Source organism: Acinetobacter sp. 226-1 (assembly GCF_030329325.1).
Classification (GTDB): Bacteria; Pseudomonadota; Gammaproteobacteria; order Pseudomonadales; family Moraxellaceae; genus Acinetobacter; species Acinetobacter sichuanensis.
In genome coordinates this window covers 1-57,671 of sequence record NZ_JACANU010000012.1, presented here as the reverse complement: position 1 = coordinate 57,671, position 57,671 = coordinate 1, and the positions used below count along the sequence as shown (strand labels likewise).

The 57,671-nt window shown below is 37.8% G+C and carries 61 protein-coding genes (1 of these 61 running past the window's edge); 33 read left to right on the top strand and 28 right to left on the bottom strand.

Translation table 11 applies throughout. From position 1 onward, the window contains the following. A protein-coding gene (gene pgi / locus HX124_RS14905; protein ID WP_286383769.1) for a glucose-6-phosphate isomerase crosses the window boundary here: on the top strand, positions 1-1,158 show its 3' portion. 498 nt of this gene lie to the left of the window's left edge; only the last 1,158 of its 1,656 coding nucleotides appear in the window; its start codon lies beyond the left edge, outside the window; the stop codon is at positions 1,156-1,158. Positions 1,159-1,170: 12 nt separating this feature from the next. Further along, the gene (gene galE, locus HX124_RS14900) at positions 1,171-2,190 is read left to right on the top strand and encodes a UDP-glucose 4-epimerase GalE (protein WP_286377948.1); all 1,020 of its coding nucleotides are present in this window, start codon (positions 1,171-1,173) and stop codon (positions 2,188-2,190) included. Positions 2,191-2,258: 68 nt separating this feature from the next. On the opposite strand, the gene HX124_RS14895 is transcribed toward galE, so the two are convergent. From HX124_RS14895 to HX124_RS14855, 9 genes are all read right to left on the bottom strand, one after another. After that, on the bottom strand, positions 2,259-3,629 hold the full coding sequence (locus HX124_RS14895) for a phosphohexomutase domain-containing protein (RefSeq protein WP_286383766.1): 1,371 nt from the start codon (positions 3,627-3,629) through the stop codon (positions 2,259-2,261). A gap of 75 nt (positions 3,630-3,704) precedes the next feature. After that, entirely contained in the window at positions 3,705-5,543 is a 1,839-nt protein-coding gene (glmS, locus tag HX124_RS14890) for a glutamine--fructose-6-phosphate transaminase (isomerizing) (protein WP_286383765.1), read from the bottom strand. A gap of 12 nt (positions 5,544-5,555) precedes the next feature. Continuing rightward, positions 5,556-6,920 (bottom strand): bifunctional UDP-N-acetylglucosamine diphosphorylase/glucosamine-1-phosphate N-acetyltransferase GlmU, encoded by a 1,365-nt coding sequence (gene glmU / locus HX124_RS14885; RefSeq protein ID WP_286383764.1) that lies wholly within the window; start codon positions 6,918-6,920, stop codon positions 5,556-5,558. 24 nt (positions 6,921-6,944) lie between these two features. Then, entirely contained in the window at positions 6,945-7,415 is a 471-nt protein-coding gene (locus tag HX124_RS14880; protein ID WP_286378000.1) for a phosphatidylglycerophosphatase A family protein, read from the bottom strand. A gap of 22 nt (positions 7,416-7,437) precedes the next feature. Further along, positions 7,438-8,352 carry a thiamine-phosphate kinase gene (gene thiL, locus HX124_RS14875; RefSeq protein WP_286383763.1) on the bottom strand — a complete coding sequence of 305 codons (915 nt, stop codon included), beginning with the start codon at positions 8,350-8,352 and terminating at the stop codon, positions 7,438-7,440. Positions 8,353-8,363: 11 nt separating this feature from the next. Beyond that, on the bottom strand, positions 8,364-8,813 hold the full coding sequence (nusB, locus tag HX124_RS14870) for a transcription antitermination factor NusB (RefSeq protein WP_107008945.1): 450 nt from the start codon (positions 8,811-8,813) through the stop codon (positions 8,364-8,366). Positions 8,814-8,816: 3 nt separating this feature from the next. Then, positions 8,817-9,287 carry a 6,7-dimethyl-8-ribityllumazine synthase gene (ribH, locus tag HX124_RS14865; RefSeq protein WP_107008944.1) on the bottom strand — a complete coding sequence of 157 codons (471 nt, stop codon included), beginning with the start codon at positions 9,285-9,287 and terminating at the stop codon, positions 8,817-8,819. A 50-nt stretch (positions 9,288-9,337) separates the two neighbouring features. Further along, complete coding sequence (gene ribBA / locus HX124_RS14860) at positions 9,338-10,450, bottom strand: bifunctional 3,4-dihydroxy-2-butanone-4-phosphate synthase/GTP cyclohydrolase II (RefSeq protein ID WP_107008943.1); 1,113 nt, start codon at positions 10,448-10,450, stop codon at positions 9,338-9,340. A 291-nt stretch (positions 10,451-10,741) separates the two neighbouring features. Beyond that, positions 10,742-12,007 carry a hypothetical protein gene (locus tag HX124_RS14855; RefSeq protein WP_286383762.1) on the bottom strand — a complete coding sequence of 422 codons (1,266 nt, stop codon included), beginning with the start codon at positions 12,005-12,007 and terminating at the stop codon, positions 10,742-10,744. Between the two features lie 77 nt (positions 12,008-12,084). On the opposite strand from HX124_RS14855, the gene serB reads away from it, so the two are divergent. The 4 genes from serB (at position 12,085) to HX124_RS14835 (ending at position 15,145) form a co-directional block, all read left to right on the top strand. Beyond that, on the top strand, positions 12,085-13,305 hold the full coding sequence (serB, locus tag HX124_RS14850) for a phosphoserine phosphatase SerB (protein ID WP_107008941.1): 1,221 nt from the start codon (positions 12,085-12,087) through the stop codon (positions 13,303-13,305). Between the two features lie 412 nt (positions 13,306-13,717). Then, the gene (aciT, locus tag HX124_RS14845; protein WP_286383760.1) at positions 13,718-14,032 is read left to right on the top strand and encodes a ciprofloxacin tolerance protein AciT; all 315 of its coding nucleotides are present in this window, start codon (positions 13,718-13,720) and stop codon (positions 14,030-14,032) included. 180 nt (positions 14,033-14,212) lie between these two features. Next, complete coding sequence (locus HX124_RS14840; RefSeq protein WP_107008968.1) at positions 14,213-14,692, top strand: SCP2 sterol-binding domain-containing protein; 480 nt, start codon at positions 14,213-14,215, stop codon at positions 14,690-14,692. Between the two features lie 60 nt (positions 14,693-14,752). Next, on the top strand, positions 14,753-15,145 hold the full coding sequence (locus HX124_RS14835; protein ID WP_286383759.1) for a hypothetical protein: 393 nt from the start codon (positions 14,753-14,755) through the stop codon (positions 15,143-15,145). 6 nt (positions 15,146-15,151) lie between these two features. Here HX124_RS14835 and dtd read toward each other — a convergent pair whose 3' ends face one another. After that, a complete protein-coding gene (gene dtd, locus HX124_RS14830) occupies positions 15,152-15,592 on the bottom strand; it encodes a D-aminoacyl-tRNA deacylase (RefSeq protein ID WP_286383758.1) in 441 nt (146 codons plus the stop codon). Between the two features lie 229 nt (positions 15,593-15,821). Between dtd and HX124_RS14825 the strand changes: the two genes are divergently transcribed. After that, positions 15,822-17,342, top strand: coding sequence for a catalase (locus tag HX124_RS14825; RefSeq protein ID WP_286383757.1), 1,521 nt, complete (start codon positions 15,822-15,824; stop codon positions 17,340-17,342). A 136-nt stretch (positions 17,343-17,478) separates the two neighbouring features. Then, positions 17,479-17,985 carry an ankyrin repeat domain-containing protein gene (locus HX124_RS14820; protein WP_502872834.1) on the top strand — a complete coding sequence of 169 codons (507 nt, stop codon included), beginning with the start codon at positions 17,479-17,481 and terminating at the stop codon, positions 17,983-17,985. A gap of 124 nt (positions 17,986-18,109) precedes the next feature. Here the strand turns inward: HX124_RS14820 and sfnG are convergent, their stop codons facing one another. Further along, positions 18,110-19,210 (bottom strand): dimethylsulfone monooxygenase SfnG, encoded by a 1,101-nt coding sequence (gene sfnG / locus HX124_RS14815; RefSeq protein ID WP_286383756.1) that lies wholly within the window; start codon positions 19,208-19,210, stop codon positions 18,110-18,112. 31 nt (positions 19,211-19,241) lie between these two features. Then, positions 19,242-19,970 (bottom strand): FMN reductase, encoded by a 729-nt coding sequence (msuE, locus tag HX124_RS14810; protein WP_107008935.1) that lies wholly within the window; start codon positions 19,968-19,970, stop codon positions 19,242-19,244. Between the two features lie 376 nt (positions 19,971-20,346). Between msuE and HX124_RS14805 the strand changes: the two genes are divergently transcribed. Continuing rightward, complete coding sequence (locus HX124_RS14805; RefSeq protein ID WP_107008934.1) at positions 20,347-20,997, top strand: response regulator; 651 nt, start codon at positions 20,347-20,349, stop codon at positions 20,995-20,997. 77 nt (positions 20,998-21,074) lie between these two features. Here the strand turns inward: HX124_RS14805 and HX124_RS14800 are convergent, their stop codons facing one another. Together HX124_RS14800 and argS are read right to left on the bottom strand one after the other, a co-directional pair. Next, positions 21,075-21,683, bottom strand: coding sequence for an SPOR domain-containing protein (locus HX124_RS14800; protein WP_107008933.1), 609 nt, complete (start codon positions 21,681-21,683; stop codon positions 21,075-21,077). Between the two features lie 101 nt (positions 21,684-21,784). After that, positions 21,785-23,575, bottom strand: coding sequence for an arginine--tRNA ligase (argS, locus tag HX124_RS14795; protein ID WP_286383754.1), 1,791 nt, complete (start codon positions 23,573-23,575; stop codon positions 21,785-21,787). A 253-nt stretch (positions 23,576-23,828) separates the two neighbouring features. Here argS and HX124_RS14790 point away from each other — a divergent pair, with 253 nt between their 5' ends. The 5 genes from HX124_RS14790 (at position 23,829) to HX124_RS14770 (ending at position 27,611) form a co-directional block, all read left to right on the top strand. Beyond that, on the top strand, positions 23,829-24,113 hold the full coding sequence (locus HX124_RS14790; protein WP_286383753.1) for a DUF2798 domain-containing protein: 285 nt from the start codon (positions 23,829-23,831) through the stop codon (positions 24,111-24,113). A 173-nt stretch (positions 24,114-24,286) separates the two neighbouring features. Then, positions 24,287-25,987 carry an NAD-dependent malic enzyme gene (locus tag HX124_RS14785; RefSeq protein ID WP_286383752.1) on the top strand — a complete coding sequence of 567 codons (1,701 nt, stop codon included), beginning with the start codon at positions 24,287-24,289 and terminating at the stop codon, positions 25,985-25,987. Positions 25,988-26,062: 75 nt separating this feature from the next. Continuing rightward, a complete protein-coding gene (locus HX124_RS14780; RefSeq protein ID WP_286383751.1) occupies positions 26,063-26,596 on the top strand; it encodes a hypothetical protein in 534 nt (177 codons plus the stop codon). Positions 26,597-26,616: 20 nt separating this feature from the next. Beyond that, complete coding sequence (locus HX124_RS14775; RefSeq protein WP_286383750.1) at positions 26,617-27,066, top strand: hypothetical protein; 450 nt, start codon at positions 26,617-26,619, stop codon at positions 27,064-27,066. A gap of 119 nt (positions 27,067-27,185) precedes the next feature. Further along, complete coding sequence (locus tag HX124_RS14770) at positions 27,186-27,611, top strand: hypothetical protein (protein ID WP_286383749.1); 426 nt, start codon at positions 27,186-27,188, stop codon at positions 27,609-27,611. Between the two features lie 54 nt (positions 27,612-27,665). Here HX124_RS14770 and HX124_RS14765 read toward each other — a convergent pair whose 3' ends face one another. Beyond that, complete coding sequence (locus tag HX124_RS14765) at positions 27,666-28,589, bottom strand: Dyp-type peroxidase (protein WP_286383748.1); 924 nt, start codon at positions 28,587-28,589, stop codon at positions 27,666-27,668. A 164-nt stretch (positions 28,590-28,753) separates the two neighbouring features. On the opposite strand from HX124_RS14765, the gene HX124_RS14760 reads away from it, so the two are divergent. Next, positions 28,754-29,374, top strand: coding sequence for a LysE family transporter (locus HX124_RS14760; RefSeq protein WP_107008926.1), 621 nt, complete (start codon positions 28,754-28,756; stop codon positions 29,372-29,374). 537 nt (positions 29,375-29,911) lie between these two features. Here the strand turns inward: HX124_RS14760 and znuB are convergent. From znuB to HX124_RS14745, 3 genes are read right to left on the bottom strand one after another with little or no spacing between them, the layout of a single operon-like run. Beyond that, positions 29,912-30,712 (bottom strand): zinc ABC transporter permease subunit ZnuB, encoded by an 801-nt coding sequence (gene znuB, locus HX124_RS14755; protein WP_286377932.1) that lies wholly within the window; start codon positions 30,710-30,712, stop codon positions 29,912-29,914. Between the two features lie 3 nt (positions 30,713-30,715). Next, the gene (gene znuC, locus HX124_RS14750; protein WP_107008923.1) at positions 30,716-31,504 is read right to left on the bottom strand and encodes a zinc ABC transporter ATP-binding protein ZnuC; all 789 of its coding nucleotides are present in this window, start codon (positions 31,502-31,504) and stop codon (positions 30,716-30,718) included. Next, positions 31,477-31,974, bottom strand: a complete 498-nt coding sequence (locus tag HX124_RS14745) for a transcriptional repressor (protein ID WP_107008922.1) — start codon at positions 31,972-31,974, stop codon at positions 31,477-31,479. The genes znuC and HX124_RS14745 overlap by 28 nt, the downstream gene beginning before the upstream one ends. Positions 31,975-32,113: 139 nt before the next feature. Here HX124_RS14745 and HX124_RS14740 point away from each other — a divergent pair, with 139 nt between their 5' ends. From HX124_RS14740 to HX124_RS14695, 10 genes are all read left to right on the top strand, one after another. Further along, on the top strand, positions 32,114-32,956 hold the full coding sequence (locus HX124_RS14740; RefSeq protein WP_286383747.1) for a metal ABC transporter substrate-binding protein: 843 nt from the start codon (positions 32,114-32,116) through the stop codon (positions 32,954-32,956). Between the two features lie 171 nt (positions 32,957-33,127). Next, the gene (locus HX124_RS14735) at positions 33,128-33,520 is read left to right on the top strand and encodes an ATP synthase subunit I (RefSeq protein ID WP_286377931.1); all 393 of its coding nucleotides are present in this window, start codon (positions 33,128-33,130) and stop codon (positions 33,518-33,520) included. A gap of 111 nt (positions 33,521-33,631) precedes the next feature. After that, positions 33,632-34,507, top strand: coding sequence for a F0F1 ATP synthase subunit A (gene atpB / locus HX124_RS14730; RefSeq protein ID WP_107008919.1), 876 nt, complete (start codon positions 33,632-33,634; stop codon positions 34,505-34,507). 78 nt (positions 34,508-34,585) lie between these two features. After that, positions 34,586-34,840 carry a F0F1 ATP synthase subunit C gene (gene atpE / locus HX124_RS14725; RefSeq protein WP_107008918.1) on the top strand — a complete coding sequence of 85 codons (255 nt, stop codon included), beginning with the start codon at positions 34,586-34,588 and terminating at the stop codon, positions 34,838-34,840. A 38-nt stretch (positions 34,841-34,878) separates the two neighbouring features. After that, on the top strand, positions 34,879-35,349 hold the full coding sequence (locus tag HX124_RS14720; protein ID WP_107008917.1) for a F0F1 ATP synthase subunit B: 471 nt from the start codon (positions 34,879-34,881) through the stop codon (positions 35,347-35,349). Positions 35,350-35,360: 11 nt separating this feature from the next. Next, the gene (locus HX124_RS14715) at positions 35,361-35,897 is read left to right on the top strand and encodes a F0F1 ATP synthase subunit delta (RefSeq protein WP_286377930.1); all 537 of its coding nucleotides are present in this window, start codon (positions 35,361-35,363) and stop codon (positions 35,895-35,897) included. A 60-nt stretch (positions 35,898-35,957) separates the two neighbouring features. Next, positions 35,958-37,502: a F0F1 ATP synthase subunit alpha gene (gene atpA / locus HX124_RS14710; RefSeq protein ID WP_107008915.1), complete on the top strand. Its 1,545-nt coding sequence runs from the start codon at positions 35,958-35,960 to the stop codon at positions 37,500-37,502. An 88-nt stretch (positions 37,503-37,590) separates the two neighbouring features. Further along, positions 37,591-38,460 (top strand): F0F1 ATP synthase subunit gamma, encoded by an 870-nt coding sequence (gene atpG, locus HX124_RS14705; protein ID WP_107008914.1) that lies wholly within the window; start codon positions 37,591-37,593, stop codon positions 38,458-38,460. A gap of 26 nt (positions 38,461-38,486) precedes the next feature. Further along, positions 38,487-39,881, top strand: a complete 1,395-nt coding sequence (atpD, locus tag HX124_RS14700) for a F0F1 ATP synthase subunit beta (RefSeq protein ID WP_107008913.1) — start codon at positions 38,487-38,489, stop codon at positions 39,879-39,881. Positions 39,882-39,907: 26 nt separating this feature from the next. Further along, positions 39,908-40,327, top strand: a complete 420-nt coding sequence (locus HX124_RS14695; RefSeq protein ID WP_107008912.1) for a F0F1 ATP synthase subunit epsilon — start codon at positions 39,908-39,910, stop codon at positions 40,325-40,327. Between the two features lie 46 nt (positions 40,328-40,373). Here HX124_RS14695 and HX124_RS14690 read toward each other — a convergent pair whose 3' ends face one another. Further along, positions 40,374-41,129: a tRNA(His) guanylyltransferase Thg1 family protein gene (locus tag HX124_RS14690; protein WP_286383746.1), complete on the bottom strand. Its 756-nt coding sequence runs from the start codon at positions 41,127-41,129 to the stop codon at positions 40,374-40,376. Beyond that, positions 41,119-41,583: an AAA family ATPase gene (locus tag HX124_RS14685; RefSeq protein ID WP_286377924.1), complete on the bottom strand. Its 465-nt coding sequence runs from the start codon at positions 41,581-41,583 to the stop codon at positions 41,119-41,121. Before HX124_RS14685 ends, HX124_RS14690 begins: the two co-directional genes overlap by 11 nt. A 161-nt stretch (positions 41,584-41,744) precedes the next feature. Between HX124_RS14685 and HX124_RS14680 the strand changes: the two genes are divergently transcribed. Next, positions 41,745-42,032, top strand: a complete 288-nt coding sequence (locus tag HX124_RS14680; RefSeq protein ID WP_286383745.1) for a hypothetical protein — start codon at positions 41,745-41,747, stop codon at positions 42,030-42,032. A gap of 63 nt (positions 42,033-42,095) precedes the next feature. On the opposite strand, the gene HX124_RS14675 is transcribed toward HX124_RS14680, so the two are convergent. The 4 genes from HX124_RS14675 to HX124_RS14660 all read right to left on the bottom strand — a co-directional run bounded on the left by HX124_RS14675 (position 42,096) and on the right by HX124_RS14660 (position 45,659). Beyond that, positions 42,096-42,728 (bottom strand): PM1805 family lipoprotein, encoded by a 633-nt coding sequence (locus HX124_RS14675; protein WP_286383744.1) that lies wholly within the window; start codon positions 42,726-42,728, stop codon positions 42,096-42,098. Between the two features lie 172 nt (positions 42,729-42,900). Next, a complete protein-coding gene (locus tag HX124_RS14670) occupies positions 42,901-43,449 on the bottom strand; it encodes a glutathione peroxidase (protein ID WP_107008907.1) in 549 nt (182 codons plus the stop codon). A 195-nt stretch (positions 43,450-43,644) separates the two neighbouring features. Beyond that, positions 43,645-44,397 (bottom strand): AraC family transcriptional regulator, encoded by a 753-nt coding sequence (locus HX124_RS14665; protein WP_286383796.1) that lies wholly within the window; start codon positions 44,395-44,397, stop codon positions 43,645-43,647. A 29-nt stretch (positions 44,398-44,426) separates the two neighbouring features. Continuing rightward, entirely contained in the window at positions 44,427-45,659 is a 1,233-nt protein-coding gene (locus tag HX124_RS14660) for an MFS transporter (RefSeq protein ID WP_286377921.1), read from the bottom strand. 136 nt (positions 45,660-45,795) lie between these two features. On the opposite strand from HX124_RS14660, the gene HX124_RS14655 reads away from it, so the two are divergent. Next, complete coding sequence (locus tag HX124_RS14655; protein ID WP_286377997.1) at positions 45,796-46,446, top strand: TetR/AcrR family transcriptional regulator; 651 nt, start codon at positions 45,796-45,798, stop codon at positions 46,444-46,446. Between the two features lie 131 nt (positions 46,447-46,577). Then, positions 46,578-47,492, top strand: coding sequence for a DMT family transporter (locus tag HX124_RS14650; RefSeq protein ID WP_286383743.1), 915 nt, complete (start codon positions 46,578-46,580; stop codon positions 47,490-47,492). Positions 47,493-47,941: 449 nt separating this feature from the next. Here the strand turns inward: HX124_RS14650 and tsaC are convergent, their stop codons facing one another. From tsaC to HX124_RS14635, 3 genes are read right to left on the bottom strand one after another with little or no spacing between them, the layout of a single operon-like run. After that, positions 47,942-48,511 carry an L-threonylcarbamoyladenylate synthase type 1 TsaC gene (gene tsaC, locus HX124_RS14645; RefSeq protein WP_286383742.1) on the bottom strand — a complete coding sequence of 190 codons (570 nt, stop codon included), beginning with the start codon at positions 48,509-48,511 and terminating at the stop codon, positions 47,942-47,944. Positions 48,512-48,551: 40 nt separating this feature from the next. Then, the gene (gene dprA / locus HX124_RS14640; RefSeq protein ID WP_286383741.1) at positions 48,552-49,685 is read right to left on the bottom strand and encodes a DNA-processing protein DprA; all 1,134 of its coding nucleotides are present in this window, start codon (positions 49,683-49,685) and stop codon (positions 48,552-48,554) included. 25 nt (positions 49,686-49,710) lie between these two features. Beyond that, on the bottom strand, positions 49,711-50,865 hold the full coding sequence (locus HX124_RS14635; RefSeq protein WP_286383740.1) for a LysM peptidoglycan-binding domain-containing protein: 1,155 nt from the start codon (positions 50,863-50,865) through the stop codon (positions 49,711-49,713). A gap of 123 nt (positions 50,866-50,988) precedes the next feature. On the opposite strand from HX124_RS14635, the gene def reads away from it, so the two are divergent. The 4 genes from def to HX124_RS14615 all read left to right on the top strand — a co-directional run bounded on the left by def (position 50,989) and on the right by HX124_RS14615 (position 55,436). Continuing rightward, a complete protein-coding gene (gene def / locus HX124_RS14630) occupies positions 50,989-51,519 on the top strand; it encodes a peptide deformylase (RefSeq protein ID WP_107008900.1) in 531 nt (176 codons plus the stop codon). Positions 51,520-51,601: 82 nt separating this feature from the next. Continuing rightward, positions 51,602-52,024 carry a DUF2946 family protein gene (locus HX124_RS14625; RefSeq protein WP_286383739.1) on the top strand — a complete coding sequence of 141 codons (423 nt, stop codon included), beginning with the start codon at positions 51,602-51,604 and terminating at the stop codon, positions 52,022-52,024. Between the two features lie 70 nt (positions 52,025-52,094). After that, positions 52,095-54,164, top strand: a complete 2,070-nt coding sequence (locus HX124_RS14620) for a TonB-dependent copper receptor (RefSeq protein WP_286383738.1) — start codon at positions 52,095-52,097, stop codon at positions 54,162-54,164. 93 nt (positions 54,165-54,257) lie between these two features. Beyond that, positions 54,258-55,436: a hypothetical protein gene (locus tag HX124_RS14615; RefSeq protein WP_286383737.1), complete on the top strand. Its 1,179-nt coding sequence runs from the start codon at positions 54,258-54,260 to the stop codon at positions 55,434-55,436. A gap of 58 nt (positions 55,437-55,494) precedes the next feature. On the opposite strand, the gene HX124_RS14610 is transcribed toward HX124_RS14615, so the two are convergent. After that, positions 55,495-56,703: an oxygenase MpaB family protein gene (locus HX124_RS14610; protein WP_286383736.1), complete on the bottom strand. Its 1,209-nt coding sequence runs from the start codon at positions 56,701-56,703 to the stop codon at positions 55,495-55,497. Positions 56,704-56,786: 83 nt separating this feature from the next. Between HX124_RS14610 and HX124_RS14605 the strand changes: the two genes are divergently transcribed. After that, complete coding sequence (locus HX124_RS14605; protein ID WP_286383795.1) at positions 56,787-57,383, top strand: TetR/AcrR family transcriptional regulator; 597 nt, start codon at positions 56,787-56,789, stop codon at positions 57,381-57,383. Positions 57,384-57,671 lie beyond the last annotated feature (288 nt).

Here is a 57,671-nt window from a genome sequence, read left to right as displayed (position 1 = left end):
TTATCTGATTATAAAGTTCATACTGCAAAACCTTTAAATGTACATTTTGTTTCAACCATGGATGGCAGTCAGCTTTCAGAGTTGTTACATCAGCTACGCCCAGAAACGACGCTCTTTATTATTTCTTCCAAGTCTTTTGGTACGATCGATACATTATCGAATGCACAAACGGTACGCCAATGGTTAGAAAAGTCCTTAGGGCAGAGTGAAGGAGTTTTAAAAAATCATTTTATTGGTATTTCGACCAAACCTGAGAAAATGACTGAGTGGGGAATTGCACCTGAAAATCAATTATTGCTGTGGGATTGGGTCGGTGGTCGTTATTCGCTGTGGTCATGTATTGGTTTGCCGATTGCATTGACAATAGGTATAGATGGTTTCAAACAATTACTTGCAGGTGCTTATACGATTGATGAGCATTTTCAACAGGTAGAGTTTGCACAAAATTTACCTGTACTGATGGGAATGTTAGGTGTTTGGAATAATAATTTTTTAAATATTCAAACACATGCAGTACTTCCTTATGATGGGCGTTTAAAATATTTTGCAGCTTATTTACAACAATTAGAAATGGAATCGAATGGTAAATCCATTCAGCGTAATAATGAAAAAGTAGAGTATGACACTTGCCCGATTCTTTGGGGAGAAGTGGGTCCAAATGCACAACATGCATTTTATCAATTACTGCATCAAGGTACGCATTCGGTTAGTTGTGATTTTATAGCACCTATCAATCGTTATAATGCGAATCAATTTACTTATGCTGAAAATGCAGAAGCCTTAATTGAGCAGCATCATTTAGCACTTTCAAATTGTTTAGCACAATCACGCTTATTGGCATTTGGAAATCAAGCACTTGATCAAAATGAATTGCCTGATTTACCTAAATATAAGCAATACGAAGGCAATCAGCCAAGTACCACATTATTAATGAAAGAATTAAGTCCTTATAGTTTGGGAATGTTAATTGCTTTATATGAACATAAAGTTTTTGTGCAATCTGTGATATGGAATATTAATCCTTTTGATCAGTGGGGCGTTGAAAAAGGTAAGGAAATAGCTAATCAACTATTGCCTATTTTAAATCAACAACAACATGACTTATCAGCCTTAGATGCTTCGACACAAGGTTTAATCAAAACCCTTCTTCAAAAATAACAGAGTTTTATTATGGCAAACATTTTAGTGACAGGTGGTGCAGGCTATATCGGTTCACATACTTGTTTAGAAATTTTAAATGCAGGACACTCTGTTATTGTACTGGATAATTTATCTAATAGCTCTGAAGAAGCTTTGTTAAGAGTACAAGAACTCACAGCAAAAAGTTTAACTTTTGTTGAGGGGGATATTCGGGATGCATCTGCTTTAGATCAAGTGTTTGCAACGCATAAAATTGATGCAGTGATCCATTTTGCGGGTTTAAAAGCTGTTGGCGAGAGTCAGCAAATTCCATTGACTTATTTTGATAATAATATTGCGGGTTCAATTAGCTTGGTGCAAGCTATGGAACGTGCTGAAGTCTTTCATTTGGTCTTCAGTTCATCTGCCACCGTCTATGGTGAAAGTAATCCCTCGCCTTATCAAGAAAATATGCCACTGGGTATGCCTACAAATAACTATGGCTATACAAAGCTTATCGTTGAACAAATGCTAGAAAAATTATCTTTAGCAGATGAGCGTTGGTCAATTGCATTATTGCGTTATTTTAATCCTATTGGTGCACATAAAAGTGGTCGTATTGGTGAAGATCCGCAAGGGATTCCTAATAATTTGATGCCATTTATTACCCAAGTTGCTGTAGGTCGTCGCGAAAAGCTTTCAATTTTTGGTCAAGATTATGCAACCCAAGATGGAACGTGTGAGCGTGATTATATTCATGTCGTAGATTTAGCTAAGGCACATTTATTAGCACTTGATCATCGGTTAAAGTCAAAAGGTTGTAGAGCTTGGAATATTGGCACTGGGCAGCCTATTTCTGTATTACAAATGAAAAATACTTTTGAAAAAGTGAATGACAGAAAAATTCCTTTTGAATTTGTTGAAAGACGTTTTGGTGATTTGGCGAGTTTTTATGCAGATAGTACACGAGCTCAAACGGAACTTGGTTGGGTTGCAAAATATAGTTTAGAAGATATGCTTGTAGATAGTTGGAATTGGCAAAAGCAAAATCCTGAGGGATATAAAAAATAATTTTTAAGTATTTAAAAATGGGAGCTGATCGCTCCCATTTTTTAGCAAATTTTTTGAGGAAAATCAGATTAGCCCTGAATTAACGCTGTTAATTCATCTACATAAGCTTGCATTGGTTTTGGGTTTTTATCTTTACGGCTTTCAATATTTAGGCGTAATAAAGGCTCTGTATTTGAAGCGCGAACATTTAAGCGCCAAGCGTTAAAATCTAAACTCACACCGTCGGTTTGGTCAATTTTTGGATTTTGATCCGCAAAATAGTCAAATATTTTTTGAATCGTCTGTTGAGTATCAGCGACTTTAAAGTTGATTTCACCACTACAAGGGAATTTTTCAATCATATCTTCAACCAGTGTAGATAAAGATTGATTGGTTTCTGAAACTACTGAAATTGCCAATAGCCAAGGAATCATACCGCTATCACAATATGAAAAATCGCGGAAATAATGGTGTGCACTCATTTCTCCACCATAAACCGCATTATGTTCACGCATAACATCTTTAATAAAAGCATGCCCTGATTTAGATTGAATAGCTGTTCCTTGATATTTTTCAACAATATCAAACGTATTCCAAACTAAACGAGGATCGTGCACAATTTTTTCGCCTGACTGTTTCAGTAAAAATGCTTGAGCAAGTAACCCTACGATGTAATAGCCTTCGATAAATTGACCTTTTTCATCAAAAAGGAAGCAACGATCAAAATCACCATCCCATGCGATCCCCATATCTGCTTGATGTTCAAGTACAGCATTACGGGTACTATCGCGGTTTTCCACTAAAATTGGATTGGGAACCCCGTTTGGAAAGTGACCATCTGCATCATTGTGAATCTTAATGAATTCAACAGGAATACTGAGCTGCTTGAATTTTTCTTCAATAGCATCAACCACATGACCTGCTGCACCATTACCTGCATTCATGACTAACTTTAATGGGTGAATTTTACTTGGGTCAATATAGGTAATTAAATGCTCAATGAATTCAGGCAAAATATTGTATTTTTGAGTTGTACCTTTTTGAGCAACATCTTTAAACTGTTCTGCTTCAGCTAAAGCTTGAATGTCTTTTAAACCAGTATCTGCACTGATTGGTCGTGCATTTTCACGCACTAATTTCATGCCATTATAATCCATTGGATTATGACTTGCTGTGATTTCAATCCCACCCTGAACATCTAAATGAAAAGCACCAAAATAAACCTCTTCCGTACCTGTCATACCTAAGTCAAGGACATCAACACCTGCATCATTTAAACCACGGATGGTGGCTTGTTTGAGTTCTTCACTGGTTAAGCGAACATCACAACCGACGACTACAGTTTTTGGTTGATAAATTTGCCCATAAGCACGACCGATTTTATATGCAATATCATTATTGAGTTCTGTGCCGAGTTTTCCACGGATATCATAAGCTTTAAAGCAAGTGAGTTGGCTCATATCTTCTCTCGTTTGATAAAGAAAAGGCTGGTTTATACCCAGCCTATATTAGATTAAATTTTCAGTATTACTTCATTATTCTACAGTGACAGATTTTGCCAAGTTACGAGGTTGATCTACATCAGTACCACGTAATACTGCAACATGATAAGATAAAAGCTGCACTGGAATACTATAAACAATAGGGGCTAACCAATGATTTGTTGTTGGAATATGAACAACATGTTGGCGCTCTTTTTCTGCAATACCACTATTTTCATCTGCAAAGACAAAGAGTTCACCACCACGCGCTTGAACTTCTTCCATATTAGATTTTAACTTATCTAACATATCATCATTTGGAGCGAGAATAACCACAGGCATATCATTATCCACTAAAGCAAGTGGACCATGTTTAAGTTCGCCCGCAGCATAACCTTCAGCATGAATATATGAAATCTCTTTGAGCTTTAAAGCACCTTCAAGTGCGATCGGGAACTGAGTACCACGACCTAAGAATAAACAATGTTGTTTTTCTTTAAAGAGTTCTGACAAGCGTAAAATTGCTTTATCACCTTGTAAAGTATCTAAAATAACTTTTGGTGTATGCCATAAAGCGGCTGTAATTTCTGCCATATTTTCAGCAGAAATGGTCTGTTTTACTTGCCCAATTTTTAAGATCAACAACATTAACGCAGCAAGCTGAGTGGTAAATGCTTTTGTTGAAGCAACCCCGATTTCAGGACCAGCAAGTGTAAGTAAATGATGATTGGTTTCACGTACCATCGATGATGTTGCAACGTTACAAATCGTCATGGTTGAAATTGATAGATTTTTTGCTGCTGCACGTTTTTGAGTATCACGTAATGCAGCTAAAGTATCTGCTGTTTCACCTGATTGAGAAATACATACATATAGTGTATTGCCTACAATGACAGGTGAGCGATAGCGAAATTCGCTTGCAATTTCAACTTGGCAAGGTAAATCAATAATTTGCTCAAACCAATATTTAGCAATCATGCCTGCATGGTAACTTGTACCACAAGCAATGATTTGAATTTGTTGAATATTGTTAAAATCAACTTCTGCATTTTTTAGGAAGTCATCACGCAGCGCATTACCATTAAGTGCTTGAGAAATGGTTTGCTGAATCGCTTCAGGTTGCTCATAAATTTCTTTGAGCATGTAGTGTTTGTATTCACCTTTTGATGCATTGCTAACCGTTGCATCTAGTTCTTTAATTGGGCGGTCAACCAACTGTCCATTTACAAATACTTCAATGCTATTGCGTGTTAAACGTGCAATATCACCTTCTTCAAGGTACATAAAGCGATTGGTAATAGGAAGCAATGCCAATTGATCTGAACTAATAAAGTTCTCACCAATACCGACACCAATCACAAGTGGTGAACCTTCACGAACTGTGATCAATTCATCAGGATGTGCAGTATGTACAATACCTAAGGCATAAGCACCTTTAAGTTGAGGTACGATACTCTCTACAGCTTTTAATAAATCTGGAATTGTTTTGAGTGCTTCATGGACTAAATGAGCAACAACTTCCGTATCTGTTTGTGAGGTAAATACATAACCTAAAGCTTCTAAGTCATTTTTAAGTTCTTGATAATTTTCAATAATACCATTATGAACAACGGCTACATCACCAGAAATATGCGGATGCGCATTATTTTCAGTCGGTTTGCCATGCGTTGCCCAACGTGTATGTGCAATACCAAGAGAACCTAAAATATTGGACTCATTAACTGCTTGTTCAAGATTAGCAACTTTACCAACACGACGTTCACGTAAAATTTGACCGTGATCAACGAGTGCGACACCCGCAGAGTCATAACCACGATATTCGAGGCGTTTTAGACCTTCGATTAAAATATTTGTAATACTACGTTCTGCAACGCCGCCAACAATTCCGCACATAGTTATATCCTCTTATTTCGTAGTCTTTTGGGGACGTTGATAATTTTCTTTAGAAATTTGTTTTGCACGCTCAAAGGCAAGGCTGTTGTCTGCAACATCATGTGTAATGACTGAGCCTGCACCTGTCGTTGCACCATTGCCAATCGTTACAGGTGCAACTAATGAGTTATTTGTACCCACAAAGGCATGATTACCAATAATGGTTTTATGTTTATTGGCACCATCATAGTTACAAGTAATTGTACCTGCACCAATATTCGATTCAGCACCAATTTCAGCATCACCAAGATAAGCAAAATGATTTGCTTTAGATGCAAAACCAATAGACGTATTTTTTACTTCAACAAAGTTACCAATATGCACTTCATTTGCCAATTTTGCACCTGGGCGTAAACGTGCAAATGGTCCAATTTGAACGTGTTCTCCAACAATGGCATTGTCGAAAATGCTATACGGTTGAACTTTCGTGCCAGCAGCAATTTTAGTATTTTTAATGATACAGCCCGCACCAATTTCTACATTGTCACCAAATTCACAGTCACCTTCGATAATGACATTAATGTCAATACGAACATCATTGCCTGTTTTGAGTTTTCCACGAAGGTCAAAACGCTGTGGATCAATAATATGCACGCCTTGTTGCATCAATAATTTTGCTTGGTGATTTTGGAATTCACGTTCTAATGCAGCAAGTTGTAGACGGTCATTTACACCTTCAACTTCAAAAGCGAGTTCTGGTTGAATTGAGGCGATTTCCATGCCATCTGCCAAAGCCATAGCAACAATATCAGTGAGATAGTATTCACCTTGAGCATTTTCATTGCTCAGTTTTGGTAACCATTCATGCAATTTAGCATTGCTTACACAGTAAATTCCTGTGTTAATTTCTTTGATTTGGCGTTGTTCGTCAGAAGCATCTTTATGTTCAACAATGGCTTGGATTTTTCCATCTTGACGAACAATACGACCATAACCTGTAGAGTCTGCTAAAGTCAGTGTGACTAAACCAATGCCAGATGTAGCAGAAGCATCAATCAGACGTTGCAAAGTACTTTGTTGTACGCAAGGTACATCACCTGACAAAATTAAAGACATACCTTCTGTAGGAAGTACGGGTAAAGTTACTTTTACCGCATGTCCTGTACCGAGTTGTTCAGTTTGTTCAACCCATTGTACATTTTCGTCAGCAAACGCATTTTGGACTAAGTTACCGCCATGTCCAAAAATTGTAATTATATTTTTTGCTTGTAATTGTTTCGCTGTTTCAATCACATGACCCAGTAGAGGACGTCCTGCTAAAGGTTGTAACACTTTAGGCAGGCTAGAACGCATACGTGTTCCTTTACCAGCAGCAAGAATGATTACAGTCGTTGACATATAACACCTGATAATAAATTTAAATCACATAAAATAAAAATAAATCACAATACACAACGCAGCCCAAATTCCAGCAATGATATCGTCAAACATGATACCGAAGCCGCCATCAACTTGACGGTCAATGACACGAATAGGCCAAGGTTTCCAAACATCAAACAAACGGAATAAAGCAAAGCCGATCAATGCCCATAACCAATCCATAGCTCCTAAATAAATCAGAGGTAGAAAAGTGATGGATTGACCTGCAAATTCATCCCAAACAATGCGTCCATCATCATGTACATGAATAATCTTTGCGGTTTGACCACAAATATAAATTCCAACGAGTGACATAACGATGATTGCAGCCAATGAAGCATAGAAGCCAAGCATTAGCCAAATGGGAATGAATAATAAAGCAAAGGCTGAACCGAAAGTACCCGGTGCTTTAGGTGCTAAACCTGAGCCAAAACCAACACCGCAGAACACAATAAAGCGTTCAGACCAAGTCATCTCTTTAAAGATAATAGGGGGTTTATGCAAAATGTTGATATCCGTGAAAGTGAAGAGGATGATCTAAGCCATCTTTTTCAAAAGTTAGTCCGTGTTGTGCCTTAATTTTCCCGATGATTGTAGTTTGTACATTGGGTTGTAATTGCAAAAGTTTTTGATAGTTTTGCGTGCTTATTGTAAAGCATAACTCATAATCATCGCCACCTGAAAGTGCATATTGCCATTGTTTTTCAGGTTTTAAAGTGTGAATTGTTGTGTTTATTGGTAAGTTATTGAGACTTATGACAGCGCCTACTTGTGATGCTTTTAAAATATGTCCTAAATCTTGTGCTAATCCATCAGAGATATCAATCATGCTGGATGCTAAGTCTTTTAGCATTTGCCCCAGTTCACAACGCGGTGTTGGATAGTCCAAGCGTTGTTGTAAGGGATGCCCTAAATGCTCGAGTGCAAAAGCTGCATCACCGACGGTACCACTGACCACGATCAGATCATCAAGTTGTGCGCCAGAGCGTGCAATGGCTTTACCTTTTTCAATCCAACCTAGTGCTGTGACGGAGAGTGTCAAATGTGGGCTCTGTGTGGTATCACCACCGATTAAACGTACACCAAATTGATCGCAACAATCATATAAACCCTGACTAAAATCTTTTAACCAGTCATGATCAATTTGGGGTAGGCTCAATGCAAGTAAAATACTATGGGGCTTTGCACCCATTGCAGCAATATCAGAAAGGTTGACAGCAACACATTTCCAACCAATCGCATGAGGAGAAGTATCTAAAGGAAAATGTCGACCCGCAACTAAAGTGTCTGCACAAATCACCAGTTGGTGATCGGGTGGGGGAGTGAGCAGAGCTGAGTCATCACCCACACCTAAGTCAACATCATCTTGTTGACGGTTGAAATAGGTTTGGATAATTGAGAACTCAGCCATAATCAAACAACTTATTTCGCTTGTTGTTTTTCTGCTGCACGTAAGGTTGTTGCAAGACGGTCTAATACACCATTGATATATTTATGGCTGTCTGCACCACCAAAGTGTTTTGCCAATTCAATGGCTTCATCTAGTACGACGCGATATGGGATCTCAAGATGATCTTTAAGCTCGTATGCGCCTAAACGTAACGTCGCAAGCTCGACACCATCCAAAGCTTCAATTTCACGGTCAAGTACTGGAATAAGTAAAGCATCCAATGCTTCATGGTTTGCGATCACTTCTGTGAGCAACTCATGGTAATAGCCGAGATCCACTTTATGCATAGCGTTATCTGCACGCGTACGTGCTTCAATTTCATGCACAGGGTTGTGGCTCATTTGCCATTCATAAATCCCTTGTACAGCAAAACGACGTGCTTTGCGTTTTGCTGCATAAGTAGCTTGGAGTGTTTGCGACATGCTTTAAATTGCCTTTAACAGGTTAACCATTTCAATAGCAGTAAGGGCAGCTTCACCACCTTTATTACCTGCTTTTGTACCAGAGCGTTCAATCGCCTGTTCAATACTGTCCGTAGTCAATACACCATTAATTACAGGTAAGCCAGTATCTAAACCAACCACACCTAAACCTTTGGCACATTCACCTGCAACGAAGTCAAAATGTGGTGTACTACCACGAATAACTGCGCCAAGTGCAATGACTGCATCAAACTTACCTGAATTTGCGAGTTTTTTAGCAACAACAGGAAGTTCCCATGCGCCCGGTGCATGAACGACAGTGATATTATCGTCGCTAACACCATGACGATGCAACGTATCAATTGCACCTTCAAGTAAATGTTCAACAACAAAGCTGTTAAAACGACCAACTAAAATCGCGTAACGGTCTTCGCTCGCGAGATGTAATAAACCTTCAATTCGGCGAATCGCCATAGCAACCTCGATGATTTAACAGATAATTTATTTGTTTAAAAAATAACAACTTAAACTTGATCAGCAGTGATGTATTCAACCACTTCCAAGTGAAAACCAGACAATGCATTGAAACGTAATGGAGAGCTAAGCAGCTTCATTTTTTCAACACCTAAATCACGTAAAATTTGTGCACCTACACCAATGGTTTGGTATTGTTGTGACAATGCTGCGTTTGATTTAGTTGGTTTTGGTTTAGCTAAAGCTTCTAAAGCAGGACCCAAATCAGATAAATGACGTTGACCAATCCAGACTAAAACACCACGATCACTATTGGCAATCGTTTTAAGTGCTTTATCTAAGTTCCAAGCTGCTTCACCCTCTTGTTTGTTTAACTTGAGTAGATCGCGAGTTGGATTAAAACCATGTACACGAACAGTGGTAACACCTTCTTTCGGTTCACCTTTGACTAAAGCTAAGTGAATATCTGGATTACCAATTTCACGATAACGATAAAGTTCAAACGTACCATATTCAGTGTTAATACTTTGTTGATCTAGACGTTCAACAGTCTGTTCATTGGTCATACGATAATGAATCAGGTCTGCAATGGTACCCATTTTTAAGCCATGCTTTTCAGCAAAAACTTCAAGGTCTGGGCGACGTGCCATTGTGCCATCTTCATTAATGATTTCACAAATCACAGAAGCAGGCTCTAAGCCAGCCAAACGTGATAAATCACAACCAGCTTCAGTATGTCCAGCGCGGTGCAGTACGCCACCTGGCTGTGCCATAAGTGGGAAAATATGCCCAGGTTGTACAATATCAGTCGGTTTAGCGTGTGCAGCAACCGCTGTTTGAATGGTATGCGCACGTTCAGCCGCTGAAATACCTGTGGTAATCCCTTCAGCAGCTTCGATAGATAAGGTGAAGTTCGTACCATGCTGTGCGCCATTGGCGTCAACCATCAGCGGCAGATCGAGTTGTTTACAACGATCACGACTTAAGGTTAAACATACTAAGCCACGCGCATGAGTAATCATAAAGTTGATGTCTTCAGGGCGTACGTGGGTTGCAGCAATGACTAAATCGCCTTCATTTTCACGATCTTCATCATCCATCAGGATAACCATTTTCCCTGCACGGATATCTGCTACAAGCTCTTCAACTGTATTGATCGGCATCAAGCTTCACCTTTTTGTTCTGTCGTATGACATTTTCATTTAATTCATTGTGACATAGTCTACCGTGTTTTGTGGCAGTTTGCCTATGCTTATCACATTCCATTGAGAAACATAGTTATACACAAGCTCTACGGTAAATGAAAAGCTAGATCTGTCATTTTTCGGTAGAATTCGTTTAATATTTCCACACTTGCTTAGCTTGATTTTATAATACATATTCAAAAAATATGATTTTTATAAAAAAAGCACTTTAAAAAAGTGCTTTTAAAATCTTGAGATGGATTGGATATTTTAATCTGCTGAAATCACTTCTTTCTTTTTACCTTTTAAAATTTCAGTACGAATAGTTTGAGCTAATTCTGCAGATTCAGCATTCATTCCATTGATCATAAATGCATGACGCGTGAGCAAGCTTGTTGGATTTGGCATAGCAACTAATTGATAGTTCTCACCAATTTGTTTAAGTAGCTCATTGCTTAGGTATAAAGCCATTTCTTTAGCAATTAAATGATTGGATAAGCGCTCTGCCGCTTGTAAGGCGTCAAGCTGCATTGCTTCAACCTCAGTTGTTACAGCACAGCGTGTTTGTAAAACGAAGCGTTTGTCTTCGCGGTAACGTTTATACAGAACTTCAGATAATAATTGAAAAACAGAACCAATCATTAAAATACAAGGTAAAGCATTGGGTTTTTCTGTAGGAACAGTAATCGTTGCACCTTGTTGGCTAAACTCTTGATGTACTGTGAAATCTTTCGAGTTGAGTTTGAAATGTTGTGCTGATAATTCAATACTCTTATTTAAGAAAATTTGACATAAATTAAAATAAGGAACAGAAACAGATTGATTGACTGTATTCATCAATTGTTTAGGGTCATAATATTGAATGTTAAGCGCTATCACTGATTGATTTTTATCAAACTCAACAGGTTTCTCAACTTTCATTGGTTTTGGTTTTGCTTGTTGTTTTGCTTGCGCAATTGCCAACATTTTATCGGCTTTTTCTGCTTCTAATGCTTCCATTAGTTGTTGAATTTCATGTTTTAAACGCGCTTCTTTGTTTAAACGTGCCAAAAATTCACTACGTGTAGGACGTGCAATGGCGCGATATGCTAGCCAAATTAAACCATGAATGATGAGTGAAATTAAAATCGCCAACCATTGGGTACGTAAAATTTCACCAATACTTGGTTTAATTAAAGTAATTTCGATGCTGCCAACTTTTTTCTCATTTTGTAATGCATCACGTACAAAAACTTCGCCTTGACGTGTTTTTGCTAAGCCACTGGTTGCGAGCACTTGTTTCTGTGCATCTAAAATGCGAATCGAAGCGACGCTAGGATTAGTCGCATAACGATTTGCCAACAGGGCTAAAGATACTGTATTGGCAGGTTCAAGCTCAGAAAGACTATCTGCAACCAACTGGCTGGTCATGAGTTGACCTTGGTTTGCGCGGTTTGCATTGAGTTGATGAGTTGTTGCAATTACCATCAAAAAAGTGTGTAAAGCAAAACTTATAATCAGTAGGCTAGCAAATAGCCCTTGTCTTGGCGCATTCAACTTAAACTTCCAAAGAAAAAATATTCGATTTCGATTATGATTCTAACAATAGTTGTAGCTCAGACCCGAGTCAATTCATGCGAGAAATCATTCTTATATCATTTTTAGGACCTGACCAACCCAATCAGTTTACTCGATTAATGCAAGTGTTGTCCGTACATTCTTTGCAAATATTAGATGTAGGGCAGGCAGTCATTCATAACCAGTTGACTTTAGGGATTGTAGTTTCGTCAGATGACCAAACCGCCACGGCTTTAGCCATGAAAGATATCCTTATTTTAGCACACGATATTGGACTCACTGTTCGATTTAAACCAATTACAGGTGCGGAATATGATCAATGGGTAAGTGAAGGTGGCAGAACACGTTATATTGTAACGGCTTTAGCACCTGAACTTACGGCTGCTCATTTACAAGCAGTAACAAATATTGTGTCGAGTCAAGGTTTTAATATTGAAACTGTTACTCGTCTTTCGGGACGTCCTGAAAGAGAAGCACAAGACCATGAGCCAAAACGTTCATGTGTACAATTTGGCTTAAGTGGGCAAATGTTAGACGCTGCTGCCATGCGTGCGGCATGTCTTCGACTTTCAGCCGAGTCAAGCATTGATGTTGCCGTACAGGAAGACAATGCTTATCGCCGTAATCGCCGATTGGTATGTTTTGATATGGACTCCACTTTAATTGAACAAGAAGTCATTGATGAACTGGCAATAGAAGCGGGTGTTGGCGCGCAAGTCGCTGAAATTACTGAGCGTGCCATGCAAGGTGAATTGGACTTTCAACAAAGCTTCCGTGCGCGTGTTGCGTTATTAAAAGGTCTAGATGCTTCTGTTCTGCCTAAAATTGCAGAACGCCTGACTGTTACAGAAGGCGCAGAACGTTTAATTAAAACCTTAAAATCATTGGGTTATAAAACAGCAATTTTATCAGGTGGCTTCCAGTATTTTGCTGAATATTTGCAAGCAAAACTTGGTATTGATGAAGTACATGCCAATATTTTGGATGTACAAGATGGTATTGTGACAGGTGAAGTAAAAGGTCATATTGTTGATGGTGCACGTAAAGCATTGTTATTGACTGAACTGGCTGAAAAAATGGGCATTTCTCTAGAGCAAGCAATTGCAGTTGGGGATGGTGCAAATGATTTGCCAATGCTTTCAATTGCAGGTTTAGGCGTTGCTTTCCGTGCAAAACCCTTGGTTCGTCAAAATGCAAATCAGGCGATTTCTAGTGTTGGTTTAGATGGTGTTTTATATTTACTTGGTGTACATGATAAAGATTTAAACCGAGCTTAAGCACACAACAAAATTGCTATTTTTTAAAAGAAGAGTAACGCTAAGTTGCTCTTTTTTATTGATAAAATATATTTACATGTGTGAGTTACATCACACTTTATTTGGTTTTAAATTGTACAGTTGAAAAAAACCTCATTTGTACAAAAAGTCACTTGATTTTTTTGTAATGACACGCAAAAGCTGAGTTTGATTAGAGTCTCTGAAAATAATCATGGTGAAAAGTGTAATGACAAAATACTATGACGACAAAGTGTGTCGTCTTACCTAAAAACAGGTATTTTCTTCTAAAAAAAATACGCCATAATGCAGCATATAAGCTTTGGTAAAATTGCAAAGAAAAAATATTGGCTTGATAAAAGTGGTTGTGTAAACGCCTCTATGAGGTTCACGTATCATTTTGATGGAGGTTTCTATGGTATCAGCGACATGGGCAACATTGATTGGATTTAGTCTAATTGCCGTAGCGTTGGCTACTGTGTTTTTTTCTCCTTATCGTCATTGGTTGGGATTTATGTTTGCTGGAATGGTCTTCTGGGGCATATTGGAGACGATACGGGTTAACGTACAGAATTTTTTTGATTTATCGGTTCCCTATAGTTATTTAACCGCAATTATTATTGCCATGAGTGCATTGATTGTTTTGCTGTTAAGAGCAGATCGTTTGGCACAAAAAACTTTGCAAAATCGTCAATATATTGAACATACCCCAGTATATGAAGAGGATTAGCAAGACTAAATGACTGACTTTAGAGTTCAATAAAATAATGAAAAAAGACATTTCAAAGGTATAGTGAATGATATACCTTTTTCTGAGTATAGTTTTGTTAGAAGTCTTGTATTGCAAATAACAAGTTATGCTAGGATGGTGAATAGATTTTTTTATATTAAAACAACAGGCTTAAATGTCATGAAACTTTCTTCAATTCCAGTTGTGAAGTTACCAATCGTAGATGCAAGTACAGATCCACTTGATCTACTCGTATTAGGTTTAGCACTTCGTATGAAGCAATTGGCACGTACGAGTCCAAAATTTATTGAGTTGACCCATGATCGTCAATTCCGTATTCAAATTGGGACAGATTTAGGAGTTGCACGTCAAATCCTTGTAAATAATGGTCAAATTGATACGGTTTCAGGTGCTGAGGAAAAGGCTGATTTCATTTTACAATTTGCTGATAGTGAGCAAGGTGTAAAAACTTTAATGAAAGGCGACCCGAGTGCATTTATGACAGGCATGCAAAACGGTACAATTAAAATGGAAGGTGATTTCAGCTTATTGGTTTGGTTTAACCAAGTGGCTAAATTGATTCCACCTAAAGTGCCAAAACCTGTCAAAGAGAAAATTGCATTGGCACGTCAGTTTCTTAAAGAAAAGACAGGTCGCTAATTTTGCTTGAAGTATAGAGACTGATGAATAAAACGCATCAGTTTCTTGCTACATAAAAGAATGAAAATAAAAAATATAAAAATACTGATTTTAAGTTTATTGGTGAGTAGTTTATTCAACGTATGTACTCAGTTAAAACCAACACCTGCTAAAACTTTTATTGATCTCTATATTTTGAATAAAACCATAACACGAGTTGTTGAAGTCAAAGTGACTTATAAACAAGGTCAGTTGTGCTTTAAACAGTTACCTGCATTTTCGACACTGCATCAGTATTTACCAAGTTCACAAGACACCGACCTCATGATTGATGTGATAGATCAACAAGGACTGACGCATCGAACGCATATGGACTTTGTGATTGAAAAGGGCACAGTAGGTCAACTTCAACTGGAAATTGACCCAACATTGGAGGTGATGGCTTCAGGTAATTTTTCTATGCAATCGAAATAATATGAGTTACTCAACTTCTAAATTAAAGGTCACGGGTCCATCATTAACCAAGTGAACTTTCATATCAGCAGCGAAAATACCTGTTTGTACATGCTCAAACTGTGTTTTGGTATACTCAACCAGTTGATTGTAGAGTGCTTCAGCTTCACTTGGCGGCATCGCAGGACCAAAATCAGGACGTAGACCTTTTTGAGTCTGTGCCATGAGGGTAAATTGTGAAACCAGTAAAATACCACCACCAGCCTGACTGACATTCCAGCCCATTTTGCCTTGTTCATCATCAAAAAAACGATATTTCAAAATTTTATCAATCAGTTTTTTGCCTTTTTCAAAATTATCATCTTTTCCTAGACCTAAAAAAACCAAGATACCTGTTTGGATTTCACCTGTGATTTGACCATCCACAACTACTTTTGCTTCTAAAACTCGTTGTAATAACGCGCGCATATTTGAACCATGACTGATATTTTTTAACCATATGAATTTTATCAAATTTAGAGCTTAGATAATTGAAATGACTGAAAAAATATAATGTATTGAAAAATATGAGAATTATGAAGAGTAGATTTATTAATCTATTTATCCGATTATTTTTATAATAATAAGCGGTTTTATCAATTAATGGTAAATGTGTAATTTAAGTATAGCAGGAAAGGTAGATATTTGAGAGATTAACATGTTTAAGCGTTCATTACTTGTTGCCATGCTCACAGCAGCAACAGCAGTAGTTCAAGCAGCACCGCTAACCAAAGACAACGGTGCGCCAGTGGGCGATAACCAAAACTCAATTACAGCAGGTGAGTATGGTTCAGTTCTTTTACAAGATGTACAGTTAGTTCAAAAATTACAACGTTTCGGACGTGAGCGTATTCCTGAGCGTGTTGTACATGCACGTGGTACAGGGGCATATGGTGAGTTTGTTGCAACGAAAGATTTATCCGATTTAACTATTGCTTCATTGTTTAAAGCAGGAACCAAAACTCCAGTATTTTTACGTTTTTCAACGGTCATTCATCCTAAAGGTTCGCCTGAAACATTGCGTGACCCGCATGGTTTTGGTCTTAAATTTTATACTCAGGAAGGTAATTGGGACTTAGTGGGTAATAACCTACCTGTCTTCTTTATCCGTGATGCAATTAAATTCCCTGATTTTATTCATGCAATGAAGCCAAGCCCAGTATCTAATGTTCAAGATGCCAATCGCGTTTTTGACTTCTTACAAAGTCAGCCTTGGGCAGTGAATATGCTGACTTATGTGTATTCAAACTTGGGTACACCAGCAAGCTATCGTAACTTGGATGGTTTTGGGGTACATGCTTTCAAACTGTACAATGCCAAAGGTGAGTATAAATATGTGAAATTTAATTTCCGTACTCAGCAAGGTTTAAAAGGCATGAACATGGAAGAAACCCAAGCGATGCAAGCGAAGGATTTCAACCATTTAACCAATGATCTTTACAATACAATTAATGCAGGTAAGTTCCCGAAATGGGACTTGTATATTCAAGTACTTGATCCAAAAGATCTGGATAATTTTGACTTCAATCCACTCGATGCAACCAAAATCTGGCCAAGCAATTTAATTCCTGAAACCAAAGTGGGTACGTTGACTTTAAACCGTATGCCAAAGAATTTCTTCAATGAAACTGAGCAATCTGCATTTGCGCCAGGCAACTTGGTACCAGGTATTGAACCGTCAGAAGATCGTTTGTTACAAGGTCGTATTTTCTCTTATTCAGATACGCAAATGTATCGTTTAGGTGCAAATCACCAGCAAATTCCTGTGAACCGTCCATTGGTGAGCGTGAATAACAACAATCAGGAAGGTTTTATGAACATGTCTGAGCGTGATTCAGATGTGAACTATGAACCAAGCTTGAAATCGCCTAAACCTGCAACTGAACATGCCAAAGCAATCAATACCCCATTGGGTGACAAAGTGCTTCAGCAAGCGATTCAGAAAGAGCAACCTTTTAAACAGGCAGGTGAGTTGTACCGTTCATATTCAGCGTTAGAAAAAACGGACTTGATTCGTAACCTTGCTGCGGACTTGGGTCAAGTGAAAGATGCTGAAACTAAGCACATCATGCTGTCTTATTTCTATAAAGCTGATGCTGATTATGGAACACGTTTAACGAAAGCGGTAAATGGTGATCTTAAACAAGTACAAGCAAAAGCAGCGAAATTGAAAGATTAATTTGGTCTAGTTGTGCGTATTGGTGACTAGGGCATCAAGGATGTCACCTCCGAAAAGTCCTGTAAAACTCGAATCCTTTCCTGCAACCCTAGGGGAGTTTTACAGGCATTGGTTATATTGATGAGGAGTGTTTGAAATGAAAATATATTTACAAGGGATCATGCTATCTTTGTTGAGTATTGTAATGATGACATTACTCACCTTAGGAATAAGTGCAGTTTCTGCACAAGAGATAGAGCAGGAACAAGCTAAAGTCACACAGCATGCACAAAATGAATTAATTGATTTATTTTTTGCAGCCGCACGTACAGGTAATAATGAAGTCATCAAAGAGTTTCTAGAGCATGGTTTTCCTGTTGATATGCAAAATCAGCAAGGTTTTACTGCTTTGATAATGGCAACATATTATGGGCATCAAAATACGGTCACGACTTTATTGGAACATGGTGCAAATCGTTGTGTGCGAGATCAAAAAGGGCATACTGCACTGATGGGTGCAATTGTTAAAGCAGAGTGGTCAATTGCGAAACAATTAAAAAAAGTAGATTGTGATGTTCAAGCTAAACAGACAGGTTTATTAACAATAGAAGAATTTGCAAAAGTATTTGGGCAACTTGATCAACTGAAAAAACTGGATCGCTAACACTTTATTTCTGGTTTAGGGTCATGCTTTGGGTCTCGGCTATATGCAAAAAATGCAAAAAAAATCCCTCAAGCCGAGTCAAGAGGGAAAGTGGATCAACTTTTTAAGGCGAATATCATGTGTTTTATGCAGATTTAGCAGTAATCGTTTGTTGATGGGCTTCTAGTTCACGAACCAAAGGCAGTACTTTTTCACCAAAATATTCAACTTCTTCAATGAAGTGTAAAAAACCTGAAAGCACTAAATCAACACCGACATTTTTCAGCTCAAGAATACGTTCAGCAATTTGTTGCGGAGTTCCAATTAAGTTGGTTTTAAAGCCATCATTGTATTGGACTAAATCTTCAAAAGTAGATTTTGCCCAGTTTCCTTCACCTTCTTTAGATGCTGCACCTGCCTCACGTGTTGCATCGCCAAAGGCATGAACAGCTTCAACATTTGCTTTATCAACAATTTCTTGTAAAACAGCTTGAGCTTCTTCTTCTGTATCACGAGCAATAATAAAAGCATTCACACCAATTTTGACATGATGACCATTTAATTTCGCTTTTTCACGGATATCATCGATTTGCTTTTTCAGTTCTTCAGGACTATTCCCATTGGTAAAATACCAATCTGATACACGAGATGCCATATCTCGCGCAGCACGAGAACTTCCGCCTTGAAAAATCTCAATATGTGGTTTTTGAACAGGTTTTGGTGAAAGCGTGTAGTCTTTAAACTGATAATATTTACCATCAAAACTATAAGTATTGGTTGTCCAAATTCCTTTTAAGGTACGAATAAATTCCTCTGAGCGCACATAGCGTTCATCATGCTCGGGCCAAGGCTCACCAATGGCATCAAATTCACCTCTAAACCAACCACTGACCACATTAATGGCAATACGCCCATTTGTGAGATGATCAATCGTTGCTAATTGTTTAGCGGCAAGCGCAGGTTTCCATGGACCAGGTAAAATAGCTGCAATCACTTTGAGTTTTTCTGTTTTTGCTAAAATTGCATGACTAAAGCTGACAGACTCATGTTGATTTTCAGCGTTATAACCTGCTGTAAAACGAATTTGTGTGAGTGCATATTCAAAACCACTTTTTTCAGCGGCTTGTGCCAAACGTACATTGTATTCATAGCTCCAATCTGTACGTTGTTCAATATTACTGACCACTAAACCGCCACTTACATTAGGTACCCAGTAAGCAAACGTGATATTTTGATTTTTTGACATGTTGCTTGCCCTCGCATTTTTAATAATAGATTTAAGCCACTTGTGTTTTTGGCTTTTTATGATGAAGTCGAGCTTCAGCAGCATCTAGGCTTGGCACTGCTGCGGATGGTAATACATCCTCTTGTTCAATTTGTTTATTAATACCAAGATTTTGTGCTGCTTGTTGAGACTTTTCTTTAATGACATTTGCACGTTGCCCTTTAGCAGGTGCCCATTCTAAAATTGGTAAGGCACGCGCAATTGCTAAGGTGATACGATCACGTAATAATTCACTATGAATGGTGTATTCAGGTGTAAAGTCGCGATCCGTGGCATAAACGCCAATAGGCAAAGTTTGTGCTTGAAAAAAACTAAATAATGGACGCAGTTGATGTTCAAGTACCAGTGCATGACGGTCACTACCACCTGATGCCGCCAATAAAACAGGTACATCGACTAAAGCAGTTTGTTCTACAAAATCAAAAAAATGCTTAAATAATCCTGTGAAAGACGCTCGATAAACAGGTGTACCAACAATGAGTGCATCAGCGGCTTCAACGGCAGCAAGATCATCTTGTACCCGTTGCGGAAGTTGATTACGGTAAATTGCACCTCCTAGTAGATGTGCAATTTCACTAAATTTAATGAAATGTACATTAATAGGCGTTGCTTCACTGAGCTCATTTAAAATTGCTTGGACTAAACTTTCTGTTTTTGATGGATTATTCAAACCACCTGATACAGCGACAATATTTAAGGGTTTCTGCGGGCTTAATGACATTTTAACGACCTAAAATTTTTAATCTCGGAATAATTCTTATTGAATCAATCTTTGTTTAAGTCTGTAAAATAAGCAAAAACATATTGTTTATCATAATTTTATATATAATAAAAAATAAACATTTTATCGAAGGTTTTAAATATTAACTGACTGATATGCATAGATAGTTTTTTAGATTATAAGCAAAGCAACTTTAAGTATTTAATTTATATTTAAAAACGATAATGAAATACAAAAAATGATAAATAACATAAAATTTGTAGGGAATTTTCGTTTAAGACGACAAAACAGTTAAAAATTCGTTATATTTAATTATCTTTAACAGCAAGAGTGCGGTTAGAATGAAAGACTGTGCTAGAGAGCTCTCGCTTCGCTTATGAATATTTTAATCGTTGATGATCATCCACTGTTTCGCCATGCTCTAATTCAAGCGGTACGTTATAGTTTGCCGCAAGCTCAGATTCATGAAACTGCTGCAGTAAATGAATTTTATGAGCGTTTAGAAAATGGTCCTGAACCTGATTTAGTTTTATTGGATTTAAATTTACCTGGTGCATCTGGGTTCTCTGCACTAGTACATGTACGAGCGCAATATCCATTACTGCCAATCATTGTTGTTTCAGCACATGAAGAAACTTCAATTATTCAGCGTGCAATTGCGCATGGTGCTATGGGGTATATTCCTAAATCAGCGCATCCGAGCCATATTGGTGAAGCAATTCGTCAAGTATTAGAGGGCGAAATTTGGTTACCACCAAATTTACCTGCCAATATGAGTTTTGATCCACGTGCAGCAGATGAAGCAGCCTTAGCTGAACGAATTCAGTCATTAACGCCGCAGCAGTTCCGTGTCTTGATGATGGTCGCGGAAGGTTTGTTAAATAAACAAATTGCGTATGAACTGGAAGTTTCTGAAGCAACCATTAAAGCGCATGTCACTGCGATTTTCCGTAAATTGGGCGTGCAAAATCGTACCCAAGCAGTATTGGCGATTAGTGCTTTAAATATTGAAGAAAAGAAAGTTTAAAACGATCTATCATAAAAATAGATGTGATAAAAAATGGATGCTTGAGCATCCATTTTTTTGATTATAAAGAGGTGCTTTTAACGCTTCACAACAATTGAATCAATACCACTATGTTGCAAGGTTTGCTGTGCAATCACGGCAGCATTTTGTGATTCATAAGGTCCTGAAATAACACGATACCAAGTTTGATTTCCTTCAGTCGCTTGAACGACATCTGCGGATAAGCCATTCAAAATGATTTCAGCACGACGTGCGTCAGCACTATCTGGGTCTGGGTAGCTACGTACTTGTAAAATATATTCAGGTGCTGTTGGTGCAGGTGCTTGTTCAGATACATCTAAACCCGTATTCACCTCATTTGTAGCAGGTTTTTCAGGTGCTTCTACAATCACAGTTTGACTTTGAACACGAGTTTCAGGTACAGCCTGATCGGGAATAGGCGTTACTTGTTGATTTGGTAAAAGGTCATAAAAACGGTAGTCTTTATTGGTATCTTCTTGATAATGCTCAGAAGTGACTTCATTACTACGTGTTTTTACAGGAGCCCACGGTTTCCAGAGCATAAGTGCTACACCAAAACTGAGCACGATTAAAATAACCACAAGCATCCCTAGCCATTTTGGAACTAAGGGCTTTTTAGGCTTATTTGGTCGTTCAGACACGCCGCGTTGCGTTTTTCCAAACACGTGGAATTCCTCTTACTAAATAGTAACGTTATATGTGACAACGTCTTTGAGTACCGCTACGGTGAACGATACTCAATAGATTTTGAAAATAGATGGCTACTTTACATTGTCTCTGGTGCAGAAACACCAAGAAGCTCTAAACCATTATGTATAACTTGTTGAACATTTTGAGAAAGTAATAAACGTGCTTGAGTTAATTCAGCATCATCACCTAATACTTTATGTTCGTTGTACCAACCATGGAATAAAGCAGCGAGTTCTTTTAAATAATTCCCCACTTGATGTGGTTCATAATTGTTCGCAGCACGAATCACAATTTCTGGATAAGCTGCGAGTTTTGCTAAAATTTCTGTTTCTGCGTCTAGTTCTAATTTTGCAGCAAATTGACGTGCATTTACTGTATCAAAATTGATACCAGTTGCAGCCGCTTTTTCTAGCATACGACAAATACGTGCATGTGCATATTGAATGTAATACACAGCATTGTCTTTGCTTTGTGAAACAGCAAGGTCTAAGTCAAAGTCAATATGTTGTTCAGATTTACGCATGACGTAATAAAAACGAGCAGCATCATTGCCAACTTCTTTACGCAAATCACGTAAAGTTACAAACTGACCTGAACGAGATGACATTTGCACCATTTCACCGCTACGCCATAGGCTGACAAATTGAACCAATAATACGGTCAGTTTTTTCGAGTCATAGCCCATTGCATCAATCGCAGCTTTTACACGAGAAATATAACCGTGGTGGTCTGAACCCCAGATATCAATAATTTCTGTATAGCCACGTTGTAATTTATTTAAATGATATGCAATGTCAGACGCAAAATAAGTGGTTTGACCATTACGACGTTTAACCACACGGTCTTTTTCATCGCCAAATTCAGTCGATCTAAACCAGATGTTACCGTCTTTTTCATAGAGGAAGCCACGTTGATCAAGGGTTTGTAAGGCTTCATCAATTTTTTCAGTCAATGATGCTTCACTGAACCATTGGTCGAAAGTGACACCAAACTCGCCAAGGTCATCTTTAATGTCATCTAAAATGGCATGTAAAGCCGCCTGATGGAAAACACGATAACCTTCACCCAACGCATTTTGTGAATTGTGGATTAAGCCATCAATGTGTTTTTCTTTATCACCAGAAAGGATAACTTTGTTGCCGTCTGCATCAAGTTCTTCAGCATATTGCACATCTTCAGGAACATCCTGATAAATGTCAGCAACAGGGCGTACATATGCATCGGCATCTTGGTCAATAATGCTCTGAGCAATTTCTTTGACATAGTCACCCTGATAAGCATTTTTAGGGAAAACCAAAGTTTGCCCTGTCAGCTCAAGGTAACGTAAATAAGTTGAAGTTGCGAGAATATCCATCTGACGACCTGCGTCATTGACATAATATTCACGGTCAACCGTCGCACCTGTTGCCTCAAGTAAATTTGCAACAGTCATACCGTAGGCTGCACCACGACCATGACCCACATGTAGACTTGATGTTGGATTTGCTGAAACAAATTCGATTTGGATTTTTTTTGCAGCATTTGCTTGGGTTTTACCAAATTGGTCTTTTTGAGCTTGAATGCGATCAAGAATTGCAAAACGTTGATCTGCATTTAAAAAGAAATTGATAAAGCCAGGACCTGCAATTTCAGCTTTGCTGATATCTGCAACTTCAGGTAAGTTCGCTAAAATTTTTTCTGCAAGATCACGAGGTTTCATTCCCGCAGCCTTAGAACTGATCATTGCGATATTTGACGCAAAGTCACCATGGCTTCGGTCTTTAGTTCGGGTCAAATGACCTGTGTTGTTCCAGTCGGAAGGAAGTACGCCTTCAGCTTGAAGGGCTTGTACCGCATGATCGAGAGCTGCTTGGATTGCCGTATTCATAATCAGTCGAAAAATAAATGTCGCAGAAAAACAACGAATATAGCAAATTTCCGCGTCTTTAGGTAAAACCATTTGTATGGATTCATCAAAGAGTGATGAATAACTTGATGAATGAAGTCTGTACGCTTGAGCGAAGTGTTTGATGTGGTCAAAATATAATGTTTAACGTATCAATATAACGCAAAAGCTTTTAAAAACGCTGAGTTTCAATTATGGTGTGGCGCTTTAAAATGAAAGTCTGTCGTTGTCTATTATGCATCATAAACCAGCCATGATTGTTGGCAATATTCCTAAGCTTCCAGCTAAATACGCTGCTTGGATTTTACCTTTATTTTTATCTGGATTAATGAGTGGCATCATTTCATTGATAAATACTGTAAAGAACTTAGGCTGGACTGAAAATTTATTTTCAATTTTCTTATCTGCTTGGATGTTATCTTGGTTGGTTGCATATCCTATGGTACTGATCATATTACCAATTGTGAAAAAAATAACCGCTTTATTTGTAGATATGTCGCCACCTGAAGCATCGAAATAAGCTGATCTATTGTTTTTTAAGCTCTATTAAATGTCTAAATCTATTTAATATCATTATAAATTTGCTAAATACCCCAAAGCCCTAAAAAAGGGCTAATCTATAGCCCGATATAGATGAAACTCTACTATTTTTGTCTAGATTTACATCTAAATCTACACATAATGAGATGGGATATGACCGCAGAAAACTTGAAAGCTAAAAAACCGTTATATACACCCTATGCAGGGAATACTTTACTTGAGCTTCCCCTTTTGAATAAAGGTTCAGCCTTTACCGAAGAAGAACGCAAAGACTTCAATCTGTATGGCTTAATTCCGCATGTTATTGAAACAATAGAAGAGCAAAGTCAGCGCTCTTATCAACAATATTGTGATTTTAATGATGCGATTAACAAACATATTTATTTAAGAAATATTCAGGACACCAATGAGACCCTGTTTTATCACCTGATAGAAAATCATTTAAGCGAAATGATGCCAATCATTTATACGCCAACCGTTGGTGAGGCTTGCCAACGTTTTTCAGATATTTATCGTCGTCATCGTGGCACATTTATTTCTTATCCTGATCGTGAAAATATTGATGACATTTTACATAATGTAAATAAAAAGAATGTCAAAGTGATTGTGATCACTGATGGTGAACGGATTTTAGGTTTAGGTGACCAAGGTATTGGTGGAATGGGGATTCCAATCGGTAAGCTATCCTTGTATACCGCATGTGGTGGTATTAGTCCTGCTTATACTCTGCCAATTACTTTAGATGTTGGAACAAATAATCAACAATTATTGAATGATCCAATTTATTTAGGTTGGAACCAACCTCGAATTAGTGGCGAAGAATATTATAACTTTGTTGATGAAGTGATTGCTGCTATTCAGCGTCGTTGGCCAAAAGCATTGATTCAGTTTGAAGACTTTGCTCAAAAAAATGCGATGCCTTTACTTGAAAAATATCGTAATCAAATTTGTTGTTTTAATGATGATATTCAAGGTACAGCCGCAGTTTCAGTTGGTAGCTTAATTGCAGCAAGTCGTGCAGCAGGCAAGCAGCTTAAGGATCAGAAAGTTGCATTTTTAGGTGCAGGTTCAGCAGGGTGTGGTATTGCTGAGCAAATTGTAGCGCAAATGATTGCAGAAGGTTTAACTGATACTGAGGCTCGCGCGCGTGTCTTTATGGTTGATCGTTTTGGTTTAATTACTGAAAATCAGCCAAATCTTCTTGATTTTCAGCGTAAGTTAGCGCAAAAAACGGATGAGGTTGCACATTGGGGCAATGCTGAGGAAGTCATTTCTTTACTTGATGTCGTTAAAAATGCCAAGCCAACAGTTCTCATTGGTGTATCTGGGCAACCTGGTTTATTTACTGAAGAAATTATTCGCACTTTGGCTGCCAATTGCGAGCATCCGATTGTTTTACCATTGTCAAATCCGACTTCTCGTGTAGAAGCTGTACCTTCAGATATTATTGAATGGACAGAAGGGCGTGCATTAATTGCAACAGGTAGCCCATTTACTCCAGTAAATTATCAAGGCAAGATTTTTAATATTTCACAATGTAATAACTCTTACATTTTCCCGGGCATTGGTTTGGGGATCGTGGCAGTACAAGCAACCCGTGTAACAGATAATATGTTGATGGCTTCAAGTAATGCTTTGGCAGATTGTTCGCCAAAACTACATGATATTGAAGCAGATTTATTACCTGATTTAGATGAGTTGCAAAGCGTATCTAAAATCATTGCTTTTAAAGTGGCTCAAGCTGCGATTGCAGATGGTGTTGCTCCTGCAATTAGTGATGAGCAATTACAGCAAAATATTGAAAATAATTTCTGGAAGCCTGAATATCGCCGTTATAAACGCGTTCCTTTTTAATTTAAATTTTCAGTAAAATTACATAAAATGGAGTCTAATGAGGCTCCATTTTTTTATATTTTAAGTGATCCCACAATGAAAAAAATAATCTTTGGCTTTTTAAGTTGTTTTTTAATATCTACAACACTTACTCATGCAAATGTATGTGAAAAGCAGTGGCAAGAGGAACAAAAAAACACAGTTCAAATCAAAAAGTTAAAAAGTCAACAATGTGCTTATATTTGGGATGATGCCAAAGTGATTGCATTGCTCAAAAAGATGAATTTGAAGCCGAAAAATGGTCAATGGATGGCAATTGATGAGTGTAATGCGATCCAAGTGGGACAGCAAAAATATATTTTATATCAAGCTTATTATAAAAATGATTTGAGTGATTTATATGTGATTCGAGATTCGAGCAATAACCTGTATGGGTTTTTTAGAGATTTAGGTAAATACTCTTTTGTAGATGATAAATTTATCCCGACTGCAACAGCAAATCAACATGGAGTTGACTTGAAATGCGCTGCTTTGGGAAATAATCCGAAATTATCGAATATTTTGATCCAAAATCTTTTCCAAAGAAAGATAGACTTAACCCATTATTCTTATGAAGATAGAAATAAATAAACAGAGCGTATCCTAGTAAAATGAAAAAGTATTTAGGGTTATTTTTATTGCTGAGTAGTGTACATGCTTCAGCACAAACGATGTATTGTGTACAAACGAGCCGTGATCTGATTTCTGAACTGTATCGAGATTATCCTGTGCAATCAACGAAAGATCTTGCAGGTGCAAGTCGAAAAGTTTTGCGTCAGTATTTTGATAGCCATCTGGTGCAGCTTTTGTTACGCGAGCAAAAATGTGCGGCAAAAGTACATGGGCAATGCAATTTGGACTTTAATATTTTAAGTAATTCACAAGATGTGGCTGATGATGTGGCGATTCGTGTTTTAGAGGCAAACGAGCATCAGGCAAAACTAAAAGTGGGCGAACAAATCCTCAATTTTAAAATGCGGATGGAAAACAATTGTATGCGGATTCAAGATATTGAATATCAAAAAATAGGTCGCTTAAAACAAATTTTGAGTAGAAAATGAAAAAATATACGCTCTCAACAGTTGCTTGTTTGTTGTATGCCCATACTTCACGCTGAAAGCACAGCTCAAGCAGAGTTTAAGAAAGTTATGGTCAATGAATACAAGGATGTGAGATTTAAGTGATAAAATTCAATAAATTAGCTATCATTGTTGTAATGGTTCTAGGCATTGTGGCTTGTGATGATCAGTCAGAAAGAGCAAGAGATGAGCAGTCAAAAGTCATACCACATACAGAAACTAAAGTAGAACAAATCAAACATTCAGAAAAAATATTACAAAAAGAAGCGCCACTAGATGCAGAAAGTTTTTGTAAAACGATGAGTGTTGAAACATGGTTTGCTTTTGATGAAGCAAGTGCTGAACCAATTTGTCATCAAGTCAAGTTTTATCAACTCAAAGACTATCAATGTGATATTTCAAAGCATGCTTTTGGTCTGCACGAAGATGCAATTTATATTGAAAAAGGTGCGCATCGCATTTTTGCTTATCCAATAGAAAAACAATGTCTGGATGCTTTAGATGTTCGTGATTCTAATGCACCTTAAAAGTATGAAAATAAGATCAAAGCGCGTAAATCTTTGATCTTATTTTTTTGTGTATTACTCTGTTTCTAAAATTTGTGCCAATAAATCTTCACTAGGCGCAAAATAATAAGCACCATCGAGTGGTGTAACAAAGTGCAGTAAACGGTCATGAACACCATCACCACTCGTACCAAACATACGCTCTAACATACGATCAATACGCGTTAAGTCTTTAGTATAGGCAATGAAAAATAATCCTTGATCGCCTTTGCCATCACCATAAGGTAAAGAATGACGTAGGATTTCGAGTTCTTCGCCTTCATCATCTTCAATGACTGTTCTTGCAATATGCGCATTTTCAGGTTTTTGGTCATCTTCAAGCTCAATTGACTCAAGCTTAGTACGTCCCATAACTTGTTCTTGTGCATCAACTTTAAGGCGTTTCCATTTTTCTAAATCGTGGGCATATCGTTGTGCAAAAATAAACGAACCATCTTGGAAAATACCTGTCTCTTCACCTAATAAAGCTGTTTCCGCGCGATCATCCTTAAATTGTGGATTTTCAGTTCCATCAATAAAACCTGTGATATCACGACCATCAAAATAACGGAAACATACACGCTCATCTAAGACTTCAACGCGCTCTTGAATACCTTCAAAAAAGGATTGGCTCAGTGCAAAACAAATATCAGCACGTGCACTTGCTAAGTGAATAAGAACGTCTGCTTGAACAGCGGGCATTGGAAAAGTGCCATCAATTGCTTCAAGAGAAGAAAAACCTTCAGGTGTAGCAGCGTAAAGTTGCTGCCAAAGATCTAATCCAAATGCGACAGCCGTTTTAATTTGGGCATCAGGATGTTGTGTGATAAGACGATCACGTGTTGAAAATAGATCATCTAGTTTTTCTTTTAATTCAGCGATGGCTAAATCTTTTAAACGTAAAACAATAAAACGGGCATGGTCTGATGGTAGGGGCAAAATTACAGATTGTGCTGTCATTTTAAAGATGGCTCCTCAATTATTGTTTATGCAATGAATCTATTGTGCATGATGGAAAAATATCTCGGTAGAGCTTCGCTTATATTTTTTAGCGATAAAATAAATCACGAGAAAAGGCAATGAAATGTCTATAATAACGTCTTTCTGATTGTCTCCCCAATTTTATGTCTTATCAAGTTTGGTTTGCATTTATGCTCGCGTGTTGGGTGATTAGTATTTCACCCGGTGCAGGTGCGATCGCATCGATGTCAAGTGGTTTAAATTATGGTTTTCGTCGCGGTTATTGGAATGCACTAGGGCTGCAATTGGCTTTGCTTGTACAAATTGGCATTGTTGCTGCTGGAGTAGGAGTACTATTTGCGACGACTCCTTGGGCATTTCTAGTGGTGAAATGGTTCGGTGTTTTATATTTACTTTATTTAGCCTATATGCAATGGAGAGCACCAATTCAGAATATTGAAATTAAATCGGAAAATAAACCTAAAACCATTCCTATGCTCATTTTGCATGGTTTTTTGATTAATATGAGTAATCCTAAAGCGATTGTATTTTTGTTGGCGGTTTTACCTCAGTTTTTGGATGTAAATAAGGCACAACCGATTCAATATGTGACGATGGCTGTGACCATGATTACGATTGATTTAATTGTTATGGCAGCTTACACGGGTTTGGCTGCTAAAGTGTTACGATTATTGAAGTCACCTCAGCAACAGAAATATATGAATCGTACCTTTGCTATATTATTTAGTTGTGCCGCAGCTTTGTTGAGTTTGGTGCATCAGTGATCGAATAGATTTCAATTGTTATTTTGCTCTGGATTAATTGGTCTTGGTGTCAAAACTTCAGTCGATCATAATTTTTGATTGAGGCATAGATTGTAAAAGAAAAAAATAAAATCAGAAAACTACTTAACAATCTTGCAGATCTTGCCCAATAGATTTGGTATTCAAGTTGACTGACTTCAGTTATAAAACGATTTCTTTCAAATAGATAATAAGTATTGGTAGCTTTTTCAACTCGAAAGTTCCCAACTAGTGTATAGAAAATAAAAAATTGAAGCAGTGCATAAATGAATAAAATTATAAATATAGATTGAAAATTTTTAGACCAAGTTGCAAAAGCCCAAGACTGATTTTGATTATTTTTCTGCTTCAGAATGAGCCAAAAGGTATTTAAAAATAAAGGTAAAACTAAACTGATGAGAATCTCAAAGGAAAAGGGGAGATAACTCAAAAAACTATACAGATGAATCAATACACAAATCATGAAACAGACAATATTGAATATTGCAAACAGGTTCAATGATTTAAAATCATACATTCTCAACTCATTTTTTTAATTTTCTGAATGGTAAATACTGAAGCAAACAAAATTGACATGGTTAAAACAATACTTAAACCTGTTGAAATGTTTAAACCTGCACTTGACCACAAGCCAATACTGACACCAAGTTGAGCAATAATAAAAGCAGCAATGACCATTTGCTTAGGAGAATGCGAAACTAGACGAGCTGTCAAAGCAGGGATCACCAATAATGCCCCCATCAATAACGAACCGACAGCACGTAATGCCAAGACTGTAAATAATGCCAATAACAACATAAAAATCAAACGTTGCCATTTAGCATTTACACCCTCACTCACGGCAATATCAGGGTCAATGGCGATTTGAATTTGCGCTTGCCAATGCCTAAACAACACAAGCAATGCTGCAAAAATAATACCAACAAATACAGGCAAGTCCGACCATTCTATTGTCAGTAAATCACCAAAAAGATAGCTTAATAACTCAGGACGCAAGGCAGGTAAGTGTTGAATAACCAATAAGCCTGAACAAAGTAGAGTCGCAGAGCATAAAGCAAGCAATGCGTCATTTGGTAAACGAGGATCATGTAAAATCCATAATACGCCAACCAACAAAATTGCAGTAAAACTTACACCGACCCAAAGAGGTAAACTCACAACAGCGGCTAAAGCCACACCCAAGAGCGTACCATGTGCCATTGTGTCGGCAAAAAAAGACATACGACGCCACAACATGAGACAACCTAAGGGCGCGGTTAGAAAAACTAACAACGTTCCCATAATCCATGCAGGTAATAGGAGTTGTAACCATTCCATCATGGCTTAGGCTTCCGGTTCAGGGTGAATGTGTGGACGAGAATCATGTTCACAGGTTTTAGCTGAGTCACCATGCGCACAATGATCATGATGATGTTGATAAAGAACGCGGTTCGTTCCAAAAATTGCTTGATACTCAGGATGTTGCTGAATATTTTCAGGTAAACCACTACAACAAATGTGCTTATTTAAACATACAACACGTTGAGTACCTTGCATGACCCACTGCAGATCATGCGAAACGATTAAAATAGAACAACCATAACGTTCAGGTAAACTTCTAACATAGTCATACAGTTCAGCTTCAGATTGAATATCTAAGCCTTGCATCGGTTCATCAAGCACTAAAACATCAGGTTGGCGTAATAATGCACGTGCCAATAAAACACGCTGACGTTCACCACCTGAAAGTTGTTGCACTTTCGAATGATTAAGCTGTGCAATACCTGTATCTCTGATAATTTCAGCTTTAATTGCTTTATCACATTTTTCTAAATTTAATAAATCTTTAACACGTAGAGGTAAACTATGTGAAGGATTAAATTTTTGCGGTACATAAGCTAATTTAAGCTTTTTAGTACTGATAATGCGCCCAGAACTTGGTTTAACAATGCCCAATAACACTTTAATGAGTGTGGATTTACCCGCACCATTTGGACCAATAAGCGTGACAATTTCTTTTTCATGCAAAGAAAAATCGACATTTTTTAAAATATCACGCTCATCAATACGAACATTAATCTGCTGTAATTGAACCAATGATGGCGTTAGACCTTGTTCGAGCACTGCTGACATAGTCCTGAAATCTCAATAATACTGTGATGGGCTTTAAAATGGTCAGAGTCAGCTAACTGATCTAATTGTTCAATTAAGCCTTTTGCTGAAGCTTCTTTGACAGTTTGACATTGCGAGCAAATTAGAAAAGCAGCTTGGTGCCCTTCACGAGGGTGGCAACAAGGAATATAAGAATTAATCGAAGTTAAGCGATGAATAAAACCTTTCTCTAATAAAAAGTCTAAAGTTCTATATACAGTAGGTGGGGCAGCAGGGCGGTCAGATGTACCTTTTAACTTGGCTAATAAGTCATAAGCACCCACAGGACCTGTCGCATTTAAAATTAATTCTAAAACCTCTTTACGTAAGGGTGTGAGACGAGCACCGCCAGCAGTACAAATATTTTCTGCTTCTAATAGGCGAGCTTTGACATTTTTATGGTCATGTACGCCATGTAAAGTATCATGATGCTCGTGTGAACATAGGTTCATTGCACACCTCAAAAGACGTTTAAAATAATAAGACGATCGCAAATAGTAACATGAAGCCAGATCATGTTACGAATAGCATAGGTTTTTTTTAAATTTTGTTATATTATAACATTTAAATTATTTGGGTAAAATACTCTCCATGAAACGCTTCATTGCTTTGTGCTTTAGTGCATTATTTATCAGTGCAACTTGGGCACAATCGCCATTAGTAGTCTCAACACATGCCATCTATTTAATTTCTAAAAAAGTAACACAAGGAGTTGAAGAGCCTGTTTTACTTTTAGATAAACAAAGTGGACATGATGTACAACTCACCCCAATGAACCGTAAGACCATTAAAGATGCGTCATTGGTTATTTGGTTGGGCAAGGCGCATGAAGCACCTTTAGAAAAGGCATTGGAAGGAAATGCAAATGCAATTTCGATTTTAGATTCGGGCATTATTCAAGCATTGCCTTTGAGAAATACGCGCGGCGTTGCACTCAACAATACAATTGATACCCATGTTTGGCTTGATCCAAACAATGCTGTACGTATTGGTTTCTTTATTGCAGCATTACGCTCACAACAATATCCAGAAAATAAAACTGCTTATTGGAATAATGCGAAAAAATTTGCAAATGAAATGCTCTTGGTATCACAAAAATATATAGGTATAGGTGCAACACGACCATACTGGTCATATCATGATGCATATCAATATCTAGAGCGCTCTTTAAACTTAAAATTTGCAGGTGCAATGACTGATGATCCACATGTTGCACCCACTATTGCACAGATTAAGTATTTGAATGATACACGTCCTTACAAAAAAATGTGTTTACTTGCAGAGGCGAATGCGAGCCCAAGTCAATATAAAAAGTTAGGTGAACTTTCATTTCAAACAGTTGATGAATCCTTAGCGAAACAACAAGATTTTGTGGTTGCATGGCAAGCTTTAGCAAGAGAAACACAAGATTGCGTACTAAATGCACGGAAATGATGCAAAAAATAAGCAACAATTGTATATATGAAAAGCAACGCTAATATTGAAAAAAACACGACTAAGGTCGGGAAAAGATTGCATGTTCAGGGGTGTAACTCTATAATGCCTGCGATTAAAAACGATCATCAGCTAAACTTGTCAAGCATTTGTGTTGTGAGTGGATAAAAAATGAGCCGAACTAGTCGCTTGATTGACCGACGATTAGCAAAAGCTTTGGTCTATTTACAAGCATCAATGATTCCTGTTTCAGCCTTGATAGCGTGGGTCTTGAAAGACTCAACTGCGGCTTTAAGTGCAGCATTAGGTGCATTTATTTGTTGGCTTGCCAGTTGTTATTTTTCTTGGCAGTCGTTTCGAGCAGCAGGTGCACGAGCTTCCAAGCAAGTTCTTTCGAACATGTATCGGGGCATGATGGGCAAATTTGCGATTGTGATTGTTGGATTCATTTTAATTCTAAGCAATGTGAAGCCATTGTCAGCGGTTGCATTGTTTTGTGGTTTCATTCTTGTTCAGTGTATGACGTGGTTCGCGCCGTTTCTGGCAGCACGTTTACAAAAATAAGTTTAGAAGCAACAAAAATGAAGTTTTTTTAGAACTTTAACGAGATATCAAGCAGCACGCGATGTTCGTTAAATTTCTAATTTAGTATTTGACATTAACCAGGTGTGATTTATGGCTGCTGAAGAACATACCCTTACATCGACTGAGTATATTCAGCATCACTTGACCAATATGACCTATGGCAAAATGCCAGATGGTACATGGAAGTTGGCTGAGACTGCTGCTGAAGCCAAAGAGATGGGGTTCACTGCTATTCACTTGGATTCAATGGGTTGGTCTATTGGACTTGGTCTGATTTTCTGTTTGTTGTTCTGGACGGTGGCGAAAGCTGCAAATGCTGGTATTCCAGGCAAGCTCCAGTCTGTAATCGAAATGATTATCGAGTTTGTTGACTCAAGCGTGCGTGATACTTTCCACGGAAAGTCACGCTTAATTGCACCTTTGGCATTAACCATTTTCGTGTGGATTTTCCTCATGAACTTGATGGACTTAATCCCTGTTGACTTTATCCCGTATACAGCTCAACAAGTGATTGGTTCTATGCTCGGTGTAGATCCGCATCATGTTTACTTTAAAATTGTTCCAACTACTGACCCTAACGTAACTTTAGGTATGGCGTTGTCAGTATTTGCATTAACTATTTTCTATAGTATTCGTGAGAAAGGACTTGCTGGCTTTGGTGCAGAATTTGCACTTAACCCATTTAACCCAAGTAACCCGATTGCGAAAGCGTTACTGATTCCTGTAAATATTTTACTTGAACTTGTAACCTTTATTGCACGTCCAATCTCATTGGCACTCCGACTGTTTGGTAACATGTATGCAGGTGAATTAATCTTCATTCTAATTGCATTATTACCATTCTGGATCCAATGGGCGTTGTCTGTGCCTTGGGCTATTTTCCATATTCTTATTATTACCTTACAAGCATTCATTTTCATGATGTTGACTATCGTATATATGAGTATGGCTACCGAAAAGCATTAATTAATTTGCTCAACTGCAACAGGGCAGTTGGGCTAAAGTTTTTTGTTTGATTTAAACTCAACCTCTGAGGATTGTTTCATGGATTTAGTAGTTGGCTTATCTGCTGTCGCAGCTGCTCTTTTAATCGCGTTTGGCGCATTAGGTACTGCAATTGGTTTTGGTCTTTTGGGTGGTCGCTTCCTTGAAGCTGTAGCTCGTCAACCAGAATTAGCTCCACAACTTCAAACTCGTATGTTCTTAATCGCGGGTCTTCTTGATGCTGTGCCTATGATCGGTGTGGGTATCGGCTTATTCATCATCTTCGCTAACCCGTTCATCGGCTTATTGGGTTAATTCGCTACATTCCGAAATCAACTATTTGAGGAATAGCAATGAATATCAACCTCACATTGATTGGCCAAGCGATTGCATTTGCGATGTTTGTCGCATTCTGCATGAAGTTTGTATGGCCACCACTAATCAATGCGATTAGTGAGCGTCAGCGTAAAATCGCTGATGGCTTAAATGCTGCTGAAAAAGCGAAAGCTGATCTTGCTGATGCACAATCGCAAGTAAAGCAAGAAATTGATGCAGCAAAAGCACAAGCGGCTCAATTGATCGAACAAGCGAACCGTCGTGCGGCACAATTGGTCGAAGAAGCGCGTACTCAAGCATCTGCTGAAGGTGAGCGTATTCGTCAACAAGCGAAAGATGCTGTTGACCAAGACATCAATTCTGCTCGTGAAGAATTACGTCAACAAGTTGCTGCTCTTGCAGTTGCTGGTGCAGAGAAAATTCTGAACCAACAAGTTGACGCAGAAGCTCATAATGCCATGCTGAATCAGCTGGCTGCTAAACTTTAAGAGAGGCGAATATGGCTGAACTCTTGACGTTGGCACGCCCATACGCTAAAGCAGCATTTGCTTATGCATCTGAGCAAAATGCAACTGACACTTGGTCAAATGCATTACAACTGCTCAGTGCTGCGGTGCAAGATGAAGCATTCTCCGCTTATTTAAATCGCCCTGAGTTGACACCTGCTGAGCAGGTTGCACTTTTTGCGAAAGTTTTAGGTAATGAACAAACTGCAGCTGTGTCAAACTTTTTGACACTCCTTGCAGACAATGGTCGTTTGACATTGTTACCTGAAGTTGAAGCAGAATTTGAACAACTCAAATCGCAAAATAACAACACTGTAGATGTTGTGATTGAATCAGCTTTTCCGCTTGATTCAGTACAAGAACAGAAGTTGGCTCATGCGTTAGAAAAACGTTTGAACAGCGCTGTTAAAGTTACAGTTGAAGTAAATCCAGCACTTATTGCTGGTGTTGTTATTCGTGCAGGCGACCAAGTGATAGATGATTCTGCGCTTAGCAAGCTTGAAAAAATGCGTACTCGTCTTTTAGCATAATTGTAAACAATAATTGCATAAGACGAAGACTGAACTAATAAAAGATTGAGGTATAGCGCAATGCAACAACTGAATCCATCCGAGATCAGTGCGCTCATTAAACAGCGTATCGGCGATCTGGACACCAGCGCGACCGCTAAGAACGAAGGAACCATTGTTATGGTTTCCGACGGTATTGTGCGTATTCACGGCCTTGCTGATGCAATGTACGGTGAAATGATCGAATTCGACGGCGGCTTATACGGTATGGCACTGAACCTAGAACAGGATTCAGTGGGCGTCGTTGTTTTAGGTAACTACTTAAGCCTTCAAGAAGGTCAAAAAGCGCGTTGCACAGGTCGTGTATTAGAAGTTCCGGTTGGTCCAGAACTTTTAGGCCGTGTAGTAGATGCTTTAGGTAATCCAATTGACGGTAAAGGTCCAATTGATGCGAAATTGACTGATAAAGTCGAAAAAGTTGCACCTGGTGTAATTTGGCGTCAATCAGTGGATGAGCCTGTACAAACTGGTTATAAATCAGTTGATACAATGATTCCTGTAGGCCGTGGTCAGCGTGAGTTGATCATTGGTGACCGTCAAACTGGTAAAACAGCGATGGCGATCGATGCGATTATCGCTCAGAAGAATTCTGGTATTAAATGTGTTTACGTTGCAGTTGGTCAAAAGCAATCAACTATCGCAAACGTAGTACGTAAGCTAGAAGAAACTGGTGCTATGGCGTATACAACTGTTGTAGCAGCAGCGGCGGCGGATCCAGCAGCAATGCTTTTCCTTGCTCCGTATTCTGGCTGTACAATGGGTGAATACTTCCGTGACCGCGGTGAAGATGCGTTAATTATTTATGATGATTTGTCTAAGCAAGCAGTTGCTTACCGTCAAATTTCATTGTTATTACGTCGTCCACCAGGTCGTGAAGCATATCCAGGTGACGTATTCTATCTTCACTCTCGTCTTCTTGAACGTGCTTCGCGCGTTTCTGCTGACTACGTTGAGCAATTCACGAAAGGTGAAGTTAAAGGTCAAACTGGTTCTTTAACTGCATTACCGATCATTGAAACTCAAGCGGGTGACGTATCTGCATTCGTACCAACAAACGTAATTTCGATTACTGATGGTCAGATCTTCCTTGAAACTTCATTGTTCAACGCAGGTATCCGTCCAGCAGTAAACGCAGGTATTTCGGTATCACGTGTTGGTGGTTCTGCTCAGACTAAGATCATTAAGAAATTGTCTGGTGGTATCCGTACTGCTTTAGCACAATACCGTGAATTAGCAGCATTTGCTCAGTTCGCTTCTGACCTTGATGAAGCAACTCGTAAGCAACTTGAACATGGTCAACGTGTAACTGAATTAATGAAGCAAAAACAATATGCTCCATATTCAATTGCTGACCAAGCTGTTTCAGTTTATGCATCTAACGAAGGTTATATGACTGACGTTGACGTGAAGAAAATCGTAGACTTTGATGCTGCATTGATTTCTTACTTCCGTTCAGAGCATGCTGCATTAATGCAAAAAATCGATGAAACTGGTGATTGGAACAAAGACATCGAAGCTGCATTTAAAGCGGGTATTGAAAGCTTTAAAGCGACTCAAACTTACTAAGATTCAACGATGTTGAATCTAGTTATGGTTTGGTTCACGGATCAACCTTCGAAGGCTCGAAAGGGCTTTCGAATACTAGGTTAAGCGTATGGCAAATTTAAAAGAAATTCGCGCCAAAGTAGCTAGTATCAAAAGCACGCAGAAAATTACTCGCGCGATGCAGATGGTAGCAGCTTCTAAGATGCGTCGTGCGCAAGAGCGCATGGCTCAGGGCCGTCCGTATGCCGAAAATATGCACCGTGTAATTGCTCATTTGGTACAAGCGAATCCTGAATATAAACATCGTTATATGGTTGAACGCCCTGTAAAACGCGTTGGCTATATCATTGTTTCTTCAGATCGTGGTCTTGCTGGTGGTTTGAACATTAACTTGTTCAAAAAAGTGGTTAAACACGTACAGCAGCAACAAGAGCAGTCAATTGAAGTTCAATTTGCTTTAATTGGTCAAAAAGCGGTTTCGTTTTTTAAAAACTACGGCGGTAAAGTACTGGGTGCAACAACTAATTTAGGTGATGCTCCAAGTCTTGAACAGTTAACTGGTTCTGTACAGGTGATGTTAGATGCATTTGATAAAGGCGAATTAGATCGTATTTATCTTGTGTCAAACGGCTTTGTCAATGCCATGACTCAAAACCAAAAGGTTGAGCAACTTGTTCCTTTAGCTGCGGCTGAGACACAAGAAGGTCTAAACCGTCAATACGGTTGGGATTACCTCTATGAACCAGAAGCTGAAGAGCTGTTAAATGGTTTATTGGTTCGTTATATCGAGTCTATGGTGTATCAAGGTGTGATTGAAAACATCGCATGTGAACAATCTGCGCGTATGGTAGCAATGAAAGCTGCAACTGATAACGCAGGTGAGATCATCAAGAGCCTACAACTTATTTATAACAAGCTGCGTCAAGCCGCGATTACTCAGGAAATTTCTGAAATCGTTGGTGGTGCCGCTGCCGTTTAACATTATTTTGAATTGAGGAGACAGCAATGAGTAGCGGTCGTATCATTCAGATCATCGGCGCGGTTATCGACGTCGAGTTTGAACGCAACAGCGTTCCTAAGATCTATGACGCTCTACAGGTTGATGGCACTGAAACTACTTTAGAAGTTCAGCAACAACTTGGTGATGGCGTAGTTCGTACTATTGCAATGGGTTCTACTGAAGGACTTAAGCGTGGTTTGAACGCAACGAATACTGGCGCTCCAATCTCTGTACCTGTAGGTACTGCATGTTTGGGTCGTATCATGGACGTTCTTGGTCGCCCAATCGACGAAGCTGGTCCAGTTGCAACTGAAGCGCGTTTACCGATTCACCGTCAAGCACCTTCTTATGCTGAACAAGCTGCTTCTACTGACCTTTTAGAAACTGGTATTAAAGTCATTGACTTACTTTGCCCGTTTGCTAAAGGTGGTAAAGTTGGTCTGTTCGGTGGTGCGGGTGTTGGTAAAACCGTAAACATGATGGAATTGATCAACAACATCGCGAAAGCTCACTCAGGTTTATCTGTGTTTGCTGGTGTTGGTGAGCGTACTCGTGAAGGTAACGACTTCTATCACGAGATGAAAGATTCTAACGTTCTTGACAAAGTAGCAATGGTCTACGGTCAGATGAATGAGCCACCAGGTAACCGTTTACGCGTAGCGTTGACTGGTTTAACGATGGCTGAATATTTCCGTGATGAGAAAGACGAAAACGGCAAAGGTCGTGACGTATTATTGTTCGTAGATAACATCTACCGTTATACACTTGCGGGTACTGAAGTATCAGCATTGTTAGGTCGTATGCCGTCTGCTGTAGGTTACCAGCCAACTCTTGCAGAAGAGATGGGTGTTCTACAAGAACGTATTACTTCTACTAAGTCTGGTTCGATTACATCTATCCAAGCGGTATATGTACCTGCCGATGACTTAACAGATCCATCGCCTGCAACTACGTTCGCTCACTTGGACGCAACTGTTGTATTGAGCCGTGACATCGCATCTTCTGGTATTTACCCAGCGATCGATCCACTTGACTCAACTTCACGTCAGTTAGATCCGCTTGTAGTAGGTGCTGAGCATTACGAAATCGCTCGTTCAGTTCAAAACGTTCTTCAACGTTATAAAGAATTGAAAGACATTATCGCAATTCTTGGTATGGATGAATTGGCTGAAGAAGACAAATTGACTGTTTACCGTGCGCGTAAAATTCAACGTTTCTTCTCTCAACCGTTCCACGTAGCTGAAGTATTTACTGGTGCTCCTGGTAAACTCGTACCACTTAAAGAAACGATTCGTGGCTTTAAAGGTCTTCTAGCTGGTGAATACGATCACATCCCAGAACAAGCGTTCTATATGGTTGGTGGTATTGACGAAGTGATTGCTAAAGCTGAGAAACTTTAATTAGTTCCCTAATTTAGGAGATTCTCATGTCTACGATGCAATGTGATGTTGTCAGTGTTAAAGAGTCTTTGTACTCAGGCACTGTAACAATGCTAATCGCTAAAGGTGCTGGCGGTGAACTGGGTATTATGCCTGGTCATGCTCCGTTGGTAACTTTACTTAAGCCGGGCGCGATTCGCGTTCTGCTTGAGAACGGTACAGAAGAGTTAATCTATGTATCTGGTGGTGTACTTGAAGTTCAACCGCATGTTGTTACGGTTCTAGCAGATACTGCTGTCCGTGCAGAAAACTTAGATGAAGCTGCAATTATTGAAGCACGTAAAAATGCTGAAAACTTGCTTGCAAATCAAAAGAGCGATTTGGACGCTGCTGCTGCTTTGGCTGCTCTTGCAGAAACTGCTGCTCAGTTGGAAACCATCCGCAAAATCAAAAACCGCGCTCAATAAGACGCAGTTTGAGATTGAAGAACCGTCCGAAAGGGCGGTTTTTTATTTATAAAAATTGTGTTTTTATAAACTGACTATACTCATCCCCTAAAGCCAATTCATAGTCTTTAAAAATTTTCCGACGATTCGATACTGTTGGCTGTTTGGTTTTTGGATTAAATCCTACTTTTTCAACTTCTTGCCAATATAGACCAGTCCCTCTTTTTTGCCACGATGGCAATTCATTAAAATTAATATCTCGGCTAAACAGAAGATCATGCTTTTCTTGACGATTTAAGCCTTTGACTTGATGGGTTGCTTTTTTAACAGTCTCACCTTCTTTACGTAACATCCAATAACAATGTGCATTTAAAGCATTACGATGAGCATCTTCATGTCGCCAACGAAAATAGTCTTCAACAATTTTTGCATTGGGTAAAATACAAATTCGAGCATCAAAAGTTGCCATTTGCCCATGTGAAATACTGAATTTTGCACTGGCTTCAGCCGCCAATATCGAAATGATTTTCCGTGTTTTACGGTTGAAACTGTCATCCTTTAGATGAAAAAGCAGTGAAATTTCATCACTTTGTGTATAGCCATAAATGATGTTGAAACCACATTGCATTAAATGTGCAGTGGTTTCGACCATCAAATCTCTAAAGCGAATATCAAAAGGTGCTTCAAATTGCCAAATTTCTTTGGTCAATCGTGTAAACCCCTTTCCATCAAGCCGTACCACAATATATTGTTCAGGAGGTACACAAAAATCATAAGCTGTTTCATATACACGTAAGCGAGTATCTAAATCATCAAATCTCATGAGGTTGTTCTCGAATTGCTAAAAGTTGTATGGAAAATTGCTGATTTTCTATAATTTTAACTTTATAAAGTTCATCAAAACCTTCCTGAAGTGAAGGCAGTTCAAATTTTTTAGCTGTTGCAAGTACACCTTGATCAGGAATTCGTTCTTTACCTAATCGTTGTCGGTTGCGTTCTAATGCGTTATCTAGCGATGTTTCAAAATAATAATTCACAATATGAAAACCTGCATTTTTCGCTTTTTCAATATAACGATGACGATCTATTTGGCTCATGTTGGTATTATCAATGACACATTTACTTTTACTTTCAAGACAGGCTTCAAATAGTATTTTTTCACGATGACGCGTTTTTAGCATGTCTAAATTTAGACGTAAGTGGGTTTTATAAAAATATTCTTTATAAAATGTCGATTTACCAGATGCTTGTAAGCCTGTAAAAATAATTAGTTGCATATTTAAGTAGATAATTTTCAATATTTTTGATTAGAACATGCATTTCTGAATAAATATAGCGCAATATTTTAAGCACAAAAATGAATACAGCTAAAGTTGCATTCATTGCTGTTCTATTTTGCAGTATGTTAATGATCAAAATAAATTTTAGAATATTCACCATGAAAATGATTGAACAACAAGCCCATTTTTGGGAGCTTTATCAGGATAATGAACATTATTATCTCAGTGTTGCTATTGATATGAGCTCTGTTGTCTCTTGTTGGTACTTGTATTTAAGTCAGACAGAAGCCAACTTATATCAAAATGAAGGTCGGCAAATGGTCGATGATTTGGTACAAAAAATTGTGCAAGAAACATATCGAGGTGATTTTTTATATGTAGAGACCAGACAAGTCTCAGATGTCATTCAACAAGCAATGCTGAATGCTTATAAAATCCAAAGCTAATTTGATGTTAAGAAAATTTATAGGACTTTCTTAACATCATGCAGCGTTGAGTTTGCTTGGAGCTTATTCGCTATTTTGTTCGTTATTATTTGATGTACCTTTAGGAATCATCATTCCTGCAAGTTTGATCATTTCAGATTGGATTGTTCCCATTTGTTTTTCAATTTTATCAAAATCAATTTTTGTAAAATCAACTTCACCATTGAGTAATGCTGAGTTTAATACCTGTTTATTGGCTGTTAAAACTTGTTGGCGCATCTGGTCAATTTCTTGGCTTTTTAAATCTAAAGAAATCAAAGCAGTATTAAAACCTTGTAATTCACGACTTAGATTTTTAGCTGTTTCTTGCAGTTGTGTTTGGTCTTTTTGTTGAATTGCTGTTTCTAAATCAGTTTGTGCTTGTTGGAGTTTAGCGATGTAATCCCCAGTTTTTAACTGAACATCGGCAACATCACGTGCAATATAAAACATATTGCCACTTTTTAAATTTTCATTGTTTTTCGTTGTTTCAGAAGCAATGATTTCTTCGTCTTGTGAGGGTTTTTGTTGGTTTTCCTCAGTATCATATTTGGATGAAACCTGTTCGGATGAGTCCGCATTTTGTTCAGGTTCAGCCGCTTGATTACACCCTAGCAATGTCATGCCAGAAGCAAAAATAAAAAAGGGGAGAATTGCACCTTGTAATAGCTTTTTCATTGCATCCAAATTCAAAAAATCTTATGAATTTCAATATAAGGCTGAAATATGGATAAATGTAGGATTGTTGCAAAGTGACAACAGTTTTCTTGGTCCAGCAATCATTTTTAAATAATAAAAAGAGATGAACATCGTCATCTCTAATGTAGAACAGTATTTTAAATGATTGAACTTAGGCTTTGGCAAGTTCAGCTTCGATTGCCTGTAAGATACGAGGGTCATCAGCCGTAATATCAGGCGCAAAACGAGCGACCACTTCGCCATGTTTATTGACTAAGAATTTTTCAAAATTCCATAAAACTTCGGGTTTTGCATTTGGGGTTAAACCATAATCGACAAGGTCTTTCCACCATGGACCTTCACCAATACGTTCTGGAATAGCGTGAATCAGTGTTTCATAGAGCGGATGTTTATCATCACCTGCGACTGAAATTTTAGCAAATAATGGAAAATGCACATCATAAGTGAGTGAGCAAAATTGTTGAATTTCTTCATTCGTTCCTGGTTCTTGTGCCAAGAAATTGTTTGCTGGGAAGCCTAAAATTTCTAAACCTTGATCTTTTTTACTTTGATACAGTTTTTCTAAGCCTTCATATTGTGGTGTTAAACCACATTTTGAGGCAACATTGACCAAGAGTAAAACCTTACCTTCATATTGGTTTAAACTGAGATCATTGCCATCAATCGTTTTCACTGGAATGTCATAAACCGATGTGCTCATTTTATTGTCCTAATGTCATTTTAAAGAAATAGTCTTGTTTAATGTTGTAGCGATTATTCACATTTTCAGCAAGCTCTAATTTAGAGAATCTTACAATTTAAGACAAATAGATCAGATGATGATCTATATGGGTTAAGTCAAAATATTTATTTAAAATAAGCTTTTAACTTAAGCTGACATTGAGCATAAAGTTTTTTATCTCTCAAGTAGTTGAGTCGGTGTTTGTCCTGTATAACGCTTAAAAAACTCAATAAAACTTGAGCTTTGTTTATACCCTAACTCTAAACTAATTTTTTTAATCGACTGTCCATGATGTAACTGCATGATGGCATAGACAATTTTACTGCGATTACGCCATTCTGAAATTGACATCGACAGTTCACGTTGACTTAGCCTTAAGATATGCCGTTCACTCAGCTCAAATTCTGCCAAAATTTGCTGTAGTGTTTCAGAAAATCGAGCCGAATCTGCTAGTTTTTTTAAAATCGGCTCTAAAATAGGATGATGACTTTGAGGTAAATATTGATCATAACACGGTGCAAAAGTCAGTTGATCTAACAGTATTTGTAATAAATGTTGATGATAATGTTCAGAATATTGTGAACTTTTTTGATGAGTTAAAATTTCATGAACAGTTTGCCTTAAAAATGGTTGTACAGTTAAGGTCTGGCAGCGTGTTGAAAATTGATCACATAACTGTGGATGCAAACGAATACAAATATAATGCGTCACGTGTTGATCAAGCGCAATTGAACAATGCTCAGTTTGTGGTGGAATCCAAATGCCATAACTGGGTGGCGATAAATAGATTTTCCCATTGATAGAAAACTCTAATAAGCCATTGAGGCTAAAGTTGAAATCTCCCCATAAACAACTATGGGGAGTAATTACATCATTTTTTTTATAATGAAACTCTTCAATTTCAATCCATTGACTGAGCTGAAACATATTTTCAAGCACAAGTATATTTTCCAAAGTTATGAGTTTTCACAGCTAATTTTAGGATTGTTTAATCCACGTGACCAAGTGAAAATTGAAATGAGCGCTAAAATGATAAAACTCAGTACACTATATAATAAAATGTTGGCATTGAAATGATCGACAATATAACCACCAAACAAAGAACCTGTCGCGATCATAACTTGAAAGAAACCAACAAATAAAGGCATACCTTTTTCGACAGCCTGAGGTGCGTGTACAAACATCCAAATATTGGCTGTCGTTGGAAATGCGCCAAAGGAGAAACCCCATAATGCAGTAAAAATAATCGCCCCTATTTTATAGATGGCAAAAACAGGAAAGCAGAAGTAAACAATAGCAAAACATAGGCTGACAAAAGCAAAGGTATAACGTACATTAATATTGCTGCTATAACCTGCAAAGGCATTACCAAAAATACCTGCCACACCGTAAAGTAATAACAAATAACTGATGGTTGAGCCGTCAAAGCCTGCTACATTTTTAAAGAAGGGTGCTAAGTAACTATAAGACGAAAAATGAGCTAAGCCGACTAAAAGTATAATAATTAAACCTTTACGTGCTTTGGGTTCTCGTAATAATGCAGGTAGGTCACGAAAATGGATAGCTGAGCTTGGTTTAAGTTGTGGTAAGAAAAAGATTTCTAAGGCTAAAACGACAGCTCCGACTATAGCGGTTAACAAAAATGCAGTTCGCCAACCAAAAAACTCGCTGAGCCATGTCCCAATAGGCACACCTAAAACTGTAGCCAAAGTGACACCTGCCATGACAACAGCATTGGCTTTGGCAATCGGTAAATGCAAAGGAGCTAATTTTCCACTGAGTGCGATTGCCGTTGCCCAAAAGCCACCAATGGCAATACCTAAAATAAAACGACTGATTAATAAGAGTTCAAAACTATGTGAAATTGCTGTTATTAAGTTAGCAATGACCATAATTGCGGTCAGCCCGATGAGTAAATAACGTCGATCTAAGGTTTTGACAGAAATAGGAACAAGAGGGGCGGCTAAAGCAGCCATAATACCGGGTAAGGTGATCACTAAACCTGCTGTACCTACTGAAATGTTGAGATCAGTAGCAATTGCATTTAAAACACCAATAGGTAAAAACTCACTGGTTACAAGAGCAAAAGCAGTGACAGCAACTGTAATTAAAGCAAGCCAACTCCCATTAGAGGGTGTGGCGGGAGAGTCCTGAGAGTTAGAGAGAGAAGGATGTGTAGATTGCGGCATGGTCGTAACTCCTATGCGATTTATTATTAGCTATTTAATAGTGATCATTACAAAAATAAAATATTTGATTGAAAATACGATGTCAATTAATTTAATAATGATCGTTATAAAAAAATGTGGGAAGTTTATGAGCGAGATGAAAATTGAAAAAGATCAATCACAGGAAGATTTGACGGCAAAGCGCAAACGTGGTCGACCAAAATGTTTTAATGAGCAAGAGGCGTTACAAAAAGCGATGTTATTGTTTTGGGAATATGGCTATGAAGCGACTTCCATGAGTGATTTAACTCAAGCTTTAAATCTATCAGCACCTAGTATTTACAGTACTTTTGGCGATAAAGCACAATTATTTCAACATTGTTTAGAATATTATTTGCAACATGAAGCTTGTCCTATTGAGCCGATTTTTCAAACTGCAAAAACTGCAAAAATTGCTATAGAGTTATATCTATATGAAACGGTAAAACGCTTAGTACAAGATCATAAGCCAACAGGTTGTATGTTGGTCGTTGCTGCGATGAATTGTTCCGAAGAAAATCAATCTTTACAACAAGACTTATTACTCAAACGCCAACAAGTAAAAGAGAAGATTTATCAACGTTTGCAACAAGGAAAAGCCGTGGGTGATTTATCGATACATGCAAATGTACAGGAAATGACAGATTTTTATAGTACAGTGATTCAAGGTTTGACCATGCAAGCCAGAGATGGCGTCAGTAAGCAACAGTTAAACCAAGTGGTGGATTATGCCATGCAAACATGGCATGTCTTGATCAAAGAAAATTGATCTTGAGTAGGAACGGAAACGAAATTAGAGGGTAGTTGTCTAAATTTAGGTATAAATGTCTGAAATACGATATTTAAAACTTTTTAGACTTATCTACAATAAACCTTGCCTAACTTAGATAAGCTGAAGTGATGAACACAAAAAACACAACGATTTGGTGGGCATTTAGTTTGCCTATACTCGCTGTATTAATCTGGTCTATGAATATTGCAGTAACACGCTATGTTGCTGATTATATTACGCCTGTCAGTATTAGTTTTTATCGCTGGTTGGTTGCATTTATTATTTTAACTCCTTTTATGGCTAAAAAGGTGTTGCAAAACCGACATTTGATTCAGCAGCATTTTTGGCAATTTGCCATTTTAAGTGCTTTTGGTATGGTGTTATATCAAGGACTTGCTTATTCTGCGGCACATCATACCTCTGCTACAAATATGGGAATTATCAATGCATTTATTCCCGTATTTACCATTTTTGTTTCTATGTTTATTTTACGAGAAATTCCAAATCGTTTTGCAGTGATTGGAAGTATCTTGTCATTTTTTGGCTTAATTTATGTCATGGCACAAGGTGATTTTGCGAGTTTGCTCGGTTTAAGCGGGCATTCTGGTGATTTTGTTATGATTTTAGCCGTTTTTTTCTATGCCTTTTATGGGGTTTTTCTCAAAAAATGGCAACTCAAAGTGCCGCTTTTAATTAGTTTATACATTCAAATTGGTTTTGCCTTGGTGTATCACTTACCTTTTATTTTTTGGTTTGGTTTACAAGGCATTGATGCAAACAACGTTGCGAGCGTGTTATATGCTGGCATGTTCCCATCTTTAGTTGCACCGTTCTTTTGGATGTTGGCGGTTCAGTATCTTGGACCAAATAGAACCAGTATTTTTATGAATCTGATGCCTGTCTTTACTGCAATTATTGCATTCTTTTGGCTTAATGAAGCATGGACGATATATCACAGTATTGGTGGAGTGATTATTTTATTGGGTATTGTGTTAGCACAGAAAAAGACAGCTGTTGTAAATCCAATACAATCTGCAAAATAATGAGTGAAAAGTGGTCAATTGTTTAAGTTTTTTAATACTATTTTTGTATGATTTAATATCTAAAAAGTATGCTTTGAGGAAGTATTAAACTTTGACTTTGTTGTTTTAATAAAATTTGAAGCAAATATAACCATTTAATTTTATTGAAGCCCTCATGTTTTTGTCAAATTTATTTTGTATATAAGTCTCTTAAAATAAAGATGAAATTTGTATTAAATGGTGATTTGTAGCATAATAACTACATAGACAAGATATAGTGATTTTTCATTCATTATTGAATTGAGCTAAACAAATTTGTAATACCCTCTGGATGTGACAAACATCCTTTTTCATACTCAGCCTACCCTATATGGCTGAGTTTTTTTTTGCTTAATTTTGACCATGACTTAAATAAGAGCGCTTTTAAAAACGCTCCATTTGATACATTTATACGATAGGGCAAGACCAATTTAGGCGCGAATAACTTCACCTGTGATTGCATCTAAAATACGACTTGGTTCTTGGCTTAAGCCTAAGTCACCGTTGAGATAATTTGGTTCAGAACCAAAGTAACGGTTCACTTCTTGTAATGAGCGAGCTGGTTCTGCACCAGCAGCATTAGCGCTAGTCGACACAATAAACCCACCAAAAGCATTGCATAACGCGATACATAACGGATGTGTTGTAACACGAACAGCCACTTTAAGATGACTACCTTTGATCCATTGTGGAATATTATGATCAGCAGGAAGTAGCCAAGTTGTTGCGCGTTCATTTTGACTGCGATGTGTCCAAGTTTCAATGATTTGTGTACGAATTTTGGGGTCTAAGTTTTGCAATAAATGTTCTACTTGTGAAATTTGTCCTGCAAGTAAAATGACACCTTTTTCAATTGGGCGTTGTTTTAAACGTAAAATTTCTGAAAATGCTTGTTCATTCATTGGGTCGCAACCTAAGCCCCACACTGCTTCTGTTGGATAGGCAAGGACTTGACCTTGACGTAAAACTTGTGCAGCTTCAGCAACTGAGGTTGTAATCATGGATATTCACCTTGTCCTAGAGAAAGAACTATTGTGAACCTTAATGGCTAACTCGGCAACGTAAGTATAAACCTGATTGTTGAATACACATTCCTAATAGCTCTAATTCCATTAAATATCCAGTCAAAATAGCGACATCTAAATTTAATTTTTGATGCAAAGTATCAAGATCCTGCCCAATCCAATCAAGTTGTTGGTAAAGTTGAAAGAGATGTTCTTCTAAAATAGGATCTTGCTCAACTATAGATTTTGGTTGATTATTTTGACAATGCCATTGAGTTGGAAGTGCTAAATCTTCAATAATTTGTTCAGGATGATCAACTAAAATAGCACCTTCACGAATGAGTTGATGACAACCTTGATGGTAGTCACTATAAATATGTCCTGGAATAGCAAAGATGAATTTTCCTTGTTCCGCAGCAGCTTGAGCAGTAATGAGCGAACCACTTTGTAGGGCAGCTTCTGCAACTAAAACACCTAAACTCAACCCACTCACAATACGATTTCTTCTTGGGAAATTTGCTTTTAATGGAGGCGTATTGGGTAAGAAAAGTGAAATAACTGTGCCTGAATTTTCTAAAATTTGGCTGTGTAACTGACGATTTTGGCTTGGATAAATTTGCTCTAAACCTGTACCAATCACCGCAATGGTACGTGAATTTTTGAGTGCGCCAGTGTGTGCGGCTGCATCTATTCCTTCGGCTAAACCACTGGTAATAAAAAATCCTTTTTCACTTAAATAATAAGCAAAATCATAAGCAACTTGTTTGCCATGTGGGCTAGGTTTGCGACTACCAACGATCGCGACTTGTGGTTGTGTTAAATTCTGCCAAACACCTTGACCAAATAAAATAGGTGGATGATCTGAATAGGGGAGTAACTGTTGAGGATAGTGGTGATCTGTATCTAGAAGAATAAAATCACAATATTGTTTTAATTTTTCTAAGCATTGTTCAAACGTAATTTGTCCTGAGTGTGTTAAAAAATCTGTGGCACGTTGAATATGATTTTTATGAATATGTGTTTCAGACCAACGCACCAGATTTTCAGGCGCAACCGCTTGAGAAATAGAACCAAAGAATATTTCTAATTTTCTAAAAGCGAGATTTGAATGTTGAACCAAATACCATAATTTGATGGTATCTAATTGCTCATCAGATATAAAGTTCAACATGGTCAAATCACATTTTTAGTTTTTATTAGTCTTCGGCAATAGCAGGTGTTTGAATTGCTGCACCGACTTTAATTGGTAAAGCACTGTCTAACACATAAGCATAGCTAAAACGGTTAAATGTTTTAAATATCATCACTGTTGCGACATTTTGGTTAGGTAGCTTCACTGTTTCTTTGGTTTTAGGATCACGAACAAGTTCACCTTGTTGGTAGACACTAAACACTTGTCCAGCTTTTGCACCATCTTGACTACCACGATCAAGAGTAACTACACCATGTACTGCTGCTGTTCCAATAGAACCTTGAACACGTACAACTTTACCGCCTGTAAGCACTTCATTTTTTGCAGTTGGATAAAAAATAGTTGGCAAGCTAGCATCGTAAACAGGTAATACATAATCACCATTACGAACTTCAGCATTATAACTATCTGTTAATTCTAAGGTAGTAACATCATTTTCACCTGCAACAGCAACAGCCGAAGCAACCTCTGTGAGTTCTTGACCAGCATTATATTTTTTACCATTTGCATCTACAAATAGATAAGGTTCAGCTTGACGGTAAACGCCATAACGTTGCCCAACATTTAAGCCATTTCCTCGTGCGTAAACAATTTGCCCCGCGCCTGTGATCACACGGTTATCTGCTGCACCTAAGATGTAAGGCACACCAACTAATGATTCAGGAGAAATAATAATACTATGTTCTAACCAAGGTTTAATATCCGCACCTGAAATCACTGGAATTGTATTGCCAATAGATTCAACACGAACTTGTGGACGTATAGATCCTCCACCTTGATGGCGACGAATAATCCCTTCACAACCATCACCTTCATCTACACCAATCAATGGGCGACCATTGAGTGTACAGAGAAGTAATTTATCACCAGGGTAAATCCAATGAGGATTTTTTACATGACGGTTGCTTGCCCAAATCTCACGCCAACGCCAAGGCTTGCTGAGAAAACGTCCCGAAATATCCCACAGTGTATCACCGCGTTTCACCACATAAACATGTGGTGCATTGGCTTTAAGTGAAGGCGGATTTTGGTTTGGACTTGGTGCTGCGTGTGCAACATCCACTATCGCAACACCTGCGCTGACGCAGAGAGCCACAGCCAAAACCTGCTTTTTAAACCCCGTGGCATTAAACTTAGTGCCGTTGAAAAACTTTATCATTATCATAATTCCTGAAATTATGCGTATAAATACGTTATAATATGCATCTTACACATTTTTATTTGATGAAGCATATTCTTCATTTAGTATTTTAGATCAATGGCATAGCAAGTGAGGATAAGTATGGCCTTATTACCTATTTTAAGTTTTCCTGATCCCCGTTTGCGCACCATTGCAAAACCTGTCAATGAAGTGACGGAGGAAATCCGTCAGCTTGCAGCGGATATGTTTGAAACCATGTATGCAGCACCAGGTATTGGCTTAGCTGCAACACAAGTAGATCATCACATTCAGCTTATCGTTATGGATTTGTCTGAAAATAAAGATCAACCGATGGTATTCATTAACCCCAAAGTGACTCCGCTCACAGAAGACACTCTTCCTTATGAGGAAGGATGCTTATCTGTGCCCCAAATATACGATAAAGTTGAACGCCCGTCACGTGTCAAAATCGAAGCACTCAATTTAGAAGGTGAAACTTTTGAAATTGAGGCAGATGATTTGCTCGCTGTGTGTATCCAACATGAAATCGACCATTTAAATGGTAAATTATTTGTAGATTATTTGTCACCATTAAAACGTCAACGTGCACGTGAAAAAGTTGAAAAAGTGCTCCGTCAACGTGAAAAACAGAAAGTTCCTGCACGTCGCTAGTTGAAAAATAGTGATTGATGAATAAAAACCCAATTTCGATTGGGTTTTGTTATACTGAGCAAGAGAAAATGTTGGGATAAACATGTTGTTGCGAAATGGGTTGCTGCTGAGTGCTTTAGCAGTATGTTTACAGATTGCTGTATTTCTACAGCCTTTATTGCCGAAGCAATATCAAATTGCACCGGTCTGTGAAACAATTTCGCAATTATTATTACAACCCGTTGCTCAGCAAAAGCATATAACAGCTCATTCTTCTATACATCATCATATTTTGCAGGTTGAACAACCTGTTCATGCGCACGATCACCATGATCCAAATCATCAATGCCAATACTGCACAGTATTTGGTAATTTGATTTTGCCGCCTAATTTAGAAATTAAAGAAGTGCTTGTGCGTATACAAGTACGTTTAGTTGCATTTCAAAAAACATTTCGACATGTTTATTTTGTTTTACAACGTTTATTTCTGATCCCACAAGGTCGAGCCCCGCCACTTTTCGCTTAAATCTAATATTTTTTCTGGGTCTTTGTAGGCTCCAGTTTAGTTTTGTTTAAAATTTAAGTGAGAAATTAAGATGGCTCAGCCAAAATTCTTTTTACAGCCTTTGACGGCTGCGATTTGTGTTGCGTGTTATTCTGGAAGTATTCAGGCACAACAAATAGATACTGAACATAATGTCCAACAATTAGCCCCTGTTGTGATGACTGCACAAAAAGCCAATGATGCAAATGGTCTGATTATCCGTACAGATCCTAAACAGCCGATTCAGCCTGTGCCTGCAACAGATGGAGCAGACTATTTACAAAGTATTGCAGGCTTTAGTTCAGTTAAAAATGGTGGAACAAATGGCGATGTGACTTTCCGTGGTATGTTTGGGTCACGTATTAAAATCTTAACTGACGGAACAGAAAATTTAGGTGCATGCCCATCACGTATGGATGCGCCAACATCTTATATTCAGCCTGAAAGTTTTGACCGTATTACCGTCACTAAAGGTCCTCAAACAGTTCAATATGCAAATACAGGTTCTGCTGCAACGGTTATTTTTGAGCGCCAAAAACCTAAATTATCTGAAGATCAGTCTTATTTCGGGCAAGCGAGTGTATTACTAGGTTCATATGGTCGCTTAGATCAAAATATTGAAGCAGTTGCAGGGGATGAGCAAAAATATATTCGCCTGAATGCAAATCGTTCAGAATCTAATAGTTATGAAGATGGAAATGGCGATAAAGTTCCTTCGGCATGGGAGCGTTGGAATACAGACGTAGCTTTAGGTTGGACACCTGATGCAAATACATGGTTTGAGCTGAGTGCAGGTAAGTCAGATGGTGAGGCACTTTATGCTGGGCGTGATATGGATGGCTCACAATTTGCCCGTGAAAGTTTGGGATTGCGTTTTGAAAAGAAAAACTTGACTGATGTGATTAAAAAAGTCGAAGGGCAGGTGAACTATAGCTATAACGACCATGTGATGGATAACTTTAGACTACGTACCCCACCATTGATGGAAATGGAGCATGATGGGCATAAAATGAATATGCCGAATCCTTCTGAAATGCAAGTGACACGTCGTACGCTAAATTCACGACTTGCAGTAACGTCTGAATGGGACAAACTGAGTTTAATTACAGGTGTAGATACGCAACAAAATCATCATGCAGGCAGTATGAAGTCGATGATGATGAATATGCCTTTAACAACCAACATGAAATTTAACTCTTATGGTGCTTTTGGTGAACTTGGTTATAAGTTGAATGACCGCTATAAATTGGTGTCTGGTGCGCGTATTGACCAAGTTAAAATCGAGGCATTACAGTTAAATGAGGATCGTAAAGAGACTTTACCAAGTGCATTTATCCGTTTAGAAAGTCAACATCCTGAACATGATGCTAAAACTTATATTGGTTTAGGTTATGTTGAGCGTGTTCCTGATTATTGGGAGTTGTTTAGTACTGCGCATGGTAACTCAGGCATGCCAACACCAACTTTTAATGATTTGGATACTGAAAAAACCTTGCAATTAGATCTCGGTTATCAACATCAACATGGTGCATTAAAGTCATGGGCATCTGCTTATGCAGGCTTGGTCAATGACTATATCTTAATGAGCTATCATAATCATGCAACAGGTGGACATGGGCATGGATCATCATTTAGTGCCAGTGCTAAAAATGTTGATGCAACCATTGCAGGTGCAGAAGCAGGTATCGGTTATGACTTTACTGATGCGATCCAAGCAGATGTAAGTGCTATGTATGCATGGGGTGAAAATACCGATACGCATAAGCCATTACCACAAATTGCACCTTTAGAAGGGCGTTTAAATGTTCGCTATGTACAAGATAAATATACATTTGGACTACTTTGGCGAGTTGTTGCAAAACAGGATCGTATCAGTCTACACCAAGGTAATATCGTCGGTTATGATATGAATGAAAGCAAAAGCTTTAATACACTTGCCCTCAATGCCTCTTATAACCTTGCTAAAGACATTAATATCGCTGTAGGTGTAGATAATGTTTTTGATAAAGCCTATACAGAACATTTAAATAAAGCTGGAAGTTCAGGTTTTGGTTTTGCCAGTGAAGAGCAGTTCAATAATATTGGACGTAATTATTGGGCACGTATGAGTATGAAATTTTAAATCAGTTTTGCCTAAACGCTAGAAAAAGAAGCCATTGTTTTTAAATGATGGCTTCTGTCACAATAGATAAAAATAAAGTATTCAAGTAAAAATATGACGATCAATATTGATGAAATCGCACGTGTACTCGCATCTTGTAAAGAATATGAAATTTTAGAATTACATTGGGATGAACATCGTAAACAGCAATTAAAGATCGCTTTACAACAATATACCTCAGAACCTTTTTGTGTTTATCGCTTAATTCGCAAAGAACAGGGTAATACAATTTATTTATTATGCTTGGCATCATATCAGCCTACAAAGGCTTGCGAGTCAGAATATAGTCCAGTCAGTTTTTTTAGGCGAAGTGTGCCTTTTCTTTTATTATTTGCTATTTTTTTAATGACAGCATTTTTTGCCAGATACAAAGATTCATTTTTATCCGCGACCTTTTTGATTAGCCTGCCTTTTGTGATGGGCGCTTTATTTGAATATCTACGCAGCATAAGTAGTAAACGTGTTGCAAGCATTAAAAATGTCTTAAAAACTCAATTGTGGGTTATGTTTATTTTATTGATCACCAGTGTTTTTGTCCTGAAAGAAGGGACGATTTGTGTGATCATGGCATTTCCATTGCTTTTTTTGGCTCTTGTAAGTGGTGCATTACTCATGCGAAGTGTGTGTAATTATCTCTGGCAGCCAACAACAAAAATCTATTCTTTGGCTTTGCTGCCATTTTTATTGCTTTATTTTTTACCACAACATGCCAGTGATCATTTTGGAACTGTTGAACGGGAAATGATTATTTATGCGCCTCAAACAGAGGTTTTTCGTGCAATTCATCAGATTGGTCAGATTAAAGCTGAAGAAGTTCCTAAAAGCTTTATTTTTACCATGGGATTTCCAAAACCGATTTTCGGTAAGACGGAACAAAAAGCTGAAGGAATTGTACGTACGATCGAATGGGAGCGTGGTGTTAAATTTGAAGAAAAAGTATTAGCAAATTATCCACCTTATTTACTGAGTTGGGATTACACATTTAACAAAGATTCATTTCCTAAAGGCTCTTTGGATGATCATGTTGAAATTGGTGGACAATATTTTGATTTGCTTAAAACAGATTATCAGCTTGAAAAAATTGATGATCAAACAACCAAACTTATTTTAACAATAGATTATCGAGTTTCGACTGAGTTTAATTGGTATAGCAAAGTTTGGATTGATTATGTTTTAGCTGAGTTTAGTGATGTGGTGATGACCATTCATAAAAATAGATTGGAGCATCGTTAATTCAGTAATACGACTGTAGTTGAAAACTTACAGTCGTATTATTACCTAAAACGATTCACTATTGATGCATACTTGCAAGTTGTTTGCTTTGTTCTTGATAAAACTCAAGACCGACTTTTTGCATTGTACGACCATGATGACGTAAGAAGTGATCTAAGTGTTTAGATTTCTTAGCGCCTGTATAAAGTAAAACATTTTTAATCAACAGATAATAAGCAAACCAAGAAGCTGAACGTGGTTTCAAACCTAAACTTTGCATTTTATTTCGACCAATAAAAAATTGGGTTAATTGAAGATGCTGTCGATATGCCAGCTTTTGTTGTAAAAGCGGAAAATAACGATATTGACGTTCAAAGGGTTCTTTGGACAGACTAGACCCTAAAGCACGGCTTGATTCATCTGCTTGAGGATGGGCGAAACGCATCCAGTACATAAATTTCCAACCTTGGTATTCCTGATCAACCAACCATTTTTCATCTATGCCCATTAACCAACCTACATATTTCCAAAAATGTAAAAAACTTTCTTTCTCTTCTTGATTTGGAAATATACCTAAAGCACGAATACCAATTAATACGACACCACTAAATGCAATATTCGTCATGGCTTGATCATACTGATTAATCGGAGTCCCCCAAGTTTTTGCATCCCATTTTTCTGACTGACTTAAGTGATAACGGACTAAAGCGTGAATAAAACGCACATAAATTGTAGAAGTAAAGCCTGCATTAAAACGTTCAAAGGCATGAGGTTCTGTAATATCGATCCACCATTTATTGGTTTCAGCCAATCGTTTACCTGCATATTTTTTTAATGCACCTGTTAAAATCAACGGTTGATTAAATCCAGGGTATAAATAACCTGTCATTAAAGCCAAATCACGCAAGATAAAACTATTGTTGACTCCAAGACGATAAGTAAATTCTAAAGCCTGATCTATTTTCTTTTGATCATACCAAGAGGGTTTTGCTTGAACGACATTAAAAAAATGAGTGAGCTCAGAGATCTCGTGAGGTAAATGATCCAAACCTTGATACAGCGCAGTTTCAAAATATTGACGATGTTGACGAGGGTTTAATATGACCCATTTTATTAGGTGATCCATCTCTACATCACCTGTATGTAAGGCTTTCGCTAAAGACAGATACTCTTGGTATGACGGTTCTACTTTTTCACCGATCAAATAACTCATCATTTTAGCTTTTAAATGAGGTGTTACCATCGCTTGAAATGGCATCAAACGTTTAGGAATTGTTATTGTTTGCATTTTCTCAGAATTCCACTTATTGTTTGATTTAACTCTAATATGAATAATTATTCGCATTCAATTCGCATTTGGAAAATGTGTTTATGAGAAAAAGACCACAACAACAAAGAGCTAAAATTATTGTTGAGACGATTCTTGAAGCAACACAATTATGTATTGCTGAACAAGGTTTATTACAAGTTACAACACCTAAAATTGCTGAAAGATCAGGTGTGAGTGTTGGTTCGATTTATCAATATTTTGAAAACAAAGATGAGATTATCCAAGAATTATTAAGTCGAAAAAGTGAAAGTTTAGGTTTAGCGTTAAAGCAAATTGCGATGTCACAAAAAGGGCAAGCCTTAGAAGAAATCATTCCTCTTAGTATTCAATTCGGTTTTGACATGATGAAAGCCGATAATGGCTTTTTTATGGAAATTTTGAAAAATTGGCATGGTTACAACAATTCAGAGGCTTCACAAATTTTAGAAAAACACTTCTATGAGGTAGGACTTTATGTGTTTAGCCGTTTTTTTACTCATTGGGATTTCGAAACTTTAAAAAATAAATCCTTTATCATCATTAATAGTACGCTTTTTACCATGATGAGATATGCGAGTCATAATAATTTTTTAATTACAGAACAACAACTTAAACAAGAATTAGCACTAATGATTTTGGCATATTTAAAAGAAAAATAACGAAAATAAAATTTTAAAATATATTTTATATATAAAACAATGACTTATATTTTTGTTGGTTTGAAATATAAACACATAGAAAATTAAATTTCCAAAAGGGGTTGCGTCGCATCTGAAATGCTGTAGAATGCACATCCATCGGCGGTAATGAAGATTAAAACTTCTGATAAAACAATGACTTGGTTGAATTGATTGAGTTGGGTTTTAGAGAGAAGGGTTAAAAATAATTTTCATTATTAGTTGACTTTCTAGAGATAGAGAGTAATATAGCCGACCTAGCTTGCTGCT

Excerpts from the sequence above, each read along its gene's own strand:
- HX124_RS14825 (WP_286383757.1), top strand. The coding sequence starts at position 15,822 with ATGTTTAAGCGTTCATTACTTGTTGCCATGCTCACAGCAGCAACAGCA.
- HX124_RS14665 (WP_286383796.1), bottom strand. The coding sequence starts at position 44,397 with ATGTTTCAGCTCAGTCAATGGATTGAAATTGAAGAGTTTCATTATAAA.
- tsaC (WP_286383742.1), bottom strand. The coding sequence starts at position 48,511 with ATGATTACAACCTCAGTTGCTGAAGCTGCACAAGTTTTACGTCAAGGT.
- HX124_RS14745 (WP_107008922.1), bottom strand. The coding sequence starts at position 31,974 with ATGAACCTATGTTCACACGAGCATCATGATACTTTACATGGCGTACAT.
- atpE (WP_107008918.1), top strand. The coding sequence starts at position 34,586 with ATGGATTTAGTAGTTGGCTTATCTGCTGTCGCAGCTGCTCTTTTAATC.
- atpA (WP_107008915.1), top strand. The coding sequence starts at position 35,958 with ATGCAACAACTGAATCCATCCGAGATCAGTGCGCTCATTAAACAGCGT.
- msuE (WP_107008935.1), bottom strand. The coding sequence starts at position 19,970 with ATGTCATTAAGCCCGCAGAAACCCTTAAATATTGTCGCTGTATCAGGT.
- HX124_RS14720 (WP_107008917.1), top strand. The coding sequence starts at position 34,879 with ATGAATATCAACCTCACATTGATTGGCCAAGCGATTGCATTTGCGATG.
- sfnG (WP_286383756.1), bottom strand. The coding sequence starts at position 19,210 with ATGTCAAAAAATCAAAATATCACGTTTGCTTACTGGGTACCTAATGTA.
- serB (WP_107008941.1), top strand. The coding sequence starts at position 12,085 with ATGCGAGAAATCATTCTTATATCATTTTTAGGACCTGACCAACCCAAT.
- HX124_RS14625 (WP_286383739.1), top strand. The coding sequence starts at position 51,602 with ATGTTGTTGCGAAATGGGTTGCTGCTGAGTGCTTTAGCAGTATGTTTA.
- HX124_RS14620 (WP_286383738.1), top strand. The coding sequence starts at position 52,095 with ATGGCTCAGCCAAAATTCTTTTTACAGCCTTTGACGGCTGCGATTTGT.
- HX124_RS14615 (WP_286383737.1), top strand. The coding sequence starts at position 54,258 with ATGACGATCAATATTGATGAAATCGCACGTGTACTCGCATCTTGTAAA.
- HX124_RS14780 (WP_286383751.1), top strand. The coding sequence starts at position 26,063 with ATGAAAAAAATAATCTTTGGCTTTTTAAGTTGTTTTTTAATATCTACA.
- HX124_RS14675 (WP_286383744.1), bottom strand. The coding sequence starts at position 42,728 with ATGAAAAAGCTATTACAAGGTGCAATTCTCCCCTTTTTTATTTTTGCT.
- HX124_RS14650 (WP_286383743.1), top strand. The coding sequence starts at position 46,578 with ATGAACACAAAAAACACAACGATTTGGTGGGCATTTAGTTTGCCTATA.
- HX124_RS14790 (WP_286383753.1), top strand. The coding sequence starts at position 23,829 with ATGCATCATAAACCAGCCATGATTGTTGGCAATATTCCTAAGCTTCCA.
- HX124_RS14685 (WP_286377924.1), bottom strand. The coding sequence starts at position 41,583 with ATGCAACTAATTATTTTTACAGGCTTACAAGCATCTGGTAAATCGACA.
- HX124_RS14655 (WP_286377997.1), top strand. The coding sequence starts at position 45,796 with ATGAAAATTGAAAAAGATCAATCACAGGAAGATTTGACGGCAAAGCGC.
- HX124_RS14880 (WP_286378000.1), bottom strand. The coding sequence starts at position 7,415 with ATGACTTGGTCTGAACGCTTTATTGTGTTCTGCGGTGTTGGTTTTGGC.
- HX124_RS14805 (WP_107008934.1), top strand. The coding sequence starts at position 20,347 with ATGAATATTTTAATCGTTGATGATCATCCACTGTTTCGCCATGCTCTA.
- HX124_RS14785 (WP_286383752.1), top strand. The coding sequence starts at position 24,287 with ATGACCGCAGAAAACTTGAAAGCTAAAAAACCGTTATATACACCCTAT.
- ribH (WP_107008944.1), bottom strand. The coding sequence starts at position 9,287 with ATGGCGATTCGCCGAATTGAAGGTTTATTACATCTCGCGAGCGAAGAC.
- HX124_RS14660 (WP_286377921.1), bottom strand. The coding sequence starts at position 45,659 with ATGCCGCAATCTACACATCCTTCTCTCTCTAACTCTCAGGACTCTCCC.
- dprA (WP_286383741.1), bottom strand. The coding sequence starts at position 49,685 with ATGTTGAACTTTATATCTGATGAGCAATTAGATACCATCAAATTATGG.
- aciT (WP_286383760.1), top strand. The coding sequence starts at position 13,718 with ATGGTATCAGCGACATGGGCAACATTGATTGGATTTAGTCTAATTGCC.
- HX124_RS14760 (WP_107008926.1), top strand. The coding sequence starts at position 28,754 with ATGTCTTATCAAGTTTGGTTTGCATTTATGCTCGCGTGTTGGGTGATT.
- HX124_RS14835 (WP_286383759.1), top strand. The coding sequence starts at position 14,753 with ATGAAAATAAAAAATATAAAAATACTGATTTTAAGTTTATTGGTGAGT.
- ribBA (WP_107008943.1), bottom strand. The coding sequence starts at position 10,450 with ATGCCGATCAATACAGTTGAAGAGCTTGTAGCAGATATCCGTGCAGGG.
- HX124_RS14635 (WP_286383740.1), bottom strand. The coding sequence starts at position 50,865 with ATGATAAAGTTTTTCAACGGCACTAAGTTTAATGCCACGGGGTTTAAA.
- HX124_RS14670 (WP_107008907.1), bottom strand. The coding sequence starts at position 43,449 with ATGAGCACATCGGTTTATGACATTCCAGTGAAAACGATTGATGGCAAT.
- dtd (WP_286383758.1), bottom strand. The coding sequence starts at position 15,592 with ATGCGCGCGTTATTACAACGAGTTTTAGAAGCAAAAGTAGTTGTGGAT.
- HX124_RS14895 (WP_286383766.1), bottom strand. The coding sequence starts at position 3,629 with ATGAGCCAACTCACTTGCTTTAAAGCTTATGATATCCGTGGAAAACTC.
- glmS (WP_286383765.1), bottom strand. The coding sequence starts at position 5,543 with ATGTGCGGAATTGTTGGCGGCGTTGCAGAACGTAGTATTACAAATATT.
- thiL (WP_286383763.1), bottom strand. The coding sequence starts at position 8,352 with ATGGCTGAGTTCTCAATTATCCAAACCTATTTCAACCGTCAACAAGAT.
- atpB (WP_107008919.1), top strand. The coding sequence starts at position 33,632 with ATGGCTGCTGAAGAACATACCCTTACATCGACTGAGTATATTCAGCAT.
- HX124_RS14735 (WP_286377931.1), top strand. The coding sequence starts at position 33,128 with ATGAGCCGAACTAGTCGCTTGATTGACCGACGATTAGCAAAAGCTTTG.
- znuB (WP_286377932.1), bottom strand. The coding sequence starts at position 30,712 with ATGATGGAATGGTTACAACTCCTATTACCTGCATGGATTATGGGAACG.
- HX124_RS14740 (WP_286383747.1), top strand. The coding sequence starts at position 32,114 with ATGAAACGCTTCATTGCTTTGTGCTTTAGTGCATTATTTATCAGTGCA.
- atpG (WP_107008914.1), top strand. The coding sequence starts at position 37,591 with ATGGCAAATTTAAAAGAAATTCGCGCCAAAGTAGCTAGTATCAAAAGC.
- HX124_RS14610 (WP_286383736.1), bottom strand. The coding sequence starts at position 56,703 with ATGCAAACAATAACAATTCCTAAACGTTTGATGCCATTTCAAGCGATG.
- HX124_RS14775 (WP_286383750.1), top strand. The coding sequence starts at position 26,617 with ATGAAAAAGTATTTAGGGTTATTTTTATTGCTGAGTAGTGTACATGCT.
- argS (WP_286383754.1), bottom strand. The coding sequence starts at position 23,575 with ATGAATACGGCAATCCAAGCAGCTCTCGATCATGCGGTACAAGCCCTT.
- nusB (WP_107008945.1), bottom strand. The coding sequence starts at position 8,813 with ATGTCGCAAACACTCCAAGCTACTTATGCAGCAAAACGCAAAGCACGT.
- atpD (WP_107008913.1), top strand. The coding sequence starts at position 38,487 with ATGAGTAGCGGTCGTATCATTCAGATCATCGGCGCGGTTATCGACGTC.
- galE (WP_286377948.1), top strand. The coding sequence starts at position 1,171 with ATGGCAAACATTTTAGTGACAGGTGGTGCAGGCTATATCGGTTCACAT.
- HX124_RS14605 (WP_286383795.1), top strand. The coding sequence starts at position 56,787 with ATGAGAAAAAGACCACAACAACAAAGAGCTAAAATTATTGTTGAGACG.
- HX124_RS14840 (WP_107008968.1), top strand. The coding sequence starts at position 14,213 with ATGAAACTTTCTTCAATTCCAGTTGTGAAGTTACCAATCGTAGATGCA.
- glmU (WP_286383764.1), bottom strand. The coding sequence starts at position 6,920 with ATGTCAACGACTGTAATCATTCTTGCTGCTGGTAAAGGAACACGTATG.
- HX124_RS14765 (WP_286383748.1), bottom strand. The coding sequence starts at position 28,589 with ATGACAGCACAATCTGTAATTTTGCCCCTACCATCAGACCATGCCCGT.
- znuC (WP_107008923.1), bottom strand. The coding sequence starts at position 31,504 with ATGTCAGCAGTGCTCGAACAAGGTCTAACGCCATCATTGGTTCAATTA.
- HX124_RS14695 (WP_107008912.1), top strand. The coding sequence starts at position 39,908 with ATGTCTACGATGCAATGTGATGTTGTCAGTGTTAAAGAGTCTTTGTAC.
- def (WP_107008900.1), top strand. The coding sequence starts at position 50,989 with ATGGCCTTATTACCTATTTTAAGTTTTCCTGATCCCCGTTTGCGCACC.
- HX124_RS14680 (WP_286383745.1), top strand. The coding sequence starts at position 41,745 with ATGAAAATGATTGAACAACAAGCCCATTTTTGGGAGCTTTATCAGGAT.
- HX124_RS14690 (WP_286383746.1), bottom strand. The coding sequence starts at position 41,129 with ATGAGATTTGATGATTTAGATACTCGCTTACGTGTATATGAAACAGCT.
- HX124_RS14715 (WP_286377930.1), top strand. The coding sequence starts at position 35,361 with ATGGCTGAACTCTTGACGTTGGCACGCCCATACGCTAAAGCAGCATTT.
- HX124_RS14820 (WP_502872834.1), top strand. The coding sequence starts at position 17,479 with ATGAAAATATATTTACAAGGGATCATGCTATCTTTGTTGAGTATTGTA.